Source organism: Amycolatopsis sp. A1MSW2902, from assembly GCF_017312175.1.
GTDB lineage: Bacteria > Actinomycetota > Actinomycetes > Mycobacteriales > Pseudonocardiaceae > Amycolatopsis > Amycolatopsis nivea.
This window is the reverse complement of sequence record NZ_QJPO01000001.1, coordinates 799,843-856,890: the sequence shown is the minus strand read 5'-3', so window position 1 is coordinate 856,890 and position 57,048 is coordinate 799,843. Positions and strand designations below refer to the sequence as shown.

Below are 57,048 nucleotides of genomic sequence, written 5' to 3'. Positions count from 1 at the left end.
CCCAACGAGCTGCTGCGCTGGGAGGACTTGCCGCAGCAGCCTGCGCGATACGCCGGTGTGGGCGCTGGTGGTGCCTCAGCCGGTCTCGTAAGCGATGCCAGACCCGACGAGCGGTGCACTGGCGACGCGGACACCGGTGTGCTGCACCGGCCTCGTGGGTGCCGCATTCCGCAAGAGCGCCGTGGCGGTTTCGCGTGGTGCCGCCAGTGCGCTGAGCGCCGTCGGCACCATGAGTGCCGCGTCGGTCCGGCGAGTGCCGTGTCGGCCTCGCGTGACACCTGCCAGTCCAGCGAGCACAGCCAATTCCCGCGCACCCAGGTCTGTGGGTCGCCCCGCCAGTCCCGGCTCGCGCGCCGGTCACGCGAGCGCTGCCGTGACCACCACCAGCCTCCTGCAGCACCGCCAGCCAACGCCGCCCGTGAAGCAGCGGCTAAATCGGCATAAGCCCTCCCGTAACCCGCTTGTCCGGATAAGCCGCCAGTCCGCCCACCGCGACCAGCTCAGCCGGTCCTGCGCCGGCACCCGCAGCCGCCTGCTGTTCGGCCCGCGCGAGGACCGTCGCCCCCGCAGTCGTCGGCGGCAGTGAACTGACCTTCCGTTCGCCGAACTGCTTGGTGATCCGCTGACTGCCGACGAGACAGAGCCAGAGCGTCAGCGCCACCTCGCCGAAAACAAGCACCACCATGGCGTTCAGATGAGACCGGCCCACGTCGTAGACCGTCCGTCCCACCCCGGCCGCCAGCAAAACCACGGCTACCGCGGTGAGCGTGTACCCGAGACCCGTCAACGGCCTGCGCCTGCTGACCAGCCGCCGCTGGACGAGATCGGTTTCGAGCGCCCGGATCGCAGGCTTGAGCACCGACGACCGCGCGACCCACGACGCGAGACGACCGCGACCAGCCGCCTGATGCACGGCTTGCTCAAGCGGCGGCGACGCTGGCGGCGGTCCAGCGGCGACGATCTCGCCCAGCGACCCGACCTGCAGCTGGCCACGCGCGAGCAGTGTCGCGATCACGGCCTCGACCAGCCGAGGCCGCCCGCCCGCCAGGTACGCGACGTCGTAGACATCGCGCGGCACGGCGGCCGACTCCGGCGCGGACGCCTGCGTGGCCAGCTTGTCCTTGCCAGTGGCCAAAATGCTCGCCAAACCCGCGGCGGTGGCGACGTAGACGAGCAGCATCGGGCTCACCGCGGCCCAGAATCCGTTCACGACAGGTTCCCTCCCTCCCGGCTCGGCAGAGATCGGATAACACCGCCGTAACCAGACATGTCGTCAGCGTAGCCAGCACCACCGACAAAAACCGAACGGGCTCAGCGCCGGAACCACCTGCGCCGAGGTTTGGGCAGGTCACCGCGGGCGATGAGCCACTCCGCGAACGCGTCGGCATACTCGCGCGCCCGGATCGAAGTCGTCTTCGGACGCTCCGCCGCATACGCGTCGAACAATGGCCGATACCGCGGACCCAGCGCCTCGGGCAGGTCCGGCCGCAGGTAAGCCACCAGCCGCCGTCGCTTGGCGAGTAGGACGACCGCTTCGATGCGCAACCGCGAGGCATCGAAGCCGGACGGCGCCTCGGCCCCGGTCAGTAAGCTGTCCAGCAACGCAGCTTGCCGAGCAGCCAGTTCTTCCCGGCTCACAACGTCACCGCGGTCCGCAATGCGACCAGTTCGGCGGCGAGTTCGGAATCGGTGGGATAGTCGTCGTCGCGCTCCAGGAGAACGCCCGGCGGATCCGTGCGACGGCGAAGTTCGGTGAGCAGCTCCAGCACCTCCGGCAGCACCGGATGCGCGTGCGTGTCGTGGTAAACCCCGTCGCGCTCCACGCCGCCCGCCATGTGCACGTACGCGAGCCGTTCCCACGGAATCCCGTCCAGGAAAGCCACTGGATCGGTGCCCACGTTGCGCGCGTTCGCATACAGGTTCGCGACGTCGATGATCAGCAGACAGCCGGTCCGCTCGGTCAGCTCGGTGAGGAATTGTTCCTCGGTCAGCTCGTTGTCCGGCCACTCCAGCAGCGCCGCGATGTTCTCCAGCGCGAACGGTACATCCACAATGGACTGTGCGAGCCGGACGTTGTCCACCAGCACGTCCAGCGCCGCGCGCGAGCGAGGCAGCGGCATCAGATGTCCGGAGTCGAGCCCGCCCGCGCGGACGAAGCACACGTGGTCGCTGACCAGCGGCGCGTCGAGAGCCCGCGCCAGTTCGGCCAGGTGCTCCACTCGCGCGGTGTCCAGCGGCTCGGCTCCGCCCAGCGACAGCGACACCGCGTGCGGCAGCACCGGCATCCCGCGATCCTTCAGCGCCAGCAGGCTTTCCGGCAGGTGCGGGGCGTGCAGATTCTCCGCGACCACCTCGACCCAGTCCACGCCCGGCAGCCGCGCGATCGACAGGTCCAGTTCCGGCCGCCAGCCGATGCCGATCCCCAACCGGTCAGCCACCGCACCCACCTCCGCCTCCACACCCGCTGCCACCGCCGCAGGACGATCCACCGCCGGACGACGTTCCCGCGCCGCTCGTCAACGCCAAGCTTGTCGCATGGTCCGGGTACTGCGCGAACCCGCCCAGCGCGACCAGCGAAGCAGCACCGAACAGCAGCGCGCCGGACTGGGCCCGCTGCGTCACCGGGTCTGTCCGCACCGCGACGACCAGCGCGCGCCCGGCTTTGGTCGGACGGACTTTCGGCCGCCTGCGGCCGGCCACCGCCAGGACCGCCAGAATCGCTGTGACGGCCAGCAGGACGTTCAATCCCGCAGTCGGCCGGTGCAGCGCGGAGCCGTTCACTGAGCGCACCAGACCGACTATGAACAGGGCGGCGTAGACCAGAACCACTCCGGTCGCGAAGGAGGCGGAGGCGACCGTAACCAGACCGCGTTTGCGGAGGTCGTTTCCGATGCTCCGCACCGGCGCGGAGACCGCTTCCGCCGTACGCAGCGTCGAAGCCGTGTGGGGCCGCTTCCGCACGGCCTCGTAGACCGCCTGCTCGACCGGCCCTGTCGGGGCTCCAGAGACGGCCGTGAGCTGGCCCCTGCTGTCGACCCGCAGCAGCCCGCGCTCCAGCAACGCCGCGATCGCCGTGTCGATCGTGCGGTGAGGGCCGCCGACGAGGCAGGCGAGCTGGTAGACGTCGAGCGGACGATGCGTGTCCGCGGGCGCTTGGCGCAGCAGCGGCCAGACCAGCTGCACCGCCAGCGTCAAGGCCAGCGCGGAACCGTAGACCGCCAGGAACTGCGGGCCGGAGATCCCCCAAGGCTCGTGCATGGCGCCTCCCTCCTTCGGTTATCCGCCGCAGCCGCCCCCGCCGCCGCAACTGCTGCCTCCGCCGCACGAAGACCCGCTGCTGCACGAGGAACCGCCACTGCTGCACGACGATCCGCCGCTCGAACCGCCGCCCCCGGTCCAGCTGCCACCGCCGCTGATCAGCGCTGTGCTCATCTCCTCGTCCGGGTACAGCGCGATTCCGCCGAGCGCGACCACCGCCGCGGCGCCGACGAGCAATGCTCCGTTGCCGTTCCGGCTCGTGGCAGCGAACTCCTCAGGCCGCTCCTCGGCAGCTTTCGCGTCTTCGCGGGCGCGCACGACGATCGCGTGGCCTGCGTCGGTAGCGCGGGAGGTCTTCGAGCCCTTGCGGACCGCGTAAGCGATCAACGTCAGGGTCCCGGCCACGACGAGCAACCCGATCAGCCCGCCGATCGGCCGGTCCAGCTGCGCTCCGTTGACCGCGCGGATGATCCCGATCAGCAGCAACACGGCGTACGCGGCCACGATGCCGGCGCGGAAGCCGTCCAGTCCGTCGCCGGCGACGAGCAGCCCGCGTCGTTCGAGGTCCTGGCGGATCTTCTCCACTTCCGGCTGGACCGTCGGCGACTTGCGCACCATGGCGACGGTCGCCGTTCCGCCCTGCGCGGCGTCGTGCACCGCGCGTTCCAGCCTCTTGCGAGCCGGTCGCTTGCCGATCGCGCTCAGCTTGCCCTTGCTGCTCACCCGCAGGAGTTCCTGTTCCAGCAGCGTCGCGATCGCGGTGTCCACCGTGCGGTCCGAGCCGCCGGCCAGGTACGCGAGCTGGTAGACGTCCGGCTGGAGCGGCGCGTCGACGGTCGCGGGCGCGTTCCCTCGCCGCGACCGCGCGATCGACGGCCAGCTGATCTGCACCAGCAGGACGACGGCCAGCGCCAGGCCGAAGATCAGCAGGAATTGCGGGCCGGAAATGCCCCACGGTTCGTCCACGGCTTCCCCCTCGTTTCAGCGTTGCCGGAACCCTAACCGGCCGGTCGCCGGAGGCTGTCGGCAGAACTGACGCACTCGATGTCCGGTTCGTTCCCGGCTCAGCTGTTCCCGCCGCCGCAGCCCCCGCCGCACCCGGAACCGCCGCATCCGGAGCCGCAGCCCGCTCCGCCGCCGCAGCCAGACCCGCAGCCCGTCCCGGCGGCCCAGTACCCCGCCGGTCCGGCGAACCCGCCCGCGGCTCCCGCGATGGCCGCCCCCGCCCGACGGGTCGCCGGGAGACCGCGCAGCAGGGCGACCCGCAGCTCGCGATCCGGGTGGTTCGACAGTCCGCCGACCGCGACGCTCCCGGTCAGCCCGCTGATCAGGCTCTGATCCGGCCAAGCCGCTTCTGCGGCCTCACGTCCGGCGTCGGTCGGCCGGATCCGCCGGGCAGCCCGGCGACGGGACAGCGCGGCGAACACGAACCACGCGGGCAGCAGAACCGAAATCAGCACGTAGCCGTTCAGCCCGCCGACAAACGCCGCCACACCGGCCGCCGCCAGCACCGCTTCTTCGATCGCGGTCCACTTCCACGCTCGCCGCAGCGCGTGGCCGTCGACCAGCAGTCCGCGCTTGGTGAGGTCGTCGACCAGTTCGCGGACCGTGTCGCCCCAGACGAGACCGCGCAGCACCGTCGCGATCCCGACCCCCGTGCCGGTCAGCTCGGCAGCTTCCCTGCTCAGCGCGTCCGACGGCTCGGTCGGCGTGCGATACAGCCGTCCCACGGAATCCGCGCGCAGTTGCTCCCGCTCCAGCATCGAGGCGACCGTCGTCTCGGCGACGCGGAACGGTCCGTTCGTCAGCAACGCGACCTGCGCCGCGGACGTCAGCCGGGTTTCGGGATGCCTGCCGCGGTGCAGCCGGGCGGCGGTCCGCCGTCCGAGCCACCAGCAGACCAGCGCCAGCACCAGGATCAGCGCGGCCGGCATCGCGCGTTCGATCGTCCAGTCCATCACGGTCCCCCTCCGGATGAACAAACCACGTTACCCGCGTGCCCGGGGTTGCCGCCGGACGAAAAACCGCCCTCCCCGGGAGCGGGAAGGGCGGTTTCAGCGGACCTCGGCGTCAGTCGCCGGAGTCCTCGACGAGCTTCAGGGAAATCGAGTTGATGCAGTACCGCTGGTCGGTCGGGGTCGCGTAGCCCTCGCCCTCGAACACGTGCCCGAGGTGGCTGTGGCACGAGGCGCACAGCACCTCGATGCGCCGCATGCCCATGGTGCGGTCCTCGCGCAGCAGCACCGCGTCGGAGTCCGCCGGGTCGTAGAACGACGGCCAGCCGCAGTGGCTTTCGAACTTCGTGTCGCTGCGGAACAGCTCCGCGCCGCAAGCCCGGCACTCGTACACGCCGGTGGTCTTGGTGTCGGTGTACTCGCCGGTGAACGGCCGTTCGGTGCCGGCTTGCCGGAGCACCGCGTACTCCTCGGGGGCAAGCTGCTCCCGCCATTCCTGGTCGGACTTCACCACGCGCGGAGTGGTGCCGACGACGGGTTTCATACCTTTCACCCTTCCCACGTTACCTGGAGAGAAAAGCGACCGTGTGCAGCGCGATGTCCCAGGCGGTGACCAGCAGCCCGAGCACGATCAGCACCACGACCAGCGCGGACACCCAGTAGCGGAGCCCGCCGGTGCGGTTGCTGGACTCGGCGAAGTCGGCGACCTGGTCCAGGCACGCCTCGACGGTGAAAGTCGGCCCGGTGCGCTCCATCCGGTCGAGATGGGCGGCGAACGCACGGGCCTCCGGGTCGTACGGATCCAGCCCGACCAGATCCTCGTGGAACCGAGGATTCCAGCCCGGCGGCAGAGCTCCGTTCTCGGCCATGCTTCAAAGGTAGGCTATTCGTCCCGCTGGACCCACCTCTGCGGCGAGTGTCACTGCGCTGGCGCGCCGCTTCCGAGGCGAGGGTCGCTGTTGATCATCAGCGTGCCGTCCTCCGTGGCGATGACCTGCACGACCTTCTGCGTCTGCGCGCCGTTTTCCGGAATCAGCGTGATCTGAACGTCGGCGGAGCCGTCCGGGTTGTTCTGGCGTTTGTAAACGCTCGCGTTCCGGTAGGTGTTCAACTTGTTCTGTGCCCAGTACGAGGCGAACGCGGCCTGATCGCCGAAGGCTGCCTGCGCCGAGGGGGTCAGCATCGCCCACGCCTCGGGTTTTCCCACAGCCCCGTAAAAATCAATGACCCGATCACCCGCTGGCCCCCATTGCACGGTGCCGTTGGACTTGACCGGCGGCGCAGAGGAACTCGGCGTGCTCGACGGAGACGCCGGAGCGGAGGAGTTCGGCGCGGGCGGCTGCGCGTTCGACGAACTGCCGCCCTTGTCCCGACTGCTGCTCAACACGAGAAACACCACCAACGCCACCGCAACGACCGCCGCGGCACCGCCAGCGAGGAACGCCATCTTCTTCTTCCGCGCCGCAGCAGGCGAAACCCGATCCCCCGACCCAGCACCGGAGTAGTTCGGCGCAGCAGCAGTCGGCGTAGGCCGCACAGCGGGCTGCGGACGCGGCGGAGTATTCGCCGGGGGAGCGGGACGCGAAGGCGCGCCCATCGGCATGAACGCCGCGGTCGGCGTCCGAGGCGGGTTAGACGGAGCCTTCGGCGCGGCAGCGGCAGCCGCCGCCGGAGCACTCGCACGCGCCCACGGCGGACGGGACCCGTTGCTCCCCGGACCGCGATTCCCCGACAGCAACTGCTGCGGTGCGGCCGGTTCCCCGGTCGCCAGCTGAGCCAGCCGCTCCCGTGCCTCGGCCATGCTCGGCCGCTCGGAAGCTTCGCTGCGCAGCAGGCTCATCAGCAACGCGGTCGCCGGACCGGCCTGCGTCGGCGGGTTGACCTGGCCGTTCGCCGCCGCGTAGAGCAGCGCGAGCTGGTTCGTGGTGTTGCCGTACGGCGTCTGCCCCTCGATCGCCTGGTACAGCGTCGCGCCGAGGGCGAAGACGTCCGAGCTGGGCACCGGGTCGGCGCCGCGGGCCAGTTCGGGGGCGAGGTACGCCGGGGTTCCGCCGATGAGGCCGGTCTGGGTGAGCGTCATGTCGCCGGCCGCGCGGGAGATGCCGAAGTCGGTGATTTTCGCGGTGCCGGTTTCGTCGATGAGGATGTTGCCGGGCTTGACGTCCCGGTGCACGATCCCGGCGCGGTGCGCGGCGACGAGCGCCGCGGCGACCTGTTCGCCGATCCGCGCGACCTGGCCGACCGGCAGCGTGCCCTGTTCGGACAGCACCGCGGACAGGCTCGGGCCGTTGAGGTACTCCATCACCAGGCACGGGTCGCCGCCGTGCTCGGCGACGTCGAACACGACGATCGCGTTGGGGTGCTGGAAACGGGCCGCGTTCTTCGCCTCGCGCATCGCGCGCTGGCGCATGTTGTCGCGTTCGGCCTCGGAGACGCCCGGCTGCGGCAGGATCTGCTTGATCGCCACCGACCGCTCCAGGCGCACGTCCACGGCACGCCACACCACGCCCATGGCACCGCTACCAATGTGCTCGACGAGGCGGTAGTGCCCCGCGATCAGCTGCCCGGTGTCGATGACGCCCGCTCCTGACGAAAGTCCCGTGATCGTGGTCGTGCGCAGCGCGGATACCCCTCGCGCACCCGAACGAGTGTAGCGGTCGGAAGTACCTGCCCGCCGTCAGCCAGCCGGTGCCGACGGCACGGGGGCCTCCGGCTCGGCGGCGGGGACGCGCTTCCGCAGCACCCGCACCAATCCTGCCGCGCCGAGCGCGGCGAAGACCGCGTAGCAAGCCAGCAAAGCGGGCGGCGTGTCGCCGGTCAGCGCGTCCGCGAAAACGACCACCGCGATAGTTCCGGGGACGCTCCCGAGCGCCGTTCCGGCAAGGTACGGAACGAGTTTCACGGACGAAACGCCGCACAGGTAGTTCATCGCCGAAAACGGGACGACCGGGATCAACCGCAGCGACGTGATGGCGAGCACGCCGCCGTCGGAGAGCCGGTCGTTGACCGCCCGCACCGGCGCGCGGTGGAGGTGCCGCAGGATCAAGTCGCGGCCGAGCAGCCGGGCCAGCCCGTACGCCAGCCCGGCGGCGATCGTGGTGGCCGCCAAGGCGATGACCACCCCCGCGACGCTCCCGACGAGCAAACCGGCGGCCAGATTGAACACCGTGCGCGGGATCGGCGCGACGGTGAGCAACGAGTAAGCCACGAGGAGCACCAGCGGAGTCATCGATCCGGTCTCCGCGGCCCAGGCGCGCAGCTGTGCCGGTCCCGGAATCGGCAGCCACACCGCGGCGGCGCCGAGAAGAGCTAGCACGACCAGGGCGGCGATCAGCTTGGTTCTCCCGGACACCCCGCCACGGTACGGCACTCGCGGCTACGGTGGCCGCATGGCCAAAAACGGCGATCCGGTCGAGTACCAGGTGGGGGAGCGCACCGTCCGGGTGTCGAGCCCGGACAAGGTCTACTTCCCCGAACGCGGCATCACGAAGCGGCAGGTGGTCGAGTACTACCTCGCCGTGGCCGATCCGTTGCTGCGCGCGATCGGCGAGCGGCCGACCACGCTGAAACGCTACGTCGACGGCGTCACCGGCGAGTGGTTCTACGCCAAGCGCGTGCCCAAGGGCGCGCCGGACTGGCTCGAGACCGCGCGGATCACCTTCCCGTCCGGCCGCACCGCCGACGAGGTCTGCCCGACCGAACCCGCGGTGTTCGCCTGGGCGGCCAACCTCGGCACGTTCGACTTCCACCCGTGGCCGGTCCGCCGCCCTGACCTGGATCATCCGGACGAACTGCGGATCGACGTCGACCCGCCGGAGCGCGCCGGGTTCGCCGATGCCGTCGAGGTCGCCGGCGTCGTCCGCGAGGTGCTCGCCGACGCCGGGCTCACCGGCTACCCGAAGACCTCCGGCGGCCGCGGCGTGCACGTCCTCGTGCGGATCCGCCCGGAATGGGACTTCATCGCGGTGCGGCACGCGGTGATCGCGCTCGGCCGCGAGGTCGAACGGCGGATCCCGGACAAGGCGACGGTCTCCTGGTGGAAGGAGGAACGCGGCGGTCGCGTCTTCCTCGACTACAACCAGGCGGCCCGGGACCGGACGGTCGCCTCCTCCTGGTCGGTGCGCGGCACCCCGCGCGCGACCGTGTCGACCCCGCTGACCTGGGATTTGCTCGCCGACGTCGACCCGGACGACTTCGACGTCCTGACCGTCCCCGGCTTCCTCGCCGAGCACGGCGACCTCCACGCGCCGATGGACGAGAAGGCGTTCGGCCTGGAGACGCTGCTGGAGTGGTACGAGCGCGACGACCGCGACCTCGGCGGTGCGGAACTGCCGTACCCGCCGGACTATCCGAAAATGCCTGGCGAACCGAAGCGGGTGCAGCCGAGCAAGGCCCGATCCGACCAGGCGTGATCGTCCGATCGCCGGGCGTGTTCACTCTCGGTGATCAACATTGCGGGGAATTTCGCGAATGTTTTCGCAGGTCGTACTGGTTTTTCCGAGGTCGATTACCGTGAGGTGCACCGCTAAGCGGTAACGCGCCGGGGTCGAGGTGCGACTATTGCCGGAACCGGAGGGGAGCCGGGACCGGAGGAGGGAGACGTCGTGGACGACCTGATCGCGTTCCTGGCCGCGCGCGTCGGACAGCGGCAGGCGCTGATCATGCAGGCGGTGCAGAAGGGCAAGGCCGGCGAGTCGCTCAACCGCGGCGAGGCCAAGGTCGGGCTCGAGGAGCGGGTCCGCTCCCTTGGCGACCTCGAACTCGACGTGGTCAACCAGATGATCAACGAGATCGAGGCGACGCGGCGGATCATGCTCGCGCATCGGACCACGGTGTCGGAGAAGGTGCCTGGGTTTCCGTTGTACGGCAGCGAGTATTGGTGTGAGACCTGTCATGTGCCCGCGGACGAGGCCGGGTCGAATTGGTGTTTGACGTTGCGGTTGCTGGCGTTGCCGTATGCGGATCATCCGGATTACAGCGAGCGGTGGAGGCCCTGATCGGCTCGTCGCCTGGCGGCGACATCGCGCTCGCTGTGGGGGCCCGCCACCCCGAAGCCCAATTGTGCTGACGGTCGGCGGGTGCTTGTCAAGGCGGGAAAGATGCCTTGACAAGCACCCGCCGACCGCAGGGATGCTTCGGATCGGGGTTGCGGGCGGTGTGGGTGCCTCGATCGTTGGGTGCGTCGGTGCCTGTTTAGGGCCGTGAGGGGAACCCCGACGGAATCAGAGTCAATGAGGGTGGCCCTCACGGACGGTCGTGAGGGGCGGGAATTCGCGCTTGGCGAATGGCGTTGCCGTGGGCGTGGACGTTCCGATTTCCGTGCTGGACCGGTCGCCCGTGCGGCGAGGGCGGGGGACCGCGCAGGCGATCCGGGACACTGTCGCGTTCGCGCGTGACATCGAAGCTCTCGGCTATCACCGGTTCTGGGTTTCCGAACACCATGGCGTGCCTGGGGTCGCCGGGTCTTCGCCTGCGGTGCTCGCGTCCGCTGTCGCGTCTGCGACCTCGCGTATCCGGGTCGGGTCCGGGGGCGTGATGTTGCCCAATCATCGGCCGCTCGTGGTTGCTGAGCAGTTCGGGATTCTGGAGTCCTTGTTCCCTGGGCGGATCGATCTCGGGATCGGGCGTTCGGTCGGGTTTATCGAGCCGGTGCGGCGTGCGCTTGGCCAGGGCAAGGACGCGGCCGACGGCTTCGACGGGCAGGTTCGCGAGCTTCTCGCATTCTTCCGGGGCGAGCACGACGGGGTGCACGCGATCCCGGCCGAGGGGCTGTCGGTGCCGGTGTTCTTGCTCGCGACTGGTGCGGGTGCGGATCTCGCGGCTGGGCTCGGGTTGCCGCTGGTGATCGCTCCGGCGCATGGGCAGCGTGCGATGGTCGAGGCGATTTCGCGGTACCGCGAAACATTCCGGTCCGATGTGGACGATCCCTATGTCGTCGTGTCGACAGCGGTCGCGGTTGCGGACACCGCGGAGGAGGCTCGGCGGCTGCTGGTGCCCGAGGCATGGTCCACTGTGTACTCGCGCAGCCATGGCGTTTTCCCGCCGCTTTCGCCTGCGGACGAGATTTTGGCGCTGCCGATGACCGACCGTGAACGCCGTCGTCTCGACGACACCTTGGCCGGGCAGATCAGTGGCACCCCGGACGAGGTCGGCGCACGCCTCGCGGATCTGGTCGACTCGACCGGGGCGGACGAGTTGCTCGTCAGCACCAGCACTTACGACCCGGCGGCGCGCGTCGAGTCGTTTGCCGCGCTTGCTGAGTTGACTGCGACGGAACGGCTTTCGGTCTAGCCGAGGACGATCGGCAGCTTCTCCGTCAGCGACCCCAGCACCGCTTTTTCCTCGTCGGTTGCGGCACGGCGGCCGGTCGCTACCAGGAGCGCGGTCTGGTCGTCCAGGGTTGGCGGAAGTGGCGAACCCAGGGCGGTTTCGACGGTTCGCCGGGTCGCGGCCAGGCAGTCTGCGTCTGGACCGTCCACTCCGGACAGATGCATGACGAGGTCCAGGTGGTGCAACGTCGCTTCCACGACGTAGGTCTCGAAATAGTCCGCGACCGTGAGCACGTAGTCGCGGGTTTCGACCTTCGACGCCGGGTCCGCGAGCGCGGCGGCGCGTCCGGCTGCCTGGGCGAGGTCGTCGAAGTGGTGCGCCAGCCAGGCGGTGGAGCCGTAGCTGAGCGCCGCGCGGCGGGTGAACAGGCCTTCTTCGTCCATGCCGGTCGGCAGGTCGGTGCCGAGTTCCCAGTATTGCGCGGCAGTGTGCGTCGGCTCGCCTTCGGCGGGGGTCGCGAGCGTGATCAGGATGTCCTGCGCGTCGATGACCAGGTGGAACACCAGATCCTGCACCAGCCAGCCGGTGCATCCCGACGGGGCCAGCCACTGCCCGCCTTCAAGCGATTTCACGGCGTTCTGAAGCGCGTTCCAGGAGCGGAAGAAGAGGTCCACGACGGCACTTTAGCGATCGCGAACCCCCGCGGCATCCGATTTACAGCCGCAGCAACAGTTCAGTGAGCAGGCGCTGAGCCGGATCAGTCAGGTCGATCCCGGACACTTCCGACGCCCGCCGCACCCGGTAGCGCACGGTGTTCGGGTGGATGTTCAGCGAGCGCGCGGCCGTGCGGACGTCGCCGAAAGCGTTCAGGTACGCCAGCACAGCGGGGATCAGGATGTCGCCGTGATCGGCGTCGTGGGCGCGCAGTTGCGCAAGCCGCGGATCGCGCAACCGGGGCTGATCTCCCAAGTAGGCCAACACTTCCGACAGCAACACGTCCGCCCGGACGTCAGCCAGCGACGCGACGTCGGACGGCCAATGACCGCGCGTCATCGCCATCAGCACCCGATCGGCGTCGCCGCGCGACAACGCTGCGTCCGACAGTCTCGGCACGACCCCGCCGAGCGCGGCGCGGACCGGGGCGTCGAGGTGTTTCCGTGCCGCACCAACGATTTCCTTCGCCAACGCCAGCACCGGCGCATCCGAGTGTTCCGTCAGATCCGGGAGCAACGCGTACACCCGGCCGCCGAGCACGCTCACTAGCGCGGTCCGCCGATAGGCCGCGGTGTGCACGGCGATCAGGTGCACCAATTCGGCCCGGCGCAGCAACCGGTCCGAAGCGGCCGTCGTCTGCTGCCGGGAAAGCGTGAACGCCAAAACCTGTGCTGGACGCGCCGGATCGGCACCGATGTCGTCAGCGACCGACTCGGCGTCGACGCGTCCTTCCAGCAGTCCGGCGAGCAAATCCTCGCGCAGCCGAAGTTGCGGATCGGGCAGAGTTCGGGCGCGGATCAGTTGCGGGGCAAGGGTTCTGCTCGCGCCGAGCAGCGCCACCTCGGCTTGTTCGGTCAGCGGCTGCGCGCCTTCCTGGACCCAGATCGTGCCGAGCGGCTGCGATCCGGCGTGGATCCCGGCGGCGATGCGGCGGCGGATTCCCAGCTCCGGGCGCTCGTCCACGCGCACGATTCCTTCGCCGGCCCGCAATCGCTGGTAGACGCCCCATTCGCGGAGGATCGCGAGGTACCGTTCCGGTCCTTCGCGGCCCAAGATCGACAACCGCCGCAGCTCGTCGACCTCGTCGCCGGCTCGTGAATACGCCAGGACGCGGCTCGCGGTGTCCTCGATGCTGACCAGGCCGCCGGTGAGTGTCGCGACCGTCTGGGCCAGCGCGAACAGGTCGCCGAGCACCTCGCCGGTTTCCGCTTCGCCGCCCGCTCGGGCCGCGTCGACGACCCCGCGCGCCAGTGCCTCGACCTGCTCCCATCGCGCCTCCGCGCCGACCGTGAGCAGCGCGACGCCAGCGTCCGCGGCGACGTCCGTGCCGCCTTCGCCCTTCACCGCCACCGCGGCCGCTCCGGCGCGTCCGGCCGCCCGGATCGCCGCCGCTGCCGACCGGCCGCGCGCGCCGATCACCAGGACCAGGTCGCCGGGGTGCGTTTCGGGCGGGTCCTCGGGGTCGAGGATCACCACGTCCTGCACCGGAACGCCCAGTCCGCGCGGCGCGACGAGCACCCGCACGAGCGGTTCGCCGAGCGTCGCGAGCACGTGCCGCAGCGAGGCGCCGGCGAACGGTTCGGCGGCCGTCATCGCGTAGGCCGATCGGACAAAACCATATGGGCGATTCTAGCCGCTTGAACAAACCCCTGAACGCCGTGCAGCGTTATCTTTCGGGCATCCGACGAGTAAGCCAACGAGGGAGCCGCCGTGGACGCCGTGACCCAGACCCCCGCCCCGAAGAACGAGCCGGTGCTGACGTACGCGCCGGGCAGCGCCGAGCGCGCCGAGCTGGAGGGTGCGCTGAAGAAACTGGGTCAGGCCGGTCCCGTCGACCTGACGGTCACCGTCGGCGGCGAGCAGCGCGCGGGCGGCGGCGAGAAGATCGACGTTGTCCAGCCGCACAACCACGGCCACGTCCTCGGGACCATCCAGAGCGCCACGAAGCAGGACGCGACCGACGCGATCGCTGCCGCCGCGAAGGCCGCTCCGGAGTGGCGCGCGCTGTCCTACGACGACCGTGCGGCGATCCTGCTGCGCGCCGCTGACCTGCTGAGCGGCCCGTGGCGCTCGACGCTGAACGCGGCCACCATGCTCGGTCAGTCGAAGACCGCGACGCAGGCCGAGATCGACTCCGCGTGCGAACTCGCCGACTTCTGGCGCTTCAACGTCGCCTTCGGCCGCAGCATCCTCGACCAGCAGCCGGTCAGCTCGCCGGGCGTGTGGAACCGGATGGAGCACCGTCCGCTCGAGGGCTTCGTGTACGCGATCACGCCCTTCAACTTCACCGCCATCGCCGGCAACCTGCCCACCGCGCCCGCCCTGATGGGCAACACCGTGCTGTGGAAGCCGTCGCCGACGCAGAGCTTCGCCGCGCACCTGACCATGCGGCTGCTCGAAGAGGCCGGCATGCCGCCGGGCGTGATCAACCTGCTGCCTGGCGACGGCAAGGCCGTCTCCGAGGTCGCGCTGACGCACCGCGACCTGGCGGGCATCCACTTCACCGGCTCCACCGCGACCTTCCAGCACCTGTGGGGCACTGTCGGCGCCAACATCGCCGGCTACCGCAGCTACCCGCGTCTCGTCGGCGAGACCGGCGGCAAGGACTTCGTGCTCGCGCACCCGTCGGCCGACATCGACGTGCTTCGCACCGCGCTTGTCCGTGGCGCCTTCGAGTACCAGGGCCAGAAGTGCTCCGCCGCTTCGCGTGCGTACGTGCCGCGCAGCGTCTGGGAGCAGCTGAAGGACGGCCTTGCGTCCGAAACCGCCGCGCTCTCGTACGGCGACGTCACCGACCTGTCGCACTTCGGTGGCGCGGTGATCGACCGTCGGGCCTTCGACAAGCACGCCTCGCTCTTCGAGCGCGTTAAGAACGACAGCGAGGTCGAGATCCTCGTCGGCGGCACTGCGGACGACAGCTTCGGCTACTTCGTGCAGCCGACCGTTCTCGTGTCGACGAACCCGAAGCACGAGATCTTCAGCACCGAGTACTTCGGCCCGATCCTGTCGGTCTACGTGTACGAAGACGCTGACTTCGACGCCGTACTGCAGCTGGTCGACGAGACCGCTTCGTACGCCCTCACTGGCGCCGTCATCGCGAACGACCGCACGGCCGTCGCGAAGGCTTCGCAGGCGCTGCGGTTCGCCGCGGGCAACTTCTACGTCAACGACAAGCCGACCGGCGCGGTCGTCGGCCAGCAGCCGTTCGGCGGGGCGCGCGCCTCGGGCACGAACGACAAGGCCGGTTCGGTCTTCAACCTGCTCCGCTGGACGAGCCCGCGCTCGATCAAGGAGACGTTTGTGCCGCCGACCTCCGTGCGCTACCCGCACCAGGGCTGAGAAGGAGACACCGTCATGCTGCGTGCCCCGTTGCTCGCCGCCGCTCGTTCGCAGCGGATGCGTGCGCTCGTCGAAGCGGTACCGGTCACCCGGTCCGTAGTGCGCCGGTTCGTGTCCGGCTCGGCTACCGCCGACGCCGTGCGCGCCGCACGGGAACTGGCCGCCGACGGCCGGAAGATCACCATCGACCACCTCGGCGAAGACACCACCGACGCCGCACAGGCCACCGCCACCGTGCAGGCGTACGAGGAGTTGCTGACGGCGCTGTCCGAACAGGGCCTCGCCAAGGGCGCGGACGTCTCGGTGAAGCTGTCCGCGGTCGGGCAGTTCCTGCCGGGCGACGGCGAGGGCGTCGCGCTCGAAAACGCGCGGAAGATCTGCGCGGCGGCCGAAGCGGTCGGCGCGACAGTGACGCTCGACATGGAGGACCACACCACCACGGACTCGACGCTCGGCATCCTCCGCGAGCTGCGCGCCGAGTACCCGTGGGTGGGCGCGGTCCTGCAGGCCTACCTGCACCGCACCGAGCAGGACTGCCGCGAGCTGTCCGGTCCCGGGTCGCGCGTGCGGCTGTGCAAAGGCGCTTACGCCGAGCCGGAGTCGGTGGCGTTCCAGGACAAGTCCGAAGTGGACAAGTCCTACGTGCGCTGCTTGCGCGTGCTGATGGAGGGCAAGGGCTACCCGATGGTGGCCTCGCACGACCCGCGGATGATCGCGATCGCGGGCAAGCTCGCCGCCGACGCCGGCCGCACGTCCGGCGACCACGAGTACCAGATGCTGTACGGCATCCGGCCCGAGGAGCAGAAGCGGCTCGCGGCCGAAGGCGAGACGATGCGCGTGTACGTGCCCTGCGGCGACGAGTGGTACGGCTACTTCATGCGCCGGCTGGCCGAGCGTCCGGCGAACCTCGCGTTCTTCCTGCGCGGGCTGGTCACCCGGTCCTGAAACGCTGCGAAGGCCCGGCACCCTGGTGGGTGCCGGGCCTTCGTGTTTCCCCGGGTTGCGCCTGTGGCAGCGGGCTCAGGCCTGCTCGGCTTCTTGCGCGGCGGCGGCCTTGCGCACCTCGTCCATGTCGACCTCGCGGGCCTGGCGGATGAGGTCCTCCAACGCGGCTTCCGGAAGGGCGCCGGGCTGGGAGTAGATGAGGGTCTTGTCGCGGATCACGGCGAGCGTCGGGATCGAGCGGATGTTGAACGCCGCGGCGAGCTGCTGCTCGGCTTCGGTGTCCACCTTCGTGAAGGTGATGTCGCTGTGCTTTTCCGACGCCTTCTCGAACACCGGCGCGAACTGGCGGCACGGGCCGCACCAGCTTGCCCAGAAGTCGATCAGCACGAACTCGTTGTCGGTCACGGTCTGGTCGAAGTTGTCCGCGGTCAGTTCCACTGTGCTCATGGGTGGTCCAACGAACGAACCGGGTGGGGAATTCCCCGGGGCGCGGTAGCGTCCTGGTGGGTGTCCGACGCTTCCTTGGAGGTTGATGTGGCTGACGGGATCTTGGGGCGGATCGACGAGCTGATCGCGCAGGAGAAGGAACTGCGCGACCGGGCGATCGGGGTCGGGCTGTCCTCGGACGACCGCGAGCGGCTCCGCCGGGCCGAAGAGGAGCTCGACCAGTGCTGGGACCTGCTGCGGCAGCGCCGGGCCAGGGTCGAGTTCGACGACGATCCGGACGAGGCTTCGGTCCGGTCGGTGGGCGAGGTCGAGGGATACCGGCAGTAGACATTGCCGAAAGCTAACGGTTAGCTTTTGGCAACTGGTCGCATTTTGTGACTGATAGCATCCGCGGATGACTGAGCCGTCCGGGCGGCGCGAGCGCAAGAAGGCTGCGACCCGCCAGAAGATCGCCGACACCGCGCTCCGGCTGTTCCTCGAGCGCGGGTACGACGAGGTGGGCATCCGGGACATCGCGGCCGAGGCCGACGTCGCCGTGACCACGGTCTTTTCGCATTTCGCCTCGAAGGAAGCGCTGGTCTTCGAGCAGGACTCGAACTTCCAGGAAAGCCTGCGCGGCGCGGTCGAACGGCGGTCGTCGGCGGAGGCGCTGATCCCGGCGCTGCGGGACGAGATCCAGGCGCTGGTGCGGCATTGCACCGCGGACAGCGTCGCGCCGGTCTGGCGGATGATCGACGGGTCGCCCGCGCTGCGGGAGTACGAGGAATCGATGCGGCTGCGGCACGCGGAGTCGCTGGCCGCGGCGATGGCGGCCGATCCCGGTCTCGAGCGGACTCCGACGGCGTGCCGGGCGATCGCGCGGTTCGTGGTCGACGCCTACTCGGTGGCTCGCGAGGCGGCTGACCCGGAGGCCGCGGTGGACGAGGTTTTCCGGATGATCGAGGCGGCCTGGGCGGCTGCCAGTCCTGCTGTGTCCCGTTAGGACCGTCTCCCGCGCGTTTGCTGCCTTTCTGGTCGCGAGTGGCGGAATTCGGTGCGCTGTCGGCGTTTTCGGCACTTCCGGTGAAAATCTCGGTCTCATGTGGGTGAGCGGATCCCGCCGGGTCGAGCGATGCGCTGTCGAACAGGTGTTCGAGATACTGGATGGGTGTTCGAGACGACTTCGGCGGGACAGCCCCGGTTCCGCCACCTCAGACCTCAGCGGGGATTGCTCAGCCGGATCAGCGGGCTGGTGCGCGGCTGGCGGCGCTATCTCGGCGAGAGGGAGCCGTTCGACAGACGCGCTGCGCACACCACGCGGCGCGAGCGGCTCCGCGCCCAACCTGTTGCTCGGCGACGCCGCGATCACCAAGCGGCCGCACCTGCGGCTGATCACCAAAGAGCAGGCCGACTGCGCGTACTCCGTCTCGCAGGTCGCCGGCCAGGCCGGTCCCTAGGCCGGGCAGAGAGTGCCGTTGTCCGGGATCTTGCCGTCGATCAGGAAGGCCTGCGCGGCTGCGGTGACGCAGGAGGACTGGCCGACCGCGCCATGCGCGACGCCTTGCCACGTGACAGTGACGGCGCTGGGCATCTGGTCCGCGGCCCGGGTCGTGCCGATCTGCGGCGTGACTGGGTCGGTGGCGGTAGCGGCCACCAGCATGGGCGGGGCGCCTGGCGCACCGGCGGGAGGCAGTGCCTCGCGGCGGACCGGCCAAGCGCCGCACCAGGCGAGTTCCTGGGCGACCGCAGCGCCGAACTGCGGGTACTTGGCTCGCATGTTGGCGGCGGCGCGGTCCAGTTGATCGGCGGGCAGCCGCGTGGTCGAGTCGTTGCATCGGGTCGCGATGGTGCCGCCGATGCGCGACGTACGTCCGCGAACGTCCGCGACGATCGGATTCGCGAACCCGGCCAGCGCGGTGACGTCGCCGTTCTTCGCGGCGTTCAGCGCGTCGGCGAGAGCGGGCCAGTTCGACCGGTCGGCGAGTCCTTGGTACACCGCGTAAGTCGCCACGCCGGGGCTCATCGTCACGCCGTCGTCAGTGTCCACAGGGGACGTACGGAGCCGGTCGGTCACGGTCTTCAGCGCGACCTTCGCATCGCCCATCGGGCAGTTGCGGGCGGCGCAGTCCGCGGAGAAGGCGTCGAACGTCGACTGTGCGCCGGCGGCTACCGCGTCGAGCACCGCCGCCCGGTCGGCGCCCGGGTCCGGGATGCCGTCCAGCACCATGCGGCCGACCTGCGCCGGGTAGCGCACCGCGTACTCCGAAAGCACCTTCGAGCCGTCACCGCGGCCGAGCGCGTTCAGCCGGTCGAGGCCGAGTTGTTTGCGCAGTTGGTCGAGGTCCCCGGCGGTACGCCAGCTGTCCAGCGCGGTCTGCGCGGTGTCGAGGTCGAGCGCGCACTGCTGACCGGCCCGGCGAGCCGCGTCGAGCACCTCGCCGAGGCCGCCCTGCGCCGGGTCCGCGCCCAGCAGGTCCGAACGCACTTCCAGCGGCACGCACTGCACGCCGCCGGACAGCCCGGTGCCGCGCCGGTCCACGCCGATCAGCGAGAACTTCTTGAGGAACTCCGGCGGAAGCCGGGTCGCCAGGCGCGCGGCGAACAGCGAGCCCGGCTCGCCGCCGACGTCGTTGACCACCACGAGCGGGATCGGTCCGTCGCCCGCCTTCAGCACGAAGATGCGGGCGAGCAGGTGCTGCGAGTCCTCGGGCGCGTCGAGCGGGGAGGTCATCCGCGCGCAGCTGACGTGCAGCGAATCGGGCAGCGCCGGAGCGGCCATCCGCTGCCGGGTGTCCGCGTCGCAGTTGGCCCATCGCAGGGCGGACTTCTTGGGCTCTGCCAGCGGCGGCAACGGCACGGCGGCGGTGCTCGGGGGCGGCGCGGTGGTGGTGCGTCCGTCGTTGTCGATCACCGCGGGGCGCACGGAGGGACCGCTGGTGCACCCGGCCAGCATGAGCACTCCCAGCGTCGCCGCCACCAGCCGGGCGCGCGTACGGGAACGGCTGGGGGAACGGCGGTGCACGGGCTGGTCCTCACGTCTGCTCGGCGGAACTCTCGGACGAGCTTGGCACGCCTGGTGTGGGAAGCCAGTGAGCGGGTCCTGCGGCGTGTCCGGTCAGCGGGTCCGCACGACCTCGCCCCGGAACACCGCCGACAGGTCGTACCGGGCAGGCTCGTCCAGCTGCGAGTAGCCGCACGACGACGGCTCCCGGTCCGGCCGCCAGCGCGCGAACTGGGCGGTGTGGCGGAAGCGCGACGGATAGCCGCCCTCCGTGTGCTCGTACGAGACCTCCACCACGCGCTCCAGCCGCAGCGGCACCCACGGTTGTTCCTTCGACCGCCAGCGCGTGATGCCGCCCGGGATCCGCTGGCCCTCGCGGACCGCGTCGCCCAGCCACGGATGCCCTTCGCCGTCCGTGATCAACGGGGCCAGCTCCTGAGCCAGCTCGCGGCGGCGCGCGACCGGGAACGAACCGACCACGCCGACGTGGTGCAGCAGCCCGTTCTCGTCGTACAGGCCCAGCAGGAACGAGCCGACCGCTTCGCCCGGCTCGCCGTCCACGTGCCAGCGCAGGCCCGCCAGCACGCAGTCCGCGGTGCGGGAATGCTTGTACTTGAACAAAACCCGCTTGCCCGGCGAATACGGCTCGTCCAGCGGCTTGCCGATCACGCCGTCCAATCCAGCCCCTTCGAACAGCTCGAACCAGCGCCGAGCGGTCTCCGGATCGGTCGTCGCCGGCGTAAGCGCGATGCCCGGCAGGGACTCGAGCCGTTCGCGGCGCGCCGACGTCGGCTCGTCCACAAACGACTCGTCGCCCAGCGCGAGCACGTCGAAAGCCACGAACTGCGCCGGCGACTGCTCGGCGAGCAGCTGGACGCGGCTGTCCGCCGGGTGGATGCGCTCGGTCAGCGCGTCGAAATCGAGCTTGCCGTCGCGGGCCACCACCAGTTCGCCGTCGAGCACGACGCGCTCCGGCAAGGATTCCCGCAGCGCGGCGAGGACTTCCGGGAAATACCGGTTCAGCGGCTTCTCCGCGCGCGACTGCAGGGTGATCTCGTCGCCGTCCCGGAAAACCAGGCAGCGGAACCCGTCCCACTTCGGTTCGAACAGCAGTCCGCCGGAATCGGGAATGGCTTTCGCCGGCTTCGCCAGCATGGGCTTGATCGGTGCCTGCACAGGGAGTGCCATGCGGGCATTCTGGGCGAAACGCGGGATCAGCGCACGCGTGCCGGGCCGGTCGTGTCGAGTTCGAGCCGCACCGCGGTCGGCAGGGTCTCGACACCGAGCGATTCCCTGGCCCTCGTCAGCACGTACGCGTCGAGGTCTTCCCACACCCGCCGGACTTCCGCGCCCTCGGCCAGCCAGAGCGTGATCCGCAACGCCGGATCGGCCACGGTTCCCACCGAACGGACACGGGCCCGGGTAACCCCGTCAACGCTCTCCGCGTCGGTTTGCACGGCGTTGGCCAGCGCTCCGGCCGTGACGGTGAGTTCAGCGCCGATCGTCTCGTCGAGCTTCAGGTCCGGACGGCGTTCCGGGCGCAGCGAACGGAAAAACCACCACAGCCCGAACACGAGCAGCAGCACCCCGAGCACCACCGCACCGATCCGCGCGTACAGCGCGTGGTCGCCAAGCCAGCCGACCGCGATCGGGTCGAGTACCGGCCGGTGCCCGCGGAACTGCCCGAGCCACCCCATGCCGACCACCAGCGCTCCGGCACCAGCCAGCACACCGAGGACACCGACCAAGGAGGTCAGCGTGCGCTCGGCGCCGTACGAACGGCCTTGCGCGCGACGCGCCGCGGAAGCGCTCATCACCGGTCCTTCGGAGAGTCGACGACCACGGACACCTTCGGACGACGCTGCAGCGGGAGGTCGTCCAGCACCCCCGCGACGGTTTCCAACAGCCGCGGCCGCAGCTGTTCCTCGTTCTCCAGGCGGCTTGTCGCGCGCACGCGCACCCGGCGGGAGCTGGCCGTCACGGACGCGCCGCGCACGTTGTCCTCCGCGCGCACCGCCAGTCCGACCAAGCGCGCGAGCGCTCGCGGCGAGGTGTTCACCGTGATGCCGTCAGCGGGATCGGTCATCCGCACCGCTCGGTCGCCCGCGCCGAGGGCCAGCAACAGGAGCACAAGCCCGGCGAGCAAGACGATTCCCGCGGTGAGCCGCACTGGCGTGCTGGTCCAGTCCAGCTCGGCGATCGCGGCTTTCCACCGCGGCCACGGCACGAGCAGGGGTTCCTTGTCAGGCTGCCACCAGGCCCACCCGACCTCGAGCGCTAGCAGCGCGCCGCTGGCAGCGACGGCCAGGCCGAGCAGCGTGGAGAGAAGACGGACGAGGATGCGCATCATCGCACCCTCGGCGGCACGTCCGGCAGCAACGCGGTGACCGTCACCGCGACCGAACGCACGTGATAGGAGGTGATGCGTTCGACCTCTTCGACGACCTTCTCGCGCACCTGCCCGGTCACCTCGCGCACCGGTGCCGGATAGCGCAACGCGAGATCGAGGGACAGCTCGACGTCGTTGTCCGAGCCGCCGACCTTCGCGGAGGCGCCGGTGGTCCCGGTGCTGACCCCCGCGACGCGGCGCTCAGTGCGCATCGTCCCGGGCACCTGGTCGGCAGCGTGCTGCGCGACCTTGCGCACCACGGCGTGCGCGATGGTCAGCGAACCGCGCTCGGCGGGCTCCGGAAGGTCGTTGCGGGACGGCCCTGCCTCGACCGCCTGGGTCACTTGTCTCGGCCCTTCCCGAACAGGTCGCCGAGGTCGAGTTCGCCGTCGAGGACCCGGCCGACCACGAGCCCGATGATGCCGACCGCGAAGGTCACCAGGAAAGCGGTGAATCCCTGCGTAGCGGCCAGGCCGAGAATCAGCCCGGCGAGGATCCCGGTCTGCGTAGCGTTCAACGTGCGCCCTCCTGGGATGTGCGTGCTGCGGTGATTGCTGGTGCTGCCGGTGTTCGGTTTGGCGACCGTCTTCGCGGCTGTGGCTCACGCGGTGCTTCAGGACCGCCGCCCGGCCTGTGCCCTGGGACCGGACGTGGGCGGGTGCCGCAGCCGACGCACCGGTCGATCAGAAGGTCATTCGACCCGGCTCGACTCGGATTCGTCCTCCTCGCCGGGCAGGTGGACGTCGTTGACCGCGATGTTGACCTCGATCACCTCGAGCCCGGTGATCTGCTCGACGGAGGTGATGACGTTGCGCCGCACGTCGCGGGCGACCTCCGCGATGCGCGCGCCGTACTCGACGACGACATCGAGGTCGATCGCGGCCTGCTTCTCGCCGACCTCGACCGAGACGCCCGCGGTGGAGGTCGCGCCCGACCCCGGGATCCGGTCCCGGATGGCCCCGATCGCCCGCGACACCCCGCCGCCGAGCGCGTGCACCCCGGCGACCTCGCGCGTCGACAGCACCGAGATCTTCTGCACGACCAGCGACGAGATCGTGGTGCGCCCCGCGGTGTCTGTCTGGTCAGCCGCCGCCAGCGCGGAAGACGGGACAGCAGTAGGCACATCGGGCCGGTTCGTGCTCGGCATGGTTCCTCGCTCCCTGTATGCGGACATGGCGCGTCCAGTGTCACCGCGAGCGGCCCGCGGCGCCGGAGACGTGCCCTCCGAAAGGACCTCCCGACCGGGCGAAAACTCACGCGGCATCCCTCGAATGGGTGAGTCTCCAGTCAGCCCGGCCCGCGCCGCGACACAGCGCGCCCGACCGGCAGCCCACGGATCAAGCGCCGTGCGATGGCGGCCTTGGCGGCAGCGCCGCTGGTCCCCAGTCCGGTGACCGACCTCGCCGCTCGCGCTGGTCTGGTCGCACACCTCGATCCATCGATCCGGTGCCGCGGGGCCTCGCCGTCCGCCAGGCCGCGCGCGGCTCGGTTCAGCGCGGTGCCCGGCCACCTCGCCGTTTGCACCGGGTCTGGTCACGCGCCTCGGGCCGGTGCCGCGGTGCCTCGCCGCTCGCGCCGGTCTGGTCACACCGCTGCCCCAGTGCCGCAGCGCCGCACCGAGCCACTTCGTCACCCGCCCCCGCAGCGCAAGCCAGACCCGGTGCCGGAGCCCTGACCAGCGCGGCACCCCGGTGACAGTCACCACACGCATCCCGCCTCACCGGCCCCCTCTGCGCCCGAAGGCGGCTCCGACCGGGGGATTTGCCCTTCCCAGCCCGGTCGAGGCGCGCCCAAGGGGCCGGGGCCGTCCGGATAGGCTCTTCCACCATGCCCGCAGCTGCGCTGACCGACCGGTTTCCCGAGCTTGGGGCCGACGAGCTGATCGCGTCCCTCGTGCCGCCGCCGCGGTTTGGCGAGGCTCGGTTTTCCACTTACCTGCCCAACCCGGACGAGCCCAGCCAGGCGGCCGCGGTCGAAGCCTGTTCTGCGTTCGCTTCGCGGATCGGGGCGGCGAAGGCCAAAAAGTCCCGGCTGCGGTCGCTCTTCGGCGGCGGGGCGGCGATTCCGGACGGGCCGATGGGGCTTTACCTCGACGGCGGCTTCGGTGTCGGCAAAACCCACCTCCTCGCGTCGACGTGGCACGAGACTCCGGGGCCCAAGGCGTACGGGACGTTCGTCGAGCTCACGCACCTCGTCGGCGCGCTGGGGTTCGCCAACGCGGTCGCGCGGCTGTCCGAACACCGGCTGCTGGCGATCGACGAGTTCGAGCTCGACGATCCCGGCGACACCACGTTGGTCAGCCGGCTGCTGCAGGAGCTCACCGACGCGGGCGTCTACGTCGCGGCGACCTCCAACACCCTGCCGGACAAGCTCGGCGAGGGGCGGTTCGCGGCGGAGGACTTCCTGCGCGAGATCCAGGCGTTGTCACGGCGGTTCGGCGTCGTCCGCGTCGACGGGCCCGACTACCGGCACCGCGGGCTGCCGGATGCGCCTCCGCCGGTCAGCGACGACGAGATCGACGCTTCCGCGGCCGCGCACGAAGGGTCCACTGTGGACGAATTCAGTGCCTTGATGACGCATCTCGAGCGCCTGCATCCCTCGCGCTACGGGAAGCTGCTCGACGGGGTGCGGCGGGTTCACCTCAAGCACGTGACACCGGTGCCGGACCAGATGGTCGGGCTTCGGCTGGTCGCGTTGGCGGACCGGCTGTACGACCGGGCGATTCCGGTCGTCGTGTCCGGCGTGCCGCTGCCCGAACTGTTCGGCGAGGAGATGCTGAACGGCGGCTACCGCAAGAAGTACCTGCGTGCGATCAGCCGGTTGACGGCTCTCGCGCGCGACGCGGTGACAGCGCCGCCCGCAGCGCGGTGACCACTGCGGGGGCGAAGCAGACGCCGCCGACGATGTCGGTCAGGTAGTGGTAGCCGAGGCCGATCATGCCGATGGCTGCGCAGCAGACCAGTACTGCTCCTACCGCAACGGCGACAGCCTTGAACCGCACCAGCAGCACTATGACGGTCAGCACGGCTAGCAGGCTGACGGTGTGGCCGCTGGGGTAGGCGAGCGTGCCGCCTTTCCAGCGGTCGAAAGCGGGTTTCAGCGCCCAGCTGTTCAGCGCGATGGCGACGAGTGGGCCTGCCACGGCGAGTAGTGCGTCCAGTCGGTTGCGTTGGTAGAGGCAGATTCCGGCGATGACGACGACGGCTGGGATGAGCACGTACGGCTCGGTGGGCAGCACAAGCGTGTTGAGCAGGGCCGGGCTCAGCGTCGAGGCGTGCCTCTCGGTCCATTGGTCCACTGTGCCCGGTGCGTAGGGGGCGACTAGCAGTCCCAACACAAGCGTGGCGAGCGCGCAGAGCGCGGCGAAGAGGGCGAGAGTCCGCCTGGCGGTCACAGATCGGAGCCTAGTCACATTCACCGCGGCGCGCGGGTCCTTCTTTCGACACTGATTGGAGGGCTGATGGGGGACACCGAAATCCACGGGACTGTCTCGGACGGCTTCGAGGCGGTCCGCGAGGAGTTCGTCACCGCGGCTGAGGCGAGTGCGGGCGTGCAGTTGGCGGTCCGTGTGCACGGGCGGCTGGTGGTTGATCTCTGGGCGGGCGACGTCACGGGCGAGACGTTGACCGGCGTCTATTCCTCGACCAAGGGGGCGACCACGCTGGTGGTGGCATTGCTGGTGCAGGACGGCGTGCTGGACCTGGACGAGCCGATCGCGCGCCACTGGCCGGAGTTAGCCGCTGCGGGCAAGGGCGGGATCACGGTGCGCGACGTGCTGACCCATCGTTCCGGCGTGATCGGGGCGGACGGCGGGCTGTCCGCCGAGGAGCTCGCGGACGATCGGGTGATCGCGCGACGGCTGGCCGGGCAGCGGCCGTTCTGGCGGCCGGGGTCTGCTTACGGCTACAGCGGATTCGCCGGGTTCTCGATCGTCGCGGAGGTGGTCCGGCGGGTCACCGGGCGGTCGGTGCAGGAGCATTTCGAGACGCGGATCAGGGAGCCGTACGGCTTGGACCTGTATCTCGGGCTGCCGGAGCAGGAGGACCGCCGGTACCGCGAGGTGCTGGCGGGGGAGTCGAGTGCGGAGGAACTCGCGGCGTTCCAGGCGTACGCTCCGAGTCCGTACAGCTTGGGCGGCATCGGCTACGGGCTCGATTTGACGCCGCCGCTTGATCAGGTGGCGTTCGTCAACACGCGGCGGGTGCGGGCGCTCGGGCAGGTTTCCGCTGGTGGGGTCGGCAGCGCGCGGGGGCTGGCTGGGCTGTACGCGGCTGCGGTGTCCGGTTTGGACGGACGGCCGCCGCTGCTCAAACCTGGCACGCTCGGCGAGTTCGCGATGCTTCATTCCACTGGCCGTGACCTGGTGACCGGGGATGCGGGCCAGTACGCGCTCGGGTTTCAGGCGAAGGGGTTGCGGTATCCGTTCCTCAGCGCGAATGCGTTCGGGCACAACGGATCCGCCGGGTCCGAGTCCTTTGTGGATCCGCGCAGCGGCATCGCGTTCGGGTACACGCGGCGGCAGTTCTCCGCGACCTGGTCCTATCCCGAACACGACCGGCTGGCTGCGGCAGTCCACGCGGCGGCCAGCCGGTGAGCGCCGGGTAACCGCCGTGATGCGATGCTTGTCCCATGTCGCTGTTCTCGCGCCGTCCGGCCGAAACCCCGTCCGGCCCGTTCCGCTTCCGGATCTCCGAGATCTACCAGATCCCGACGCGGGGCATCGTGGTCACCGGCACGGTCACCGACGGCACGGTCCAGGTCGGCGCGAACGCGGTGGTGCAGCTGCCCGGCGGCGCTCGCCAGGTCGTGGTGACGAGGATCGAAACTGCCCGCCGCAAACGGCAGTCCGCGGAAGCCGGTGCCGAGGCCGGGCTTTACCTGTCCGGTCTCAGCGCCGGCGACATCCCGACCGTGCCGGGCGGCGACGGGCAGCAGCAGGACAACAACGCGCTGCGCGGCGTCGAGGTGACCTCGGCCTGAACGGACACTCTGTGTGAGCATTACCTCTGGTGTCTTCACGCGGAGTGCAGTAAACACCCATTGTGCTCAATTCACCCGAACCGCGGCGGTCGCTGGTGATCCGGCTGATCCGGTTCCTGCGGCTGGGGTACGCGGTGCCGCTCGGGCTCGCGATCGCGGGCGTCGTCGGCGGGTTCATCCTCGGTTACGGCTGGTACATCGCGGCCGGGTCGGTCGGCGTCAGCCTCACGATCATGGTGCTGATCCTCGGCAGCATCGCCCGCTCGCTCAACGGGACCGCGTCCCCGCAGAGCAGGCGGTTCGTCCAGAAGCACGGCGATCGTGCGCTCGCCAAGATTGAACGTCTGAAGACGACTGGAACGCAGGTCAACGACGCCTATGTGACCGAGTTGAAGCTGGTCGTCGCGCCGCCGAACGAGGCCGCGTACCGGGCGACGGCTCGGGAGTTGATCCATCCGGTGCGGTCCGCGGCGTATCAGCCGGGCACGGTGGTCGTGGTCAAGCAGAGTCCGCGGTACGCCGGGGTGGTCGTGGTGGATGCCGACCCGCCGCGGGAATGGACTGAGTGGCCGTGGCAGGTCGGGGTCATCGGCGACGAGCGCACGTCGGAACCCGAAGCGCGGCAAGGGAATGTCGTCGGACGCCTAGCGATGACGGTGGTGAGCGCGGTGGTCATCGCGGCGGCGCTGCTGGTGCCGATCCGTGACGACGTCCTCGGCCAGCTTCTCTCCCCGCCGAACTTGTTCACTGCGGAAGATTTGCGCACTGGCGTGGCGAAGCTGTCCGCCGAGAGCGAGCGTTTCGATGACCTGACAGTGGAATCGGACCAGCTGCGCGCCACCGTTCCTGGGGCGTACCTCAGCTATCGCGGCGGCACGGTCAAACGCGACTCGATCAGCACTGGCAAGCCGGACAAGCAATTCGCCGCGAACGAGGTCGATTTCGCCGCGATACCCGGCCTCGTCGCGAGTTTCGGCGGCGACCCGGCGGACGCTCGCGTGAGCATCCGCCGCGAGGACGTCGGGATCACCATGACGGTCCGCTCAGCCAACGACAGCGACCGCCAGTTGGTCGCGGACGCGAAGGGCGTACCGGCGCTCACCTCGGACGCGTTCACGGAGAACGGTTTCCGGCAGGTCGCCGAGTTGCTGACCAAGCTGAGCGGCCGTCAGGAAGCTTACGAGGCGATCATCCGGACGGACCACGTCGAGTTCCAGGTGCCTGGCCCGGGTCCGGGCACTTCGGACGACTACGACTGGTATCGCGGCCGTCTCGTCGAACACCGGCCCTCGCCGATCCAGCCGGATCCGGGCGCACCGCTGTTCGCGTTGTCGAAGCTGTCGCCGAAAGCGCTGCCCGCGATTCTCGCGAAGGTGGACGAGCGCATGCCCGGCTTTCCTCGCGACAAGATTTCGGTGGCGCTCAGGGAAAACGACGGAACGTGGAGCCTGACCACGTCCGTCGAGGACGAGTACCGCCGCGGAATCGAGGTGACCGCTTCGCCGGACGGGTCGACGGTCGCGGTGATGCCCACCCGGTGACCGCCGCCCGGAAAAACGGCGGTCACCGAGCAAGTCAGCCGCGCACGACCTGGGCGATCGCGTCGATGCCGCGGTCCAGTTCGGCTTCGGTGATCACCAGCGGCGGCGCGACGCGCAGCGTGCGGTCGTGCGTTTCCTTGCACAGCACGCCCAACCCGGCCAACGCCTCGGACGCCTCCCGTCCGGTCGGACCGCCCGGCGCGATGTCGACGCCTGCCCACAGACCGCGTCCGCGCACCTCCGAAACGCCGTCGCCGACCAGCTTCGCCAGCCGTTCGTGCAGGTGCGCGCCGAGTTCGGTGGACCGCTTCTGGTACTCGCCGGTCTGCAGCATCCGCACCACGGCGCGGCCGACCGCGCAAGCCAGCGGGTTGCCGCCGAAGGTCGAGCCGTGTTCGCCAGGCTTCAGCACGCCCAGCACGGAACGGCTGCCGACCACCGCCGACACCGGGACGATGCCGCCGCCGAGGGCCTTGCCCAGCGTGTACAGGTCAGCGCGGACGCCTTCGTGCTCCAGCGCCAGCACAGTGCCGGTGCGGGCGAGACCGGACTGGATCTCGTCGGCGATCATCAGCACGTTGTTCTCGTCGCACAGCCGTCGCACCGCGGCGAAGAACCCTTCGGGCGGCACGACGACGCCTGCCTCGCCCTGGATCGGCTCCATCAGCACTGCTGCGGTGCGCGGCGTGATGGCTGCCTTCAACGCTTCGGCGTCGCCGTACGGCACCTGGACGAAGCCCGGCGTGAAGGGGCCGTAGTCGGCGCGCGCGGTTTCGTCGTCGGAGAACGAGACGATGGTGGTGGTGCGGCCGTGGAAGTTCGACGCCGCGACCACGATTTCCGCCGTGCCCGCCGGAACGCCCTTGACCTGGTACGCCCACTTCCGCGCGACCTTCACCGCGGACTCCACGGCCTCGGCCCCGGAGTTCATCGGCAACACCATTTCGGTGCCGGTCAGCTCGGCGAGCTCGCGACAGAACAGGCCCAGCTGGTCGTGGTGGAAGGCGCGGGAGGTGAGCGTGACGCGGCCCAGCTGCTCGGTCGCGGCGGCGATCAGCTCGGGGTTGCGGTGGCCGAAGTTGAGCGCGGAGTAGCCGGACAGGAAGTCCAGATAGGACTTGCCGGCCACGTCGGTCACCGAAGCGCCCTCGGCTTCGGCGATCACGACCGGCAGCGGATGGTAGTTGTGCGTGCTCCATTGCTCGTCGAGCGCGATGAAGCCGTCGGAGGAGGAGGGACGCGCGGTGCCGGCAGGCTGGACGGACGCTGTCATGCGTTCAGGCTAGAGGCCGTTCGCGGGGAGTTCAGCCGGGAAACGTTGCTTTCCCCCGTCGTTCGTTGCGCAATCGAGGGGTCTTGCCGGCGATTCGCTGCGCCGCTCGCTCGACCGGATGACACCGGCGGAAGGTCCCCGGGATTGTCAGTGCCCGCGGTTATCGTCCCGGGATGGCGAAGAAGCAGCAGAACGGAAACCGGGTCCGCGACGCGCTCCGGGCGGGCGACGAGCTGCCGGACCCGGCTTCGTCGCCGGTGGGGCCGGAAAAGAAGGCGAAGGGCGGCAAAAAACTCGAGTCCGCCGGGCAACAGCTCGCCGGGTTGCAGGAGGCGCTGTACGCGGAGGGCATCGGCGGCGGCGCCCGCAGCGTGCTGCTCGTGTTGCAGGGCATGGACACTTCCGGCAAGGGCGGCACCGTCGGGCACGTGCTCGGCCTGGTGAACCCGATGGGCGTGCAGTACGCCGGGTTCAAGAAGCCGACGGCCGCCGAGCTCAAGCACGACTTCCTGTGGCGCATCCGCAAGAAGCTCCCGTCGCCGGGCCACCTCGGCGTGTTCGACCGCTCGCATTACGAGGACGTGCTCGTGCCGCGCGTGCTCGGCCAGCTTCCCGCGGCCGAGCGACGGAAGCGCTACACGGAGATCAACGCGTTCGAGAAGGAGCTGACCGACAGCGGCACCGCCGTGGTGAAGGTGTTCCTGCACATCTCGCCGGAGGAGCAGCTTCGCCGGCTCACCGCGCGGCTGGACCGGCCCGAGAAGCGGTGGAAGTTCGACCCGTCGGACATCGAGGCGCGACGGCAGTGGCCCGCGTATCAGAAGGCGTACGCCGACGTGTTGAAGCGCACGTCGACCCCGCACGCTCCGTGGTACGTCGTGCCAGCCGACCGCAAGTGGTACCGGAATTGGGCAGTTGCGGAGCTGCTGGTCGAGACGCTGACCGACATGGACCCGCAGTTCCCGGAGCCGGCCTATGACGTCGAAGAGCAGCGAGCCGCGCTGCAGGGTGTTGGCGTGTCCGGCTGATCATCTGAAAGAGTGCTGGTCGTGACCGATTCTGCACTCGACGACGTTCCGTTCCTCCGCCAGCAGGCCCGCACCCAGCGGTTCACTCTCGGCGCGCCCAAGCAGTTCCGGGTCGCCCCGGACGGTTCGCGGGTGCTGTTCCTGCGCAGCGCCACCGGTACCGACCCGCGGCACAGCCTGTGGTCGTTCGACCTCGCGACCGGCGAGGAGACGAAGCTGATCGACGCGGCCGAGCTGGTGTCCGGCGACGAGGACCTGCCGCCGGAGGAGCGGGCGCGCCGCGAACGGGCCCGGGAGACCGGCGGCGGCGTGGTGGCCTTCGGCGTCGACGACGCGTTCACCGTCGTCACGTTCACGCTGTCGGGCAAGCTGTACACGCTCGACCTCGCGACCGGCGAGACGCGCATCCTGGTCGACGGGTCCGTGATCGACCCGCGGCCGAACCCGACCGGCACGCACGTCGCGTACGTGCGCGAGCGGCGGCTGCACGTGATCGAACTGGCGACCGGCGAAGACCGCGTTCTCGTCGGCGAGGACGACGAGGACGTCACCTGGGGGCTCGCGGAGTTCATCGCGGGCGAGGAGATGGACCGCACGCGCGGCTACTGGTGGGCGCCGGACGGGCGCAGCGTCATCGTGGAGCGCGCGGACCGCGGCCCGGTGCCGCGCTGGACGATCGGCGACCCGGCGAACCCGCAGCAGCCGGCGAACGTCGTGGCGTACCCGGCGGCGGGCTCGCCGAACGCCGAGGTGTCGCTGGCCGTGCTGAGCCTGGACGGCAGCCGCGTCGACGTGGCGCCAGGCGACTGGGAGTACCTGGTCACGGTGCACTGGTCGGCGGGCGGGCAGCCGCTGCTGGCCGTGCAGCCGCGGGACCAGAAGCGGCTGACGGTGCTCGCACTGGATCCGTCCGACGGTTCGGTCGCCGAGGTGCACACCGAGACCGACGAGCACTGGGTCGAGATCTTCCAGGGCGTGCCCGCGTGGACCGCGGACGGCAAGCTGGTGGTGGAAAGCGCGGCGGACGGCGATCACCGGCTCCTGGTGGACGGCGAACCGATCACGCCGCCCGGCATGCAGCTGCGGATGGTGCTGCACGTCGGCGAGGAAATCCTGTTCACCGCCTCGGAAAACGACCCGACGCAGATCCACCTGTATCGCACCGAAGACGGCAAGGTGCGGCGACTGTCCACAACGGACGGTGTGCACGTCGGTTCGGGAAGCGCGGCTCTCACGGTGCTTTCCTCGTGGAGTCTCGACCACAGCGGCCCGAAGGTGACCGTGCTGCGGGACGGCGCCGAGGCGGGGTCGATCGAATCGTCCACTGTGGACCCGGAGATCGTCCCGAACCTGACCTGGCTCACTCTCGGCGAACGTCAGCTGCGCGCGGCTTTGGTGCTGCCGCGCGGTTACGAGCCCGACGAGGGCAAGCTGCCGGTCCTTCTCGACCCGTACGGCGGCCCGCACGCGCAGCGGGTTCTCCAGAGCCGCAACGCTTTCCTCACCCCGCAGTGGCTTGCCGACCAGGGTTTCGCCGTGCTGGTCGTGGACGGTCGCGGGTCGCCCGGGCGCGGACCGGCGTGGGAGAAGGAGATCGCGGGCAAGCTCGCCGACGTCACGCTGGCCGACCAGGTCGACGCGCTGCACGCGGCCGCCGCGGCGTACCCCGAACTGGACCTCGAGCGGGTCGCGATCCGCGGTTGGTCCTATGGCGGCTACCTGTCCGCGCTCGCCGTGCTACGGCGGCCGGACGTGTTCCACGCGGCGGTCGCGGGCGCGCCGGTCACCGACTGGTCGCTCTACGACACCCACTACACCGAGCGCTACCTCGGCAAGCCGGACGACGAACCGGAAAGCTACGAGCACAACTCGCTCATCGCGAGTGCCGGTTCGCTCGAACGGGCGCTGCTGATCGTGCACGGCCTCGCCGACGACAACGTCTTCCCGGCGCACGCGCTGCGGCTTTCCTCGGCGTTGCTGGCGAAGGGCCGCGCGCACGGCTTCCTGCCGCTCGCGGGCGCGACGCACATGACGCCGCAGGCCGAGGAGGTCGCGGAAAACCTCATGCGCACCCAGGTCGAGTGGATCCACCGGGAACTGGCCGCTCTCGGGACGGAGGGCTGAAGCAGTCCTCTGTGGACAACGGGCTGACCACGCCCGTACTCGCGGTGCAGGTGCGCGGGCCGACTCTGTCGCGCTGACTCCTGCCTTGAAACGGCCGGTGCTCCCCAAGGGGGCACCGGCCGTTTTGCTGCCGCGCGGGCCCCGCTCGGAGCGTGCCGGTGGGTATCCGTATTGTTGCGCAGGGTAAGGCAAGGTTACCCTAAGAAAGGCGGTTCCATGGCGGATGCGCCCTCAGCGCCGACGGCCTCGTCCGGCGTGGCTTCGGCGGAGTGGCTCGCGGGCGGCCCCGGCGGTGCGGACCGGCTGGCCCAGCTGCTTCCGGCGGCACTGCGCGGAATGGCGGCGGGCACGGCCGAACGCGGCGGTCCGGTTCCGGCAGGCGGCCCTGCCGCGGTGGCGGCGACCCTCGCCCGCACCCAGTCCGCCGACGGGCTCCCTCGGCACGGGGTGGGTGCCGAACAAGCCCTGGAAGAGTTTTCCGCCCTGCTCGCCGCCGGATCCGCCGACCCGGGCGACCCGGCGTGCGCCGCGCACCTGCACTGCCCGCCGCTGGCCGTTTCCGTCGCCGCGGACGTCGTCGCCTCCGCGCTGAACCCGTCCATGGACTCCTGGGACCAGGCCCCGGTCGCGAGCGAGATCGAGCGCGAGTTCGCCACCGGGATCGCCCGGCTCTGCTACCCGGACGCCGCTCGCCCAGACGCCGTCATCACCTCCGGCGGCACCGAATCCAACCTTCTCGGCCTCCTGCTCGCCCGGGAATCCGCCGTCACGCGCCCGGTCTGCGGGGCTAATTCGCACCACAGCGTCGCCCGTGCGGCATGGCTGCTCGGACTTCCCGCGCCGGTCGTGGTGCCGTGCGTCGACGACCGGATGGTCCCGTCCGCGCTGGCCGAGGCGTTGGCACCGCTCGGCGCGCAGGCCGTGGTCGTCGCGACCGCCGGCACCACCAACACCGGCCGGATCGACCCGTTGCCGGAGATCGCCGAAATCTGCCGCCGGACCGGAGCGCGGCTGCACGTCGACGCGGCGTACGGCGGTCTCGCGCTCTGCAGCGAAACGCTTCGCTCGCGCGTCGCCGGTCTGGAACTGGCCGATTCAGTCGCACTTGACCTGCACAAATTCGGCTGGCAACCGGTGGCCGCTGGCGTCTTCGCCGCGCGCGGGGAGGCCGATCTGCAGGCGCTCACCGTCCGCGCCGAGTACCTCAACGCCGACGACGACACCGAAGCCGGACTTCCTGATCTGCTCGGCCGTTCGCTGCGCACGTCCCGGCGGCCGGACGCGTTCCGGATGGCGGTCACGCTGCGCGCGCTCGGCACGGCCGGGATTGGGGCGCTCGTGGAACGCTGCTGTGCCAACGCTTCCGGCGTGCACGCGATGGTCGAGGACCATCCGGCGCTGCGATCGTGGGGCGAACCCGGACTGTCCACAGTGGTCTTCCGTCCGGTGGCGGCGGACGGAGCGGCCGGAGAAGAGCTGGTCGCGCAGGTGCGCCGCACGCTTCTCGAGGACGGCACCGCGGTGATCGGTCGCGGCTCGTTGCCGACTGGACCGGACGGCGAGGTGCAGCTGTGGCTCAAGCTCACCCTCCTGCATCCGCACACCCAACCCGCCGACTACCGCGCGCTGCTCGACGCGGTGGCCACGGTCGCGGCTGACCTGCGCACGAGCGTCACGCGGGAAAGCCCGGTTGCGTCGTGAGGCGTTACGACGTCGCCGGGGTCGGGATCGGGCCGTTCAACCTGTCTTTGGCCGCGTTGGCGGATTCGTTCGACCAACTGGAAGTCGTGCTGTTCGACGCGCGTCCCGAGTTCCGCTGGCACCCCGGGCTGCTGCTGGACGGCGCGACGCTGCAGGTGCCGTTCCTCGCCGACCTGGTGACGCTCGTCGACCCGACCAACCGCCATTCGTTCCTCAACTACCTGCGCGAACGCGGCCGATTGCTGCCGTTCTACTTCGCCGAGCGGTTCCATCTGCCGCGCGCCGAGTACGACGACTACGGCCGCTGGGCAGCGTCCCGGCTGCCGTCGTGCCGGTTCGGGCACGAGGTCACCGGCTTGCGCTGGATCGACCGCGAAGAGGCGTTCGAGCTGACCATCGAGGGTGCGGAACCGGTGCTGGCGGCGGCGGTCGTGCTCGGCGTCGGCACGCAGCCGAGCGTGCCGGAACCGTTGCAGCCCTTGGTTTCCGCGCCCGACGTGCTTGCGCTGCATTCCTCGGACTACCTCACGCATCGGCCGGAGCTGATCGCTGCGGATTCGGTGACGGTGGTCGGCTCCGGGCAGTCGGGCGCTGAGGTGTTTCTCGACCTGCTGCGTGCGCGATCCACTGTGGACGGTCTGCGGTGGCTCGCGCGGACACCGGCGTTCGCGCCGATGGAGTACTCGAAGCTCGGTCTGGAGCAGTTCACTCCCGACTACACGGCGTACTTCCACGGCCTTCCCGAAGCGGTCCGGGACCAGCTTCTGCCCACGCAATGGCAGCTGTACCAAGGGATCGACGCCGAGACGATGGCGGAGATCCACGACGAGCTCTACCGCCGGAGCATCGGCGGCGGCTGGCCGGGCGCGGTGCTGACGCCGGGCGTCGAGGTGGTGTCCGCGACCGTCGGCGACGGGAACGAACTGGGACTGCGCCACGTCCAGCAAGGAACGACCGCGACGCACCGGACGTCCGCGGTGGTGGCTGCCACCGGCTACGCGGAAACGCCGACCGAGCCGTTGCTGCAAGGCCTCGGCACCGCGGTTCGCCGCGACGCGCAGGGGCGGCTCTTGATCGGTGCTGACTATCGGGTCGAACTCGACGTGCCGGGGCCTTTGTTCGTGCAGAACGCGGAACGGCACACGCACGGTCCCGGCGCGCCGGATCTCGGCCTCGGCGCGTGGCGGGCGGCGGCGATTCTCAACGCGGTATGCGGAAAACCGGTGTACGACCTGCCCGAGCGGACGGCGTTCACCACGTTCGGCCTCGACCAGACGGAGGACCTGTGACCCTGACCGACGACGCTGCTTGGCGGGCCGCTGGCTCGCTCGTCACGCACAAAATGCTCGGCGAGCTGTCGTACGAAGCGATGTTGGTGCCGGAGCCCGGCGAACCGACGCGGGCCGGACATCGCAGCTGGCAGCTCGACCTGCCCGACGGCGTTTCGTACCGTTTCGAAGCCCGCCGAGGCGCGTTCGAGTCGTGGACAGTGTTGCCCGGCAGCGCAATCCGGACCGCCAACGGTGTGGAGGCTCCGGCGGACGACCCGCGCACGTTGATCGTCGACGCGCGTGAACGGCTCGGTCTCACTGGCTTGCGATTGGCGGACGTCCTCGCCGAGCTGACCTCGACGGTCGCCAACGAGACAACCCGGTTGCGCCGCGCACCGAGCGCCGCCGAACTGTCCACGATGGACTACAACCTCGCCGACGGGCACCTCACCGGCCACCCCCGGCTGGTGCTCAACAAGGGCCGCGTCGGGTTTTCCGCCCCCGACCGTGCCCGTTACGCGCCCGAATCCGGCGCCGACATCCGGTTGCGCTGGTACGCCGTGCACCGGGATCTCGCGCAGTTCCGCGGCGTGGCCGGGCTCGACGCGGAAACCCTGCTGCGCGAGGAACTGGACGACCAGACCCGCGCCGAGTTCACCGCCCGCACGGCCCAGCTCGGCGCTCCCGCCGACTGCGTCTGGGTGCCGGTGCATCCTTGGCAGGCCGACGAAATCATCGGCACGCTCTACGCGGCCGAGCTGGCGACCGGCCGGATGGCCGAGCTGGGGGAGAGCCGCGACGTCTACCGTCCACATCAGACAGTCCGGACCCTCGCCAACCGCTCCCGGCCAGACCGCCGCGACGTGAAAACCGCCGTCTCCGTGCGCAACACGCTCGTCTACCGCGGTCTGAACTCCGCGGCGACGCTTGCCGGGCCGTCGGTCACCGAATGGCTGCGCGGGATCGACGCGGCGGATCCGTTGCTGTCCGAGAAATACCGTTTCGAGCTGCTTGGCGAGGTGGCGAGCGTTTCGGTCCAGCATCCGCTGTTTGGTTCGCTGGAGGAACTGCCGTACCGGTTCCACGAAACGCTCGGTGCGCTGTGGCGCGAACCGCTTGTCGCCCGGCTCGCCGAGGGGGAGCAGGCGATCTCGTTCGCCGCGCTGCCGTATCGCGACGCCGCTGGCGAGACCGTGCTGACCAGGCTGATCACGCAGTCCGGCGACGGTGCGCAAGCCTGGCTCTCAAGGCTGTTCGATCTGCTGCTCACGCCGTTGCTGCACTGGCTGCTCCAGTACGGCGTCGGATTCTGCCCGCACGGCCAGAATCTCGTGCTCGTGGTGGACGCGGACGGCCGCCCGCTGCGCATCGCGATCAAGGATTTCGCCCAGGGCGTCGACCTGCTGGACGAGGAACTGCCCTGCTACGCGGATCTTCCGCCGGACGCTGCCGCCGACATGCTGCGCTGGCCCGCCCATCTGCTCGCGCAGTCGCTGTTCAGCTCGGTTTTCTCCGGGCAGCTGCGGTTCTGGGCGGAACTGCTGCTGGACGATCTCGGGTTGGCGCGCGGCGACTTCTGGGCGCTGGTGCGCGAGGTGGTCGGCCGCTACCGCGACGAAAACCCCGAGGTGGCCGAGCGATTCGACGCCTGCCGGTTGTTCGCGGCCGACGTCGAGCGGGTCACGCTCAACCGTGAGCATCTCGCCGGACAGGGCTTCGACAAGGTGGAACGCGACGACGAGTTCGACGTCCGCTGGGGGCGCGTGCCGAACCCGCTGCACGCGCCCGACCCGGACGGTGCCTGGTGAACCCGTTCGACCGTCCGGTCGGGCCGAGGTCGCTGGCCGTGCGCGCCGGGGCGGGTACGGCGGCGGCTGAGGTGCTGCGTCGAGTGCTCGCCGAGGACGGTGCTCGGCTGGTGCTTCTGGTGCCCGATCCGCACGCGCGGTTCGCGGCCGTCGAGCTGGCTGCGCCGTTCGCCGCTGAAGTGGTGGACAGCGGATACGGCGTGTGCAGCTACGTCTTCGCCTGGACGCCGGAGCGCGAGCCGCTGCCGGAGACCGCTGCGCTGAAGCCGTATCTCGGCGGGTTCGGCGATTTGCGCGTGCAGCTCGACGCAGCGACAGCGTTTCCGCTCGGCGACCAGACGTGGGCAGTGGTCGGGGACGCGGAGTTTCCGTCCGGCGAACCGGCCGGGCTCGCGCCGCGGACGGTGTTGCGGACGCAGCTGGCGCGTCTGGAGGAGCACGGGCTGGTTCCGTCGATCGGAATCGAACACGAGGTCGTTTTCCGTAACCTGGCGGGGGATCCGCTCACCGGGCATGGCGTGGACTACGCCCTCGGCGGCACCGAAGGGCTCGCCGCGCTGCTGGCGGATCTGCGGTCGGCGACGGCCGGTCTCGGCGTGGAATCGGCGCGGGCGGAGTGTCATCCGGGGCAGTACGAGGTTGTCCTGCGGCATCGCGACGCGCTCGCGGCCTGCGACGACGCGTTGCTGCTGCAGACGGTGACCCGGCGGGTGGCCACCCAGCACGGTGCGCAAGCCGACTACCTCGCCGCGCCGGAACCCGGTCAGGGGAATTCGTGCCACGTCCATCTGTCACTGTCTACTTCGGACGGACCGGTCGGGTTTCCGTTCGCGCTGGGGGCTTTTCTGGCCGGAGTGCTGCGGGACGCACGATCGTTGTCCGCGGTGTGGGCACCGACGTGGAACAGCTACGTCCGGCTGCGCACCGCTCCGTTCTCGCCGCGTGAACTGCGGTGGGGACCGGACGACCGGACGGCTTCGGTCCGGTTGTGCGGGACGTCCTCCGCACCGCGGTTGGAATTCCGCTTCGCAGGCGCGGACGCCCAGCCGCACCTCGTCGTCGCCGCATTGCTCGCTGCCGGTACCGCTGGCCTGGCCGAACAGCTGTCGCCACCTGACGCGGGTGCGCTGTGCGGACAGCTGGCGTCGTCGCCGTGGGAGGCACTGGCGCTGCTGGAGAGGGGGCGGTTCGCGGAGTTGCTGGGGGAGGACGTCGCCGCGCAACAGGCCGCGTTGCTGCGCGAGGAGCTCGACGCCGCGCTCGGCTCGGTCACCGATCTGCACCGCCGCCGGGGCGCCTTGCGCTCGTGAGGACTTGCGCCGACCGGCGCGGATGCGCAGGCTCGGGTCCGTGAGCGAATACGAGTACGACCTCATCGTCATCGGCTCGGGCCCGGGAGGGCAGAAAGCCGCCATCGCGGCGGCGAAACTGGGGAAGAAAGTCGCCGTCGTCGACCGGCACGACATGGTCGGCGGCGTGTGCGTCAACACGGGCACCATCCCGTCCAAGACGCTGCGCGAAGCCGTGCTGTACCTGACCGGGATGAACCAGCGCGAGCTGTACGGCGCGAGCTACCGGGTGAAACAGGACATCACCATCGCGGACCTGATGGCGCGCACGCAGCACGTCATCGGGCGCGAGGTGCAGGTGGTGCGCGCGCAGCTGCTGCGCAACCACGTCGACCTGATCGGCGGCGTCGGCTCGTTCGCCGACCCGCACACCGTCCTGGTCGACGGCAAACACCGCGGCGACCGGCGCACTATCACCGGCCACTACGTCGTGATCGCGACGGGCACCCGTCCCGCGCGCCCGGACCACGTCGACTTCGACGCCGCGCGCGTGCTCGACTCCGACGAGATCCTGGCGATGGAGGCGATCCCGTCCTCGCTGGTCGTGGTGGGCGCGGGGGTGATCGGGATCGAGTACGCGTCGATGTTCGCCGCGCTCGGTTCGCGGGTGACCGTGGTCGAGCAGCGCGACCAGATGCTCGACTTCTGCGATCCGGAGATCGTGGAATCGCTGAAGTTCCAGTTGCGCGACCTCGGCGTCACGTTCCGGTTCGGGGAGAAGGTCGCGAACGTCGCGGTCTCCGACGACGCCACCGTGACGACCCTGGTCAGCGGCAAGCGGATCCCGGCGGACGCGGTGATGTACTCGGCCGGGCGGCAGGGCATGACCGGTGCGCTGGCGCTGGAGAACGCCGGTCTGACCGCGGACCGGCGCGGGCGCTTGGAGGTCGACGAGCACTATCGGACGTCGGTCGAGCACGTGTACGCGGTCGGCGACGTGATCGGATTCCCGGCGCTGGCGGCGACGTCGATGGACCAGGGCCGGCTCGCCGCGTACCACGCGTTCGGCGAACCGGCGAACGACATCGGCGCGTTGCAGCCGATCGGGATCTACACGATCCCGGAGATCTCGTACGTCGGCGCGACCGAGGCCCAGCTGACGTCGTCTTCGGTGCCGTACGAGGTCGGCATCGCGCGGTATCGGGAGCTGGCGCGCGGCCAGATTTCCGGGGACAGCTACGGGATGTTGAAGCTCCTGGTGTCGACGGCGGACCGGAAGTTGTTGGGAGTGCACGTCTTCGGCACCGGCGCGACGGATCTCGTCCACATCGGCCAGGCGGTGATGGGCTGCGGCGGGACGGTGGATTACCTGGTGGACGCGGTCTTCAACTATCCGACGCTGTCCGAGGCGTACAAGGTCGCGGCTCTCGACGCGACGAACAAGATCCGCGCGCTGGAGCGGTTCGGCGGCTGAGCCCGCACCTCGCTCGTTCGAGGGGTGTTCGAACATATGTTTGACAGTGCTTTAGAACATGTGTTCGACTGTAGGGGTGCGTTGGGAACAGTTGCGAGCGGGGAAGGAGGAGCCGGCACTCCCCGGTCTCGGTGCCTTCGGGGATGTGGTGCGCTCGGTGCGCGCTCCGGAGTTCGGCGGCGTCACCTTTCACGAGGTGCGCGCCCGGTCCGTGCTGAACCGGGTGCCCGAATCGTCCGCGGTGCCGTTCCGGTGGTCGGTCAATCCGTATCGCGGGTGTTCGCACGCGTGCACGTACTGCCTCGAAGGCGACACGCCAGTGCTGATGGCCGACGGGCGCGCGAAGCCGATCGCCGAGCTGCGCGTGGGCGACCGGATCATGGGCACGCGCGGACACGGCGTCGCGCGCAGGCTGGTGCCCACCGAGGTGCTCGCGCACTGGACCACGGTGCGCCCCGCGTACCGCGTCACGCTCGACGACGGCACCCGGATCGTCGCCGGACCGGACCACCGGTTCCTCAGCTCGCGCGGCTGGAAATACGTCACCGGCAGCAAACTCGGCACCGCGCAGCGGCCGCACCTGGAACCCGGCACCGAACTGGTCGGCGGCGGCCGGTTCACGCGCACGCCGGACGACACGCTCGGCTACCGCGCCGGGTACCTGTGCGGAATGCTGCGCTCAGGCGGCTTCGCCGCGGAATCGGACGCCGCCGCGCGAGCCCTGGCATACCTGCCGGATTTCGGTTCCTCAGTGGGCTTCATGCGGATCCCGCGCGAACCGGACGCGCACTGGGCGCGCGGTTTCCTGGCCGGGCTCTTCGACCTGGCGGGCGGCTACCGGCGCGGCACGCTCTCCATCGCGCACGACGAGAACGAAGTGGTGGACATGCTGTTCGCCGCACTGGACCGGTTCTCGTTCAGCTACGACACCGTCGGCCACCGCCAGCACCCCGGTCGCAGGCAAGCACGCCTCACCGGCGGCACCGGCGAGGTGCTGCGGTTCCTGCACCTGGTCGACCCGGCCGTCGAATGGAAACGCTCCCTGGACGGCACCGTGATCGGGGGAGTCCGGCGCACCGTCGCGACCGTCGCGCCGACGGGGCTGGAGCTGCCGCTGTTCGACATCACGACGGGCACCGGCGATTTCATCGCCGACGGGATGGTGTCGCACAACTGCTTCGCCCGGAACACCCACACGTACCTGGATTTCGACGCCGGCCGGGACTTCGACACCCAGGTCGTGGTCAAGGTCAACGCGCCGGAAGTGCTGGCCGCGCAACTGAAACGGCCGAGCTGGCAACGAGAACCGGTCGCGATGGGCACGAACACCGACCCGTACCAGCGCGTCGAAGGCCGCTACCGGCTGATGCCGGGAATCATCCGCGCCCTCGCCGACGCCGGCACCCCGCTGTCGATCCTCACCAAAGGCACCATGCTGAGCCGCGACCTGCCCCTGCTGGAGTCGGTGGGCAAGGACGTCCCGGTCCATTTGGCCGTGTCACTGGCCCTGCTGGACGGCGACCTGCAACGCCGCCTGGAACCCGGCACCCCGACCCCGCGAGCCCGCCTGGACCTGATCCGCAAAGCCGCCGCGGCGGGTCTGCCGTGCTCGGTGATGGTCGCGCCGGTGCTGCCGTACCTCACAGATTCGCCCGAGGCCCTCGACCCGCTTTTCGCCCAACTGGCCGAAGCCGGGGCGACCAGGGTGACAGTCCTGCCCCTGCACCTCCGGCCGGGCGCGCGGGAGTGGTTCGCCGCGTGGCTGAAGCGCGAATATCCCGAGCTGGCACCGCGATACCGCCGCCTGTACGCCCGAGGAAGCTACGTCGACCGCGGGTATCGGGAACGCCTGGGCACAGTGGTAGCGCCATTGCTTCGGCGGCACGGTCTGGACCCGCGGGCCCCCAGGGCGCATTCGGAAACCCGGACGGAACCGGACCCGCCGGACGCGGAGGTGCCTGAACAACGGGTGGGGGAGGCGGAGCAGTTGCGCCTTCTGTGACCTGCCCGGCGCTCTCGGGAACGACCTGGTCCAGCCTCGCCGGGGTGCAGACTGCGGCGAGTCCGCTCATCCGCACCCGCCTGAACTCCAGCGCTACGGTCCCGACCAGTCCGCGTCACCCCTGCGTCGGCGCACCAGTTCCTGCGAGTCCGAGCTGTCCACGCCATCGCGGGCGCTGACTCCGGGGTTTCCCGCCTCTTGCATTGCCTGGTCAGCGGGGTTTGACCTGGCAGCGCTCGAGACCCGCCCCCCGGCGAACCGGAGCCGTCCCAGCCGAAGGCTTACCGGCCTCAGGGAGTCTCGCCCGGTCCTGCCTGCTCGGCTCGCGCCAGCCGCGCTGCCGCCTGGCCGAGCGGCACGGTCCAAGCCGAAGGCTTGCTGGCCTCGGAGAGTCTCGCGCCCGCGTTGCCCGCCCGGCTCGCGCCAGCAGTGCTGCCCCGACGAGCCGGAGCCGTCTCCGTCAAGCGGACACTGCCCGACCCCGACCCGCGCTGCCCCCGCCGCCCCAAGCCATCCGCATCGCCCAGGGGAACCTCGCCCCGGCCGTGCCAGCCGTGCACCGACCCGAACCCCGTCCCCACCGCTCCGACCCAAACCTGCCCGCACCCCCGGACACCGAGTTCGTTAGCCTCTGTATCCGGCGAAATGCGTGTTCGGCTCAACCCCGTGCACCCGCCGTACCCGAATCTCGTGGACCTAGGGAGAGCAGTCGCAGTGCTCCGCACTCATCAAGCCGGCACTCTGCGTGCCGGGCAGGCCGGTCAGACCGTCACCCTCACCGGCTGGGTGGCGCGGCGGCGCGATCACGGCGGAGTCATCTTCATCGATCTCCGGGACGCCAGCGGCGTCGCGCAGGTCGTGTTCCGCGAGGGCGAGATGGCCGAGCGCGCGCACGCGCTGCGGTCGGAGTTCTGCGTGAAGGTCGTCGGCGAGGTGTCGAAGCGGCCCGAGGGCAACGCGAACCCGGACATCGCCACCGGCGAGATCGAGGTGCTCGCCACCGAGCTGGAAGTGCTGTCCGAGGCCGCTCCGCTGCCGTTCCCGATCGACGACCGCGTCGACGTCGGCGAGGAGGTCCGGCTCAAGTACCGCTACCTCGACCTGCGCCGCAGCGGTCCGGCGGCCGCGATCCGGCTGCGCAGCGAGGTCAGCCGCACGGCGCGCGAGGTGCTGCACGCGCAGGACTTCGTCGAGATCGAGACGCCGACGATGACCCGCTCCACCCCGGAAGGCGCCCGCGACTTCCTCGTGCCCGCGCGGCTCAAGCCCGGCTCCTGGTACGCGCTCCCGCAGTCGCCGCAGCTGTTCAAGCAGCTGCTCATGGTCGGCGGCATGGAACGCTACTTCCAGATCGCCCGTTGCTACCGCGACGAGGACTTCCGCGCGGACCGCCAGCCCGAGTTCACCCAGCTCGACATCGAGATGAGCTTCGTCGAGCAGGACGACGTCATCGCGGTCGGCGAAGCGATCGTGAAGTCGCTCTGGAAGCTGATCGGCCACGAGATCGCCACCCCGATCCCGCGGATCACCTACCGCGAGTCGATGGCGAAGTACGGTTCCGACAAGCCGGACCTGCGCTTCGACCTCGAGATCACCGAGCTCACCGACTTCTTCTCGGACACGCCGTTCCGCGTGTTCCAGGCCCCGTACGTCGGCGCGGTCGTCATGGCCGGCGGCGCCTCGCAGCCGCGTCGTCAGCTCGACGCCTGGCAGGAGTGGGCGAAGCAGCGCGGCGCGAAGGGCCTCGCGTACGTCCTGGTCAACGAGGACGGCACGCTCGGCGGCCCGGTCGCCAAGAACCTGTCCGAGACCGAGCGGGCGAACGTCGCGGAAGCCGCGGGCGCGAAGCCCGGCGACTGCATTTTCTTCGCCGCGGGCAAGGTTTCCGCCGCTCAGCCGCTGCTCGGCGCCGCGCGCGACGAGATCGGCCGCCGGCTCGGCCTGATCGACGAGGACGCCTGGTCGTTCGTGTGGGTCGTGGACGCGCCGCTGTTCGCGCCGGTCGAGGACATCGGCGACGACGTCGCGGTCGGCTCCGGCAAGTGGACCGCCGTGCACCACGCGTTCACCTCGCCGACCCCGGAGTGGATCGACAAGTTCGAACAAGACCCGGGCAACGCGCTCGCCTACGCCTACGACCTCGTCTGCAACGGCAACGAGATCGGCGGCGGCTCGATCCGTATCCACCGCGAGGACGTCCAGAAGCGCGTGTTCGCGCTGATGGGCCTCGGCGAGGAGGAAGCGCAGGAGAAGTTCGGCTTCCTGCTCGAGGCGTTCCAGTTCGGAGCGCCCCCGCACGGCGGCATCGCGTTCGGCTGGGACCGCATCGTGATGCTGCTGGCCAAGGCCGACTCGCTGCGCGACGTGATCGCGTTCCCGAAGACCGGCGGCGGCTACGACCCGCTCACCGCCGCGCCCGCGCCGATCACCGCGCAGCAGCGCAAGGAAGCCGGGATCGACGCGAAACCGGCGGTCCCGCAGAGCAAACCGGCTGCCGCACAGGAGAAGTAGTGGCCGCGCACAGCGGGTCCGTCGAGGGCGGCTGGCGGGGCGGGGCGAGCTAGTGCTGCACCTCAGGGCGATCTGCCCGCCGGAGCGCACTGACGAGACGCTGGAGCTGCTGCGCACCCACCCGGGCGCGGCGCACCTGATCGTGCACCGCGGAGCGTCCGTCTCGCCTGAGGGCGACCTCATCGAGGCGGACGTCGCGCGGGAGGCGGCCGACGACATCGTCGACGCCTTGTGCGCGCTCGGTCTCGACCGCAGCGGCGGCATCACCATGGAATCGCTGGACACAGCGCTGTCCGATGCCGCCGACGCGGCCGAGGAAGCCGCTCCCGGCGAAGGCGCGGACGCGGTCGTGTGGCAGGAGCTGCTCGGCCGCACCGGCGAGGAATCGCGGTGGAACGCGACGTTCCAGGCGTTCCTCGCCATCGCGTGCCTGCTCGCCGCGGTCGGCGTGCTGACCGACTCGTCGGTGACGATCGTCGGCGCGATGGTGGTCGGGCCGGAGTTCGGCCCGCTCGCCGCGATCGCGGTCGGCATGGTGCTGCGCCGCTGGGACCTGGTGCGCCGGGCCGGGGTCGCGCTGGCCGTCGGTTTCCCGGTGTCGATGGCGATCACGCTGCTCGGAGTGCTGCTCGGCAGCTCGGCCGGTCTTTTCGATCCGCACGCGATAGTCAATAACCATCAGGTCGATTTCGTGTATCAGGTCGGACCCGCGTCGTTCGTGGTGGCATTGCTCGCCGGGGCGGCCGGAATGCTCGCGATGACGTCGGCGAAATCGGCCGCGCTCGTCGGCGTGTTCATTTCGGTGACGACGGTGCCCGCGGCCGGTTACGCCATGGTCGCGGCGGTCGCCGGGCGCTGGGACCGGACCGGTTTTTCGGTGCTGCAGCTGCTGGTCAACCTCTTCGGAATCGTTCTTGCTGCGGCCATTGTGCTGATAGTTCGCCGACGCAAGCAACGTTCCGACGCGTTGCTGCGTCCGCTTTCCCGTGGGTGATTCCGGGCGCGTCCCGGCGCCCGGAACGTTGTGGTCATGGTTGCTCAGTCACGAGTAGGGTCGGTGACAATGACAGTCGACACCTCCTCCGCCGGCGACGCTGGAGTCCGGGCGGAAGCCGGGGAACTCGCAGTCGCCGCGGCCGTCGCGGCGGGCGAGGCGGTGCTCACGCGCCGGTTCGGGAGCGCGATCACGCTGGTCTCGCCCGAACACCTCTCCGGAAGCGGCCCGGCGACCGTCGTCCGGGCACGGGTCGTGTCTTCCTCCTTCGCTCTGCCGCGCACCCTGGTGGTCAAGCACTACCCGGACCCGCCGGAACCCGGCCGGGTCGACCCGTTCGCCCAGGAAGCCGTGAGCTACCAGCTGTTCACCGCACTGGCACCGGACGAACGGATGTGCCCGGAACTCCTGGCCCACGACGGCGGCGACCGCGTGCTGGTGATCGAGGACCTGGGCCGCGCACCCACCCTGCGAGACAAATTGGCCGCCCGGGACTCCCGCGCAGCCGAGCGAGCACTGCTCTCGTGGGCCCGCTCGCTGGGCCGCCTGCACGCGAGCACCGCCAGCCGCGAAGCCGATTTCAACGCGCTGCTCCGCCGCCTGGGCGGCCCTGTGCGCACCGACAACGACGGCTTGGCAGGCCTGGCCGACGACGTCGAAGAACTCCTGTCCGAGCTGCTGGACGTGCCCGTCCCCGAGTCCGTGCGCGAACGCATCGCCGAAGCCGTCGCCCAAGCCAGGTCGGCCGCCTTCCGCGCGTTCAGCCCGGTCGAACTGGCCCCGGAAAACAACCTGGTCACCGGCTCCGGAGTCCGCTTCCTGGACTTCGAACGCGGCCGGGTCCGAACCGCCCTGGTCGACGCCTCCTGCCTGCGGCTGCCGTTCGTGTCGGACCCGCGCGCGATGGCGCTCCCCGCAGGCATGAGCGAAGCGATGATCGCCGCCTGGCGAGCCGAAATCGTCGACGTGTGGCCGTCCTTCGCCGACGACGTCGAGTTGGCGAAGCAACTCACCATCAGCGAAATGCTGCAAGTCTGGCAAATCACCCGCGAACTGCTCCCGCACCTGAACCTGAGCAGGCACACAACCCCAGTAAGCCGCGAGGCAGCCCTGGTCACCTGGTGGCGCGAACTGGCAAGGCACGCGGGCTACTCGCGCCTGACCGAAGTCGCCGAACACTCCACCAGAGTCGCCGCCGCCCTGGCCGCCCGTCTGGGCCCGCACGCCGACCTAGCCTTCTACCCAGCCTTCCGCTGACCCCGCGCGCACTCCTCGCCGCTTTCTGTGAGGGCCACCCTCATTGACTCTGATTCCTTCAGGGTTCCCCTCACGACCCGCCACCCGTGCGTGAGGGGCCCCTTCACGGACTTGGATTCCCTCAAGGAGTCCTTCACGGCCGCCCGCCAGCCCGCACCCGCCGCGATGCGCCCCAATGCGGCATTGGGTGCGTCTGACGCACCGAACGCCACATTGGGTGCGTCCCATGCACCCAATGCCACATTGGGGCGCTACCCGCGCCCCCGCGACCCCCGCCACCAGCTCCCCAAACCGCGCACTTCCACCACCCAACCGCAGCCGATGCGCCCACCACCGAGGCACCACTGCTCCCCGCAGCCGATGCACTAAACGATCGATGCGCCAGCCGCTCCCCGCAGCGATGCACGAGCCGCTCCCGCAGCCGACGTACGGAACGATCAAGCCACCCAGCCGCTCCCGCAGCCGGTGCACCCAACGATCAGCGCACCAACCCTCGACCGCAGCCGATGCACTCAAGCATCGAGGCACCCAGCCCTCCCCCGCACCCCGATACGAAGCTCTCCTGCGGTTCGGGGGTGCTTGTCAAGGCATCTTTCCCGCCTTGACAAGCACCCCCGAACCGTCAGCACAATCAAGCTTCGGGGTGCCCCACGCAACCACCAAGCGATGTCGCCGCCAGGCGACGAGAAGTCCGCCCATACGCACCCAAACCAGCCCCCGAGTACCGGAAGTTCCCACCTCCGTCCATACCGCGTTACCTCCCCATCACCAGCGGTGAGCCTCAATACCGGATGGTCTTGGTCGTGACCGTGATCAGCGTCGGAGTCACCCCACCCGCAAAACCAACCCCAGCCCCCAGCCCCAAGACCCAGCCCCGACGAGCAACCCGCCTAGCAGTCCTAGGCGACTCCACCGCCGTAGGCCTAGGCGACCCCCTCCCCAACAGAGGCGGCTGGCGAGGCGTAGGCCCCTTGGTCGCGGAAGCCCTGGGCATCACCGAAGACGGCTACCTGAACCCGTCGTTCACCGGCGCCCGCATGTCCTGCGTGCGCACCGACCAACTCCCGCAAACCATCGCCCACCGCCCAGACATCGCCCTGGTCGTAGTAGGCATGAACGACACCCTCCGCCCGGACTTCAACGCGGACACCATCGCCGCGGACCTCACCGCGATCGTCCGCGAACTGGCCGCGATCGGAACCACCGTCCTCCCAGTGCGTTTCCATGATCACAGCAAGGTCTTCCGCCTCCCGCCGTCCCTGAAGCGAGCCCTCAGCGCCCGCGTAACGGAACTGAACGAGGCAATCGACCGAGTAGTGGAAACAGAAGGCATCGCCTGCCTGAACCTGGACACTCTCCCCGGCGCCTACGACCTCACCGTCTGGAGCGTCGACCGCCTGCACCCCTCCGAACTCGGCCACCGCATGCTCGCCGAAGGTTTCGCAAACCTAGCCGCAGCAGCCGGTTTCGAGGTGCCGCAACCAGTGAGCCTCACCTGCTCCGGCGGAGTCGAACCAAGCGCAGCCGCCCATTTCGGCTGGCTCGTAGCCAAAGGCGTGCCGTGGCTCTGGCGGCGCGGACGGGAGTTTCTGCCCTACGCCGCGGTCATCATGTGGCGCTCGTTCCGCGAGCGCGTGGGCTGAATACCCGCAACGCCTCCGCGTCCGACGCCGGATTCCGTACGAAATAGTCGTTCCAGTCCTCGATTCCGGGATACTCCGACGTCTCCGCCAACTCCCGGCACACGGCTTCCGCATCGTAAGCAGTACGTCGCAACTCGACGCCAGGACCGAGCCGCGCCCAGTGTGCACCCGTTGTGCCATAAGGCATTCCGACGCTGCCGGGGTTCACGATCCGACAGCGGTCGGCCAATCGCAGGAACGGCATGTGGGTGTGCCCGCAGACCACCGTCTCCGCCGTGACGCCGTCCAAGACCTCCGCCCAGCGCGACAACGGGCTGTCCACGAGCGCGACCTCTTCGTCGTCGCGCGGAGTGGCGTGGCAGAACAGCACTTCGCCGAGTCCGTCGATTTCGAGCGTCACCGTCAACGGCAACCCGTCGAGCAGCGCCACCTGATCCGGCCGCAGCTGCGTCGCCGCCCACGGGCCGATCGGGTCCGGGATCTTGGTGGGGCCGCCGCCCGCGAGCGTGACGAGTTCGCGATCGGCGTTGCCGCGGACCCACACCGCGCGGTCGCCGAGCGAAACAAGCCGGTCGAGCGTCTGCCTGGGCAGCGGTCCGGCCGCGAGGTCGCCGCACAGGACCACCAGGTCGGCGGCGTGGACGTCGGGTTCGGCGAGGACCGCGTCGAGCGCGGGCAGCACGCCGTGGATATCGGACAGCACCGCGACCGAGGAGACCATCGCCCCAGTCTGCCCCTCCGGCGGCGCTGCGGGGCCGGGCGAGCGGGATTGTCGGGGTGGTCGGATACCGTCGTCGGCGTGGCACAGGACGAACTCTTCACGGTGAACCCCGACGTGGGGCCGCCGCCGGAACCCTCCGGAGCGAACCAGGCCGAACCGCAGGCCGACCCGGCGACGTCGCCGCTCGCGGTCCGGATGCGGCCGCGCACGCTCGACGAGGTGGTCGGGCAGCAGCACCTGCTGCGCGAAGGGGCCCCGCTGCGCCGGCTGGTCGAGGGGGCCGCTCCGGCGTCCGTGCTGCTCTACGGCCCGCCCGGCACCGGCAAGACCACGCTGGCGAACCTGGTGTCGATCGCCACCGGACGCCGGTTCGTCGCGATGTCCGCACTGTCGGCGGGCGTCAAGGAGGTGCGCGGCGTCATCGAGGAGGCGCGGCGGCGCAGGCAGTACAACACCGAGAACACCGTCCTGTTCATCGACGAGGTGCACCGGTTCTCCAAGACCCAGCAGGACGCGCTGCTCGGCGCGGTCGAGGACCGCACGGTGCTGCTAGTGGCGGCGACCACGGAGAACCCGTCGTTCTCGGTGGTGTCGCCGCTGTTGTCGCGGTCGTTGGTGCTGCAGTTGCGGCCGCTCACCGACGACGACATCGTCGCGGTGCTGGAGCGCGCGCTGACCGACGAGCGCGGGCTTGGCGGCGAGCTCACACTGACGGATGATGCGCGGGCACACCTCGTGCGGCTGGCTGGCGGTGACGCGCGTCGTGCGCTCACGGCGTTGGAGGCGGCCGCGGATGCCGCGTCCGCTACCGAGAACAAGACGATCGACCTTGCCGTTGTCGAGTCCACTGTGGACAAGTCGGCGGTGCGGTACGACCGCGACGGTGATCAGCACTACGACGTGATCAGTGCGTTCATCAAGTCGATCCGCGGGTCGGATGTCGACGCGGCGTTGCACTACCTGGCGCGGATGATCGAGGCGGGGGAGGATCCCCGGTTCCTCGCGCGGCGGTTGGTGGTGCACGCGAGCGAGGACGTCGGGCTGGCGGATCCGACGGCGTTGCAGGCGGCGGTCGCGGCGGCGCACGCGGTGCAGTTCATCGGGATGCCGGAGGGGCGGCTCGCGTTGGCGCAGGCGACGATCCATCTGGCTACGGCGCCTAAGTCGAACGCGGTGGTCACGGCTATTGATACGGCGTTGAGCGACGTTCGGTCGGGGGCTATCGGGACGGTGCCGCCGCATCTGCGGGACGGGCACTACGCGGGGGCGAAGCAACTCGGCAACGCTCAGGGGTACCGGTATCCGCACAACGTGCCGGAGGGGGTGCTGGCTCAGCAGTATCCGCCGGACGAGCTGGTGGGGCGGGATTACTACGAGCCTACGCAGCGTGGCGGGGAGCGGCCGCTGGCTGAGCGGGTGCCTCGGTTGCGGCGGACGATCCGCGGCGAGCGGCAGGGGTGAGTGTGCCGGTCAGCGGTCGGTGAGTGAAGGTCGCCACTTTCTTCCGGTGGCGGGGGAACATTAGGGGGTTTCGTCGGTTGCTCCTCTTCAAGGAGAGGGGGCGGCGATGACGTTGTTGACTGTCTGGCCTGATGACCAGCCTGGGCATGTGCTGCTGCGGACTGAGGACACTGGGGCGATTGTCGCCGAGTTGGGGCGGGTGGGGGCTGGGTTCGCTCGGTGGCCCCTGGTTGAGGACGGCTCTGACGGCTCTGACGGCTCCGATGGGGACTTGGTGGGTCGGTATCGGGAGTTGATCGACTCGCTGGGGGGGTGGGTCGGTGGATGTGGTTGGCGGGGAGACCTCGCTGGTGGAGCGCAGCTGGGGTGGGGTTGAGGATCGGTTTTTCGTTCGGGGGGCTGCGGTTTGGTATCTGCATGCTGGGCGTGAGGTGCATGCGGTGTTGTGTGAGCCGGGGGATGTGCTGACTGTTCCTGCAGGGGTTCGGCATTGGCAGGACGGGGCGGCGGGGTGTGTGACTGTTCGGGTTCGGCGGGCTGGGGCTGTTCGGGGTGGGGGTGGGGTGGTTCGGGGTTTGGTGCCGGGGGAGTTTCCTGGGTTTGCGGAGTTGGTTGCTGAGCGGGTTGGGGTGGGTTGGTGATCGGCTCGTCGCCTGGCGGCGACATTGGCCTCGTCTTGGTTGCGTGGGGCACCCCGAAGGTTGATTGTGTGAGGTTTCCCCCGGGTACCGGTCACCGGGTTTCATGCCGCGTGGGCGTGGTGGTGACGATAACTCAAACGGGTTTCGTGGGGTGTGCGGTAGTCGAGGGTGGAGTGCAGGCGGTGGTGGTTGTAGTAGGCGAGGTAGGCGAAAACGGCTTGGCGTGCGTGGTTGCGGGTGGTCCAGGAGCGGGTGCCGATTTCGGTTTTGAGGGTGGCGAAGAAGGATTCGGCGGCGGCGTTGTCGTAGCAGGACCCGGTCCGGCCCATCGAGGCCCGGATCCCGTGCGCGGCCAGCGTGGCGCGGAATTCCGTGGAGGCGTATTGGGTGCCGCGGTCGGAGTGGAACACCGTGCCCGCGTTGACCAGGCCGCGGTCCGCGGCGAGGGTGATCGCGTCGCAGACGAGGTCGGCGCGCATGTGCGGGGCGAGGGCGTGCCCGACGATTTCGCGGGTGTGCAGGTCGAGCACGGTCGCCAGGTAGAGCCAGCCTTCGTCGGTGGGCAGGTAGGTGATGTCCCCGACCAGCCGGATGCCGGGGGCGCCGGCGGTGAAGTCGCGGCAGATCAGGTCCGGCGCGGCGGCGGTCTTGTCCGGCCTGGTCAGCGACCGCGACCGGCGGCGGGTGATCCCCGCGATGCCGCGCTCGCGCATGACCCGCTCGACCCGTTTGTGGTTGACCGCTTCGCCGCGCCGCCGCAACTCGGCGGTGACCCGCGGACTGCCGTAGGCGCCGTGATGGGCGGCGTGGATCCCCGCGATCTCAGACGCCAGCCGCTCCTCTTCCCACGCCCGCTGCTCGCGGGCCGGGGCGGCGGCGAGCCATTCGTAGAACCCCGGGCGGCGGATCTCGAGGACACGGCACAGCCGGGCGACGCCGTAGGCGTCGCGGTGTTCGGAGATGAACCGGTAGCTGCGGGTCAACGATCCATCTCCTGCGCGAAATAGGCGGCCGCTTTGCGCAGGATCTCCTTTTCCTTCTCCAATTCGGCCACCCGCTTGCGCAACGCGCGCAGTTCACGCTCGGCCGCGTCCCCGCCCGACGCCGCTGCCTGGTCGGCGCGGTCGGCGGCCCGCACCCACGTCCGCAGCGTCTCGTGATTCACCCCCAGCTCACGAGCCACCTGCGCCAACGGACGAGACGCCGACCGCGCCAACGCGACCGCATCCCGCCGGAACTCATCCGGATACCTCGACGAACCAGACACAACAACATCCTTCCCCAGGCCAAAGCCAAGGATCAGAGTGTCCGGCACACCGGGGGAACCTCAGTGCTGACGGTTCGGGGGTGCTTGTCAAGGCGGGAAAGATGCCTTGACAAGCACCCCCGAACCGCAGGGGAGCTTCGTATCGGGGTGTGGGGGAGGTGTGGGTGCCTCGCTCGTTGGGTGCACCGGCTGCGGGTGGGGCTGGGTGAGTCGATAGCGGGTGCATCGGCTGCGGTGGGGCTGGGTGGCTCGATAGCGGGTGCATCGGCTGCGGGGGTGTTGCTGGGTGCCTCGACGGTTGGGTGCATCGGCTGCCGGTTTTCGGGCGGGGCTTGCGCCCCAATGTGGCATTGGGTGCGTGGGACGCACCCAATGTGGCGTTCGGTGCGTGAGATGCACCCAATGCCGCATTGGGGCGCATCGCTGGCGGGGGCTGCGGCGAGGGTGGGCCGTGAAGGGCTCCTTGAGGGAATCTAGGTCCGTAAAGGGGCCCCTCACCGCCGGTGGCTGGTCGTGAGGGGAACCCTGGGGGAATCAGAGTTCCTCAGGGTGGCCCTCAGGACAGCGGCGGGGCGGTCATCCTGCCGAGGTTTGGGTCTGGCGGCACGATGGCCGGATGACCACAGTCGCATTTCTCGGTACCGGGATCATGGGCCGTCCGATGGCCGCCAATCTTGCTCGTGCTGGGGTGACCGTGCGGGCTTGGAACCGGACTCGGGCCAAGGCTGAGCCGCTTGTCGCGGACGGGGTCACCGTCGTCGGGTCGCCTGGCGAGGCGGTCAAGGGGGCCGATTTCCTGGTCACCATGCTCTCCGACGGGCCTGCGGTTGCTGAAGTGTTTCGCGGGCTCTCGCTCGAACCGGGGACTATCTGGTTGCAGACCAGCACCGTCGGGGTCGAGTGGGCTGATCGGCTTGCTGAGGCGTCCGTCGCGGCGGGGGTGCCGTTTGTCGATTGTCCGGTGATGGGGACGAAAGGACCCGCCGAGCAGGGGAAGCTGCAGGTGCTCGCGGCTGGGCCGGACAACGTGCACGACGGTGCGGCGGAGGTGTTCGACGCGATTGGTTCCACGACTCGCTGGCTCGGCACCGAACCTGGCACGGCGACGCGGCTCAAGCTGGTGATGAACGCGTGGATTCTCGCGCTCACCAACGGTACCGGGGAGAGTCTCGCCCTCGCGAAGGTGCTCGGGGTGGATCCGCAGTTGTTCTTCGACGTCATGAGCGGCACTGGGTTCGACGTGCCTTACGCGCGAGCGAAGGGACCCATGATGCTGTCCGGCGAGTACCCGACCAGTTTCCCGGCGTCGCTCGCGGCGAAGGACGCGCGGCTTGTCGTCGAGGCTGCGGGGCACGCGATCGACGTCGGCGGGGCGGCGGCTGCGTTGGCGCATCTGGAGTCTGCCGTCGAGGCGGGGCATGGCGAGGACGACATGGCGGCGGTGTACGAGGGGATCGTCAAGCGTTGAGCAATGACGCGACACGGTCCACGCCGATGCCGGAGACGAGCAGGCGTTCCTTCGCGTTGCCGAGCAACCGTGCGGTCCACGGGGTGAAGCCGCCATCGCCGACGGGGACAAGGCCGGAGCCGAAGTCTGCGGTGACGGTGAAGCAGAGGCCGAAGTAGTAACCGCGGCCGACCGAGCGGTCTGGGGCGTCGGAAACAGCCACGTCGGGCAAGGATTCCTGCACCGAGGCGGCGAAATCGGCGAAGCGGGTGTCCAAAGTGGTCACTTCGAAGCCTGCCGCGCGGGCACCGGCGGCGCGTACGGCTGTAGTGACCAGCTGCGCGTGCTCAATCAGGTGTTCGCGTTCGAAGGACAGGCTGCCTCGGTCGCGACCGGCGGTGATGGCGGCGAACAGGGAGAAGTGCGCGAAGAGGCCGGGGGCCGGAAGCTGGGCTCGGACGACGCGTTGCACGGTGGTGAGGCGCACCGGCGCGGAACCGGTGCGGCGGACTGCTGCTTCGAGCGCGAGGCCGTTCGTCGGGTCCGCGGCGACTTCCGTGCCGCGTCCAGTGGGGACGACGCGGTGCTGGGCCAGTCCGGCCACTGTGGAATGCGTGCCGAGCGGGGCAACCGGGGAGAGGGTCACTCGATCGAATTCCGGCGGCGCGGCGGAAAGCAGGGAGTCTTCGACCCGCCGCAGAACCTCGAACGGCAAGGGCGCGGGGGTGGTGAAGCGGTCCTCGCGGTAGCGGCGCAGGACGTCCGGCCCGCGCAGTTTCGCGGCTCGGCGGCGGGCTACTTCCAGTTGCAGCGTGGTGAGGTCCGCGCCGGGAAGGCCGGCGAGCACGTCGGCGGCGGGTCCGCCCGGCCCGGCCAGCACGCGGGGGAGCGGGCCGCGTCCGTTCGAGGAGTCCATGGAACGAGCAGACCAGCTCGGACACGCCCGGCGCGAACTGTTTTCCGCGACGGCGACTGCGCTGGGTGACCACTGCGGCGGGGGGTCCCCGCCGAGAAGCGCCGCAGGCGGTAACCTCACACCACCTAAGACCCCGCACCACCCGAGGAGGGCCCGTGTCGGCAGGGCAGATCGCCGCGCTGATCGCCGCAGGAGCTTTCGTACTGCTGGTCTTGCTGCTGGCGATCCCGCTGCTCAAGCTCGGCCGCACGCTGGACGAGGCGACGATCGCGATCCGCAAGGCGCACGAGAACAGCGACCCGATCCTGATCGGGGCCAACGAGACGATCACGCACGTCAACACGCAGCTCGAGCGGGTCGACGGGATCACCTCGAACGCGCAGGCGGTCAGCGGCAACGTCTCGGCGCTCTCGTCGGTCTTCACCGCGACGCTCGGCGGCCCGCTGGTGAAGACCGCCGCGCTTTCCTACGGCATCAGCAAAGCCATTCGCGCGCGCCGCAAGAAGCAGGAAGCCAAGGCCTCGAAGGCGCAGCGCCCGGCCCGCCGGGGGAAGAAGTGAAGCGGCTGTTCTGGCTCGGGGTCGGGGTCGTCGCGGGAGTCGCGCTGAGCCGCAAGGCGAGCGAAACCGCTCGTCAGGCCACGCCGGCCGGGTTAGCATCGAACTTGGGCGACGCCGTGCGGGAACTCGCGGGCGCCGTCGGTTCTTTCGGCGCCGAGGTGCGCGCCGGGATGAACGAACGGGAACAGGAGCTGCACGACATGGTCGAGGAGCGGACCGCCGTCGCGCCGCCTTCGGGCAGGCACGCCGCACGTCGCCCCGCCCGGCGAGCTCGCCGGGCGGAGGGCTGATCTCCGCGCGCCTTCCGCCGCCTCCGACCCCCGTTTCCTTTCCCCGGCCGAAGCCGGGTTCCAGCACAAGGACGTACCCGTGGACACACACGAGATCACCGACCGTTTCCTGCGCCACTTCGAGAGCAGGGGCCACACGCGCGTGCCGAGCGCCCCGCTGATCCTCGACGACCCGAACCTGCTGTTCGTCAACGCGGGCATGGTCCAGTTCAAGCCGTACTTCCTCGGCGAGGCCCCGCCGCCCTACCCGCGCGCGACCTCGGTGCAGAAGTGCGTGCGCACGCCGGACATCGACGAGGTCGGCAAGACCACCCGGCACAACACGTTCTTCCAGATGGCGGGCAACTTCTCGTTCGGCGACTACTTCAAGGAAGGCGCGATCGAGAACGCCTGGGAGCTGATCACCAAGTCCCAGGACGACGGCGGCTTCGGCCTCGACCCGGACCGGATCTGGGCGACCGTCTACGAGAAGGACAGCGAGGCGGCCGGGCTGTGGCGCAAGCTCACCGGCCTGCCCAGCGAGCGGATCCAGGTCCGCGACGGCAAGGACAA

Annotated in this window: 54 protein-coding genes (1 of these 54 only partly in view); 29 read left to right on the top strand and 25 right to left on the bottom strand. The window is 70.0% G+C overall.

Features of this window, described 5'->3' with window-relative positions; all coding sequences use genetic code 11:
* Positions 1-430: 430 nt before the first annotated feature.
* The 10 genes from DMP23_RS04000 to DMP23_RS03955 form a co-directional block, all read right to left on the bottom strand.
* On the bottom strand, positions 431-1,210 hold the full coding sequence (locus DMP23_RS04000) for a TIGR04222 domain-containing membrane protein (RefSeq protein WP_337820200.1): 780 nt from the start codon (positions 1,208-1,210) through the stop codon (positions 431-433).
* Positions 1,211-1,311: 101 nt separating this feature from the next.
* Complete coding sequence (locus DMP23_RS03995) at positions 1,312-1,638, bottom strand: hypothetical protein (protein WP_337820199.1); 327 nt, start codon at positions 1,636-1,638, stop codon at positions 1,312-1,314.
* Complete coding sequence (locus DMP23_RS03990; RefSeq protein ID WP_337820198.1) at positions 1,635-2,438, bottom strand: DUF692 domain-containing protein; 804 nt, start codon at positions 2,436-2,438, stop codon at positions 1,635-1,637. The genes DMP23_RS03995 and DMP23_RS03990 overlap by 4 nt, the downstream gene beginning before the upstream one ends.
* Complete coding sequence (locus DMP23_RS03985) at positions 2,431-3,258, bottom strand: TIGR04222 domain-containing membrane protein (RefSeq protein ID WP_337820197.1); 828 nt, start codon at positions 3,256-3,258, stop codon at positions 2,431-2,433. Before DMP23_RS03985 ends, DMP23_RS03990 begins: the two co-directional genes overlap by 8 nt.
* Positions 3,259-3,276: 18 nt before the next feature.
* Complete coding sequence (locus DMP23_RS03980) at positions 3,277-4,224, bottom strand: TIGR04222 domain-containing membrane protein (protein WP_337820196.1); 948 nt, start codon at positions 4,222-4,224, stop codon at positions 3,277-3,279.
* 98 nt (positions 4,225-4,322) lie between these two features.
* A complete protein-coding gene (locus tag DMP23_RS03975; RefSeq protein ID WP_337820195.1) occupies positions 4,323-5,216 on the bottom strand; it encodes a TIGR04222 domain-containing membrane protein in 894 nt (297 codons plus the stop codon).
* A 112-nt stretch (positions 5,217-5,328) separates the two neighbouring features.
* A complete protein-coding gene (gene msrB, locus DMP23_RS03970; protein WP_037819046.1) occupies positions 5,329-5,757 on the bottom strand; it encodes a peptide-methionine (R)-S-oxide reductase MsrB in 429 nt (142 codons plus the stop codon).
* A 19-nt stretch (positions 5,758-5,776) separates the two neighbouring features.
* On the bottom strand, positions 5,777-6,082 hold the full coding sequence (locus tag DMP23_RS03965; RefSeq protein ID WP_009075657.1) for a hypothetical protein: 306 nt from the start codon (positions 6,080-6,082) through the stop codon (positions 5,777-5,779).
* Positions 6,083-6,132: 50 nt separating this feature from the next.
* A complete protein-coding gene (locus DMP23_RS03960) occupies positions 6,133-7,725 on the bottom strand; it encodes a protein kinase domain-containing protein (RefSeq protein WP_443111245.1) in 1,593 nt (530 codons plus the stop codon).
* Positions 7,726-7,890: 165 nt separating this feature from the next.
* Entirely contained in the window at positions 7,891-8,565 is a 675-nt protein-coding gene (locus DMP23_RS03955; RefSeq protein ID WP_337820194.1) for a TVP38/TMEM64 family protein, read from the bottom strand.
* Positions 8,566-8,602: 37 nt separating this feature from the next.
* Here DMP23_RS03955 and DMP23_RS03950 point away from each other — a divergent pair, with 37 nt between their 5' ends.
* From DMP23_RS03950 to DMP23_RS03940, 3 genes are all read left to right on the top strand, one after another.
* Positions 8,603-9,625 (top strand): DNA polymerase domain-containing protein, encoded by a 1,023-nt coding sequence (locus DMP23_RS03950; RefSeq protein WP_134666393.1) that lies wholly within the window; start codon positions 8,603-8,605, stop codon positions 9,623-9,625.
* Between the two features lie 192 nt (positions 9,626-9,817).
* On the top strand, positions 9,818-10,210 hold the full coding sequence (locus DMP23_RS03945) for a DUF6221 family protein (protein WP_134666391.1): 393 nt from the start codon (positions 9,818-9,820) through the stop codon (positions 10,208-10,210).
* A 298-nt stretch (positions 10,211-10,508) separates the two neighbouring features.
* The gene (locus tag DMP23_RS03940; protein WP_337820193.1) at positions 10,509-11,504 is read left to right on the top strand and encodes an LLM class flavin-dependent oxidoreductase; all 996 of its coding nucleotides are present in this window, start codon (positions 10,509-10,511) and stop codon (positions 11,502-11,504) included.
* Here DMP23_RS03940 and DMP23_RS03935 read toward each other — a convergent pair.
* Both DMP23_RS03935 and DMP23_RS03930 read right to left on the bottom strand, forming a co-directional pair.
* Complete coding sequence (locus DMP23_RS03935; RefSeq protein ID WP_337820192.1) at positions 11,501-12,157, bottom strand: maleylpyruvate isomerase N-terminal domain-containing protein; 657 nt, start codon at positions 12,155-12,157, stop codon at positions 11,501-11,503. The two genes, DMP23_RS03940 and DMP23_RS03935, sit on opposite strands and share 4 nt — an antisense overlap.
* 40 nt (positions 12,158-12,197) lie before the next feature.
* Complete coding sequence (locus DMP23_RS03930; protein ID WP_337820191.1) at positions 12,198-13,790, bottom strand: PucR family transcriptional regulator; 1,593 nt, start codon at positions 13,788-13,790, stop codon at positions 12,198-12,200.
* Between the two features lie 117 nt (positions 13,791-13,907).
* Here DMP23_RS03930 and pruA point away from each other — a divergent pair, with 117 nt between their 5' ends.
* Positions 13,908-15,536: an L-glutamate gamma-semialdehyde dehydrogenase gene (gene pruA, locus DMP23_RS03925; RefSeq protein ID WP_337820190.1), complete on the top strand. Its 1,629-nt coding sequence runs from the start codon at positions 13,908-13,910 to the stop codon at positions 15,534-15,536.
* Positions 15,537-15,551: 15 nt separating this feature from the next.
* Positions 15,552-16,481: a proline dehydrogenase family protein gene (locus DMP23_RS03920; protein WP_043838311.1), complete on the top strand. Its 930-nt coding sequence runs from the start codon at positions 15,552-15,554 to the stop codon at positions 16,479-16,481.
* 75 nt (positions 16,482-16,556) lie between these two features.
* Here DMP23_RS03920 and trxA read toward each other — a convergent pair whose 3' ends face one another.
* Entirely contained in the window at positions 16,557-16,928 is a 372-nt protein-coding gene (gene trxA / locus DMP23_RS03915) for a thioredoxin (RefSeq protein ID WP_009075676.1), read from the bottom strand.
* Between the two features lie 87 nt (positions 16,929-17,015).
* On the opposite strand from trxA, the gene DMP23_RS03910 reads away from it, so the two are divergent.
* Positions 17,016-17,255, top strand: coding sequence for a DUF2630 family protein (locus DMP23_RS03910; RefSeq protein WP_037819206.1), 240 nt, complete (start codon positions 17,016-17,018; stop codon positions 17,253-17,255).
* Between the two features lie 67 nt (positions 17,256-17,322).
* Positions 17,323-17,910: a TetR/AcrR family transcriptional regulator gene (locus DMP23_RS03905; protein ID WP_337820189.1), complete on the top strand. Its 588-nt coding sequence runs from the start codon at positions 17,323-17,325 to the stop codon at positions 17,908-17,910.
* A 450-nt stretch (positions 17,911-18,360) separates the two neighbouring features.
* Here DMP23_RS03905 and DMP23_RS03900 read toward each other — a convergent pair whose 3' ends face one another.
* The 7 genes from DMP23_RS03900 to DMP23_RS03870 form a co-directional block, all read right to left on the bottom strand.
* Entirely contained in the window at positions 18,361-19,860 is a 1,500-nt protein-coding gene (locus DMP23_RS03900; protein ID WP_336158451.1) for an alpha/beta hydrolase, read from the bottom strand.
* Positions 19,861-20,022: 162 nt separating this feature from the next.
* The gene (locus tag DMP23_RS03895) at positions 20,023-21,096 is read right to left on the bottom strand and encodes an ATP-dependent DNA ligase (protein WP_043838306.1); all 1,074 of its coding nucleotides are present in this window, start codon (positions 21,094-21,096) and stop codon (positions 20,023-20,025) included.
* Positions 21,097-21,122: 26 nt separating this feature from the next.
* Positions 21,123-21,722, bottom strand: coding sequence for an alkaline shock response membrane anchor protein AmaP (locus DMP23_RS03890; protein ID WP_337820188.1), 600 nt, complete (start codon positions 21,720-21,722; stop codon positions 21,123-21,125).
* Entirely contained in the window at positions 21,722-22,255 is a 534-nt protein-coding gene (locus DMP23_RS03885; protein ID WP_337820187.1) for a DUF6286 domain-containing protein, read from the bottom strand. The genes DMP23_RS03890 and DMP23_RS03885 overlap by 1 nt, the downstream gene beginning before the upstream one ends.
* Complete coding sequence (locus tag DMP23_RS03880) at positions 22,255-22,641, bottom strand: Asp23/Gls24 family envelope stress response protein (protein ID WP_037819025.1); 387 nt, start codon at positions 22,639-22,641, stop codon at positions 22,255-22,257. Before DMP23_RS03880 ends, DMP23_RS03885 begins: the two co-directional genes overlap by 1 nt.
* The gene (locus DMP23_RS03875) at positions 22,638-22,814 is read right to left on the bottom strand and encodes a hypothetical protein (protein ID WP_009075692.1); all 177 of its coding nucleotides are present in this window, start codon (positions 22,812-22,814) and stop codon (positions 22,638-22,640) included. Before DMP23_RS03875 ends, DMP23_RS03880 begins: the two co-directional genes overlap by 4 nt.
* Before the next feature lie 174 nt (positions 22,815-22,988).
* Entirely contained in the window at positions 22,989-23,444 is a 456-nt protein-coding gene (locus tag DMP23_RS03870; RefSeq protein ID WP_337820186.1) for an Asp23/Gls24 family envelope stress response protein, read from the bottom strand.
* 680 nt (positions 23,445-24,124) lie between these two features.
* On the opposite strand from DMP23_RS03870, the gene zapE reads away from it, so the two are divergent.
* Positions 24,125-25,168: a cell division protein ZapE gene (gene zapE / locus DMP23_RS03865; protein ID WP_275295570.1), complete on the top strand. Its 1,044-nt coding sequence runs from the start codon at positions 24,125-24,127 to the stop codon at positions 25,166-25,168.
* Here zapE and DMP23_RS03860 read toward each other — a convergent pair.
* Complete coding sequence (locus DMP23_RS03860) at positions 25,110-25,691, bottom strand: phosphatase PAP2 family protein (RefSeq protein WP_337820185.1); 582 nt, start codon at positions 25,689-25,691, stop codon at positions 25,110-25,112. The genes zapE and DMP23_RS03860 overlap by 59 nt on opposite strands.
* A 66-nt stretch (positions 25,692-25,757) precedes the next feature.
* Here DMP23_RS03860 and DMP23_RS03855 point away from each other — a divergent pair, with 66 nt between their 5' ends.
* From DMP23_RS03855 to DMP23_RS03845, 3 genes are all read left to right on the top strand, one after another.
* Positions 25,758-26,891 carry a serine hydrolase domain-containing protein gene (locus DMP23_RS03855; protein ID WP_337820184.1) on the top strand — a complete coding sequence of 378 codons (1,134 nt, stop codon included), beginning with the start codon at positions 25,758-25,760 and terminating at the stop codon, positions 26,889-26,891.
* Between the two features lie 35 nt (positions 26,892-26,926).
* On the top strand, positions 26,927-27,277 hold the full coding sequence (locus DMP23_RS03850; protein ID WP_337820183.1) for a hypothetical protein: 351 nt from the start codon (positions 26,927-26,929) through the stop codon (positions 27,275-27,277).
* A 62-nt stretch (positions 27,278-27,339) separates the two neighbouring features.
* Positions 27,340-28,818, top strand: coding sequence for a hypothetical protein (locus DMP23_RS03845; protein WP_337820182.1), 1,479 nt, complete (start codon positions 27,340-27,342; stop codon positions 28,816-28,818).
* 34 nt (positions 28,819-28,852) lie between these two features.
* On the opposite strand, the gene rocD is transcribed toward DMP23_RS03845, so the two are convergent.
* On the bottom strand, positions 28,853-30,091 hold the full coding sequence (gene rocD / locus DMP23_RS03840; protein WP_337820181.1) for an ornithine--oxo-acid transaminase: 1,239 nt from the start codon (positions 30,089-30,091) through the stop codon (positions 28,853-28,855).
* Positions 30,092-30,264: 173 nt separating this feature from the next.
* On the opposite strand from rocD, the gene DMP23_RS03835 reads away from it, so the two are divergent.
* The 12 genes from DMP23_RS03835 (at position 30,265) to DMP23_RS03780 (ending at position 49,193) form a co-directional block, all read left to right on the top strand.
* Complete coding sequence (locus DMP23_RS03835; RefSeq protein WP_337820180.1) at positions 30,265-31,119, top strand: PPK2 family polyphosphate kinase; 855 nt, start codon at positions 30,265-30,267, stop codon at positions 31,117-31,119.
* Between the two features lie 21 nt (positions 31,120-31,140).
* The gene (locus DMP23_RS03830) at positions 31,141-33,243 is read left to right on the top strand and encodes a S9 family peptidase (protein WP_337820179.1); all 2,103 of its coding nucleotides are present in this window, start codon (positions 31,141-31,143) and stop codon (positions 33,241-33,243) included.
* A 216-nt stretch (positions 33,244-33,459) separates the two neighbouring features.
* On the top strand, positions 33,460-34,944 hold the full coding sequence (locus DMP23_RS03825; protein ID WP_337820178.1) for a pyridoxal phosphate-dependent decarboxylase family protein: 1,485 nt from the start codon (positions 33,460-33,462) through the stop codon (positions 34,942-34,944).
* Positions 34,941-36,233, top strand: a complete 1,293-nt coding sequence (locus tag DMP23_RS03820; protein WP_337820177.1) for a lysine N(6)-hydroxylase/L-ornithine N(5)-oxygenase family protein — start codon at positions 34,941-34,943, stop codon at positions 36,231-36,233. Before DMP23_RS03825 ends, DMP23_RS03820 begins: the two co-directional genes overlap by 4 nt.
* A complete protein-coding gene (locus DMP23_RS03815) occupies positions 36,230-38,023 on the top strand; it encodes an IucA/IucC family protein (protein ID WP_337820176.1) in 1,794 nt (597 codons plus the stop codon). Before DMP23_RS03820 ends, DMP23_RS03815 begins: the two co-directional genes overlap by 4 nt.
* Entirely contained in the window at positions 38,020-39,333 is a 1,314-nt protein-coding gene (locus tag DMP23_RS03810; RefSeq protein ID WP_337820175.1) for a glutamine synthetase, read from the top strand. Before DMP23_RS03815 ends, DMP23_RS03810 begins: the two co-directional genes overlap by 4 nt.
* Positions 39,334-39,355: 22 nt before the next feature.
* Entirely contained in the window at positions 39,356-40,786 is a 1,431-nt protein-coding gene (sthA, locus tag DMP23_RS03805; protein WP_043838282.1) for a Si-specific NAD(P)(+) transhydrogenase, read from the top strand.
* A gap of 58 nt (positions 40,787-40,844) precedes the next feature.
* On the top strand, positions 40,845-42,788 hold the full coding sequence (locus DMP23_RS03800) for an intein-containing Rv2578c family radical SAM protein (RefSeq protein WP_337820174.1): 1,944 nt from the start codon (positions 40,845-40,847) through the stop codon (positions 42,786-42,788).
* Positions 42,789-43,502: 714 nt separating this feature from the next.
* Positions 43,503-45,299, top strand: coding sequence for an aspartate--tRNA ligase (gene aspS / locus DMP23_RS03795; RefSeq protein WP_336158332.1), 1,797 nt, complete (start codon positions 43,503-43,505; stop codon positions 45,297-45,299).
* Between the two features lie 52 nt (positions 45,300-45,351).
* Complete coding sequence (locus DMP23_RS03790) at positions 45,352-46,293, top strand: DUF389 domain-containing protein (RefSeq protein WP_037818991.1); 942 nt, start codon at positions 45,352-45,354, stop codon at positions 46,291-46,293.
* Between the two features lie 69 nt (positions 46,294-46,362).
* On the top strand, positions 46,363-47,550 hold the full coding sequence (locus tag DMP23_RS03785; RefSeq protein ID WP_337820173.1) for a phosphotransferase: 1,188 nt from the start codon (positions 46,363-46,365) through the stop codon (positions 47,548-47,550).
* Positions 47,551-48,341: 791 nt separating this feature from the next.
* Entirely contained in the window at positions 48,342-49,193 is an 852-nt protein-coding gene (locus DMP23_RS03780) for an SGNH/GDSL hydrolase family protein (RefSeq protein ID WP_337820172.1), read from the top strand.
* Here the strand turns inward: DMP23_RS03780 and DMP23_RS03775 are convergent.
* The gene (locus tag DMP23_RS03775) at positions 49,159-49,914 is read right to left on the bottom strand and encodes a metallophosphoesterase family protein (RefSeq protein WP_337820171.1); all 756 of its coding nucleotides are present in this window, start codon (positions 49,912-49,914) and stop codon (positions 49,159-49,161) included. The two genes, DMP23_RS03780 and DMP23_RS03775, sit on opposite strands and share 35 nt — an antisense overlap.
* Positions 49,915-49,992: 78 nt before the next feature.
* Between DMP23_RS03775 and DMP23_RS03770 the strand changes: the two genes are divergently transcribed.
* Positions 49,993-51,375, top strand: a complete 1,383-nt coding sequence (locus DMP23_RS03770) for a replication-associated recombination protein A (protein WP_337820170.1) — start codon at positions 49,993-49,995, stop codon at positions 51,373-51,375.
* A gap of 320 nt (positions 51,376-51,695) precedes the next feature.
* A complete protein-coding gene (locus DMP23_RS03765; protein ID WP_443111244.1) occupies positions 51,696-52,016 on the top strand; it encodes a hypothetical protein in 321 nt (106 codons plus the stop codon).
* Positions 52,017-52,117: 101 nt separating this feature from the next.
* On the opposite strand, the gene DMP23_RS03760 is transcribed toward DMP23_RS03765, so the two are convergent.
* Positions 52,118-53,283 (bottom strand): IS3 family transposase gene (locus DMP23_RS03760; RefSeq protein ID WP_443111243.1). Its coding sequence is split into 2 segments (ribosomal slippage): positions 52,118-53,014 and positions 53,017-53,283, totalling 1,164 coding nucleotides; the frame shifts between segments, so codons are not numbered across the junction.
* A gap of 616 nt (positions 53,284-53,899) precedes the next feature.
* On the opposite strand from DMP23_RS03760, the gene DMP23_RS03750 reads away from it, so the two are divergent.
* Positions 53,900-54,751: an NAD(P)-binding domain-containing protein gene (locus tag DMP23_RS03750; RefSeq protein WP_037818984.1), complete on the top strand. Its 852-nt coding sequence runs from the start codon at positions 53,900-53,902 to the stop codon at positions 54,749-54,751.
* On the opposite strand, the gene DMP23_RS03745 is transcribed toward DMP23_RS03750, so the two are convergent.
* The gene (locus tag DMP23_RS03745; RefSeq protein WP_337820168.1) at positions 54,741-55,646 is read right to left on the bottom strand and encodes a hypothetical protein; all 906 of its coding nucleotides are present in this window, start codon (positions 55,644-55,646) and stop codon (positions 54,741-54,743) included. The genes DMP23_RS03750 and DMP23_RS03745 overlap by 11 nt on opposite strands.
* Positions 55,647-55,801: 155 nt before the next feature.
* Here DMP23_RS03745 and DMP23_RS03740 point away from each other — a divergent pair, with 155 nt between their 5' ends.
* The 3 genes from DMP23_RS03740 to alaS form a co-directional block, all read left to right on the top strand.
* Entirely contained in the window at positions 55,802-56,206 is a 405-nt protein-coding gene (locus DMP23_RS03740; protein WP_037818980.1) for a DUF948 domain-containing protein, read from the top strand.
* Positions 56,203-56,496 (top strand): hypothetical protein, encoded by a 294-nt coding sequence (locus DMP23_RS03735; protein ID WP_037818978.1) that lies wholly within the window; start codon positions 56,203-56,205, stop codon positions 56,494-56,496. Before DMP23_RS03740 ends, DMP23_RS03735 begins: the two co-directional genes overlap by 4 nt.
* Before the next feature lie 79 nt (positions 56,497-56,575).
* Positions 56,576-57,048, top strand: partial view of an alanine--tRNA ligase gene (alaS, locus tag DMP23_RS03730; RefSeq protein ID WP_037818976.1) — the start only. Its footprint extends 2,191 nt past the window's final position; the window shows 473 of its 2,664 coding nt (coding positions 1-473); the start codon lies at positions 56,576-56,578; its stop codon lies beyond the right edge, outside the window.

Coding starts and splice junctions, on each gene's coding strand:
- DMP23_RS03985 (WP_337820197.1), bottom strand. CDS start 3,258: ATGCACGAGCCTTGGGGGATCTCCGGCCCGCAGTTCCTGGCGGTCTAC.
- DMP23_RS03975 (WP_337820195.1), bottom strand. CDS start 5,216: ATGGACTGGACGATCGAACGCGCGATGCCGGCCGCGCTGATCCTGGTG.
- msrB (WP_037819046.1), bottom strand. CDS start 5,757: ATGAAACCCGTCGTCGGCACCACTCCGCGCGTGGTGAAGTCCGACCAG.
- DMP23_RS03965 (WP_009075657.1), bottom strand. CDS start 6,082: ATGGCCGAGAACGGAGCTCTGCCGCCGGGCTGGAATCCTCGGTTCCAC.
- DMP23_RS03960 (WP_443111245.1), bottom strand. CDS start 7,725: ATGGGCGTGGTGTGGCGTGCCGTGGACGTGCGCCTGGAGCGGTCGGTG.
- DMP23_RS03950 (WP_134666393.1), top strand. CDS start 8,603: ATGGCCAAAAACGGCGATCCGGTCGAGTACCAGGTGGGGGAGCGCACC.
- DMP23_RS03930 (WP_337820191.1), bottom strand. CDS start 13,790: ATGACGGCCGCCGAACCGTTCGCCGGCGCCTCGCTGCGGCACGTGCTC.
- DMP23_RS03920 (WP_043838311.1), top strand. CDS start 15,552: ATGCTGCGTGCCCCGTTGCTCGCCGCCGCTCGTTCGCAGCGGATGCGT.
- trxA (WP_009075676.1), bottom strand. CDS start 16,928: ATGAGCACAGTGGAACTGACCGCGGACAACTTCGACCAGACCGTGACC.
- DMP23_RS03905 (WP_337820189.1), top strand. CDS start 17,323: ATGACTGAGCCGTCCGGGCGGCGCGAGCGCAAGAAGGCTGCGACCCGC.
- DMP23_RS03900 (WP_336158451.1), bottom strand. CDS start 19,860: ATGCTGGCCGGGTGCACCAGCGGTCCCTCCGTGCGCCCCGCGGTGATC.
- DMP23_RS03895 (WP_043838306.1), bottom strand. CDS start 21,096: ATGGCACTCCCTGTGCAGGCACCGATCAAGCCCATGCTGGCGAAGCCG.
- DMP23_RS03890 (WP_337820188.1), bottom strand. CDS start 21,722: ATGAGCGCTTCCGCGGCGCGTCGCGCGCAAGGCCGTTCGTACGGCGCC.
- DMP23_RS03885 (WP_337820187.1), bottom strand. CDS start 22,255: ATGCGCATCCTCGTCCGTCTTCTCTCCACGCTGCTCGGCCTGGCCGTC.
- DMP23_RS03870 (WP_337820186.1), bottom strand. CDS start 23,444: ATGCCGAGCACGAACCGGCCCGATGTGCCTACTGCTGTCCCGTCTTCC.
- zapE (WP_275295570.1), top strand. CDS start 24,125: ATGCCCGCAGCTGCGCTGACCGACCGGTTTCCCGAGCTTGGGGCCGAC.
- DMP23_RS03855 (WP_337820184.1), top strand. CDS start 25,758: ATGGGGGACACCGAAATCCACGGGACTGTCTCGGACGGCTTCGAGGCG.
- DMP23_RS03850 (WP_337820183.1), top strand. CDS start 26,927: ATGTCGCTGTTCTCGCGCCGTCCGGCCGAAACCCCGTCCGGCCCGTTC.
- rocD (WP_337820181.1), bottom strand. CDS start 30,091: ATGACAGCGTCCGTCCAGCCTGCCGGCACCGCGCGTCCCTCCTCCTCC.
- DMP23_RS03835 (WP_337820180.1), top strand. CDS start 30,265: ATGGCGAAGAAGCAGCAGAACGGAAACCGGGTCCGCGACGCGCTCCGG.
- DMP23_RS03825 (WP_337820178.1), top strand. CDS start 33,460: ATGGCGGATGCGCCCTCAGCGCCGACGGCCTCGTCCGGCGTGGCTTCG.
- sthA (WP_043838282.1), top strand. CDS start 39,356: ATGCGCAGGCTCGGGTCCGTGAGCGAATACGAGTACGACCTCATCGTC.
- DMP23_RS03800 (WP_337820174.1), top strand. CDS start 40,845: ATGTGTTCGACTGTAGGGGTGCGTTGGGAACAGTTGCGAGCGGGGAAG.
- DMP23_RS03785 (WP_337820173.1), top strand. CDS start 46,363: ATGACAGTCGACACCTCCTCCGCCGGCGACGCTGGAGTCCGGGCGGAA.
- DMP23_RS03780 (WP_337820172.1), top strand. CDS start 48,342: ATGGTCTTGGTCGTGACCGTGATCAGCGTCGGAGTCACCCCACCCGCA.
- DMP23_RS03775 (WP_337820171.1), bottom strand. CDS start 49,914: ATGGTCTCCTCGGTCGCGGTGCTGTCCGATATCCACGGCGTGCTGCCC.
- DMP23_RS03750 (WP_037818984.1), top strand. CDS start 53,900: ATGACCACAGTCGCATTTCTCGGTACCGGGATCATGGGCCGTCCGATG.
- DMP23_RS03745 (WP_337820168.1), bottom strand. CDS start 55,646: ATGGACTCCTCGAACGGACGCGGCCCGCTCCCCCGCGTGCTGGCCGGG.